The sequence below is a fragment of the Pseudomonas sp. NBRC 111138 genome (genome assembly GCF_001320835.1).
Lineage (GTDB): Bacteria > Pseudomonadota > Gammaproteobacteria > Pseudomonadales > Pseudomonadaceae > Aquipseudomonas > Aquipseudomonas paracarnis.
Window position 1 is genome coordinate 1 of sequence record NZ_BCBO01000048.1, and the last position, 57,671, is coordinate 57,671.

Sequence of the window (57,671 nt, forward strand, 5' to 3'; positions counted from 1 at the left end):
ATTAGCCCCATGGGCGCCTGTTTTTTTATCACTTACCGTTTCAGCTTTTACGCTGCTGCGCCATTTCACGCTTGGGTCCGAACATCGCCCACGCAATCAACCCCAGCAACGGCACGAACACCAGCACCACGACCCACAACCCCTTGGTCTCCCATCCGCCAGTGCTGCGCAAAACGATATTGATCGCCCAGAGTTCCAAGAGCAGCAGAACCACCGCCAATACGATCCAGATATATTCAATTTGCATGATTCACCTCCTGAAGTCTAAGCGTTAGGTCAAGCAGATGCCCCAAGGGTTCCATTAGAATTTTCCTGGCCACACTTTCTGGCCGCCCGTTGCGCTGGAGCGTCAGCAACCGGTTGTGCGTTGTGCAATCTCAACGCGGCCCGACCATGCAAGCTGCACGACCTCCAAGCATACAAAAAAATACAACCAACTGATTTATAAGATAATTTTTAACCATAAAAGTTGGTACGCCTGATGCAACCTTCCTCACCACGAGGCGTGCACTTCGACACGCCCGCATACCCCCGTGAGGTTACCTATGAATGCCATCGACCTGCTAAAAGCCGACCATGAACGCGTCAAGACCCTGCTGACCCAGTTAAGCGAATCCACTGAACGCGGGGTAAAAAAGCGTACCGAGTTGTTGGCCAAACTCGAAATGGAGATCACCCTGCATACCCAACTCGAAGAAGAGATCCTCTACCCCGCGTTCAGGAAAGCTGGTGGCAAGGAACAGGACATCATGTACCACGAAGCCAAGGAAGAGCACCGTACCGTCGACTCGCTGGTACTGCCGGACTTGAAGAAAACCGACCCCTCGTCCACCGAGTTTTCCGGTCGCGTCAAAGTGGTCAAGGAGTTGCTTGAGCACCATATCGAAGAAGAAGAAACCGAGATGTTCCCTCAGGCCAAGAAACTGCTGGGTAAAACGCTGCTCGAAGAGCTGGGGGCCGAGATGGAAGCGATGAAGGCCGCGCACAAAAAAGCCATGGCGAAAAAACCGCTGGCGGCGTAACGGCTACCTCCTCGCAGCAAAGTTCGCGCGACAGTGACCCACAGGCCCTGTCGCGCTATCGATTTGCACCGATGATTTCTCCTCGCTCACTCAGCGATCCGGCCGACCGAGCCGGCCTGGCGCCCCATGCTAGCTAGCGTGCCATTGCCCTTGGCAGTGGCCTGGGGCTTTCAGGAGATTCATCACAATGGACACGCACTCCCCCACCTATACCCACCTGTTCAAAGAGGACTGGCACCTGCTGTGTTCGGCCTCTTCCATGGCGGCAATCGACTCCCCGATCGCCTACCTGAAGGCGTTATACCTGTTTGCCCAAGCGCTGGAAAAAAGCGGTAAAGGCAAACAGTCCAAGATCACCCTCGACCGGCGACGACCCGAACTCAAGACACTGCCCCTGGACGAACGCGGCCTCAGCGCTGTGATTCCTCAACTCTCGATGGTCAACGAAACCCTGTCCCGCCAGATCGACGCTCATCTCAAACAAACCCGCCGTGAATACCGCGGCCGCTCCCTTGATGAGGTGCTCGGCAGGCAACGCTTCCCCTTCGTGCTGCCGTTCGAACGCGCGCATCGCCAGTGCTGGCTCGGTTTGTCCGGCGGCAAGCCACAATTGGGCGAACTCAGTTACCGCATCAGCCTCAAGCTGCCCACCAGCCAGCGCGCGCAAAACACTTACGGCGTGGTCAGGCATGAGGCCTATGAAGCGCAACGTTTGCTGTCAGGGCTGAGCCCTGCCCAGCAGGTGTTATTGACCGAGCCTTTGTTAATAAGAACGGGAGACGTACAGGCAGAAGATTTTTTTACCCAGCACTATGGTACCCAGGAGCAGCCCCTTGAGGAGTTGTCCCACTGGTTGCAGAAAACCGGACTCACCGCCGATCAGACCGAAGCGCTACTGGCCTGCGGCAAGTATGTGCCGGTGCTGTCGGGCAATGTTCTGGCAAGCGCCCTGCCAACGCCGCCGGCCAAGCTGCGCCTGCACAACGGTGCCGCGTACGTGAACGGGCCGATCACCGAGGCCGGCGCGACCCAGTCGCCCCTGTCGATCAATGCGCAGGACAAGGATGGTGCGCGCCTGCTCAATACCTCATGGGAACGTTATCAGCGCCTGCACCGAATGATCCGCCTGCAACGCTGGACGCAATTGCCCTTCGACGCACTCGACGCCCTGTCGACGAGCGTGGTGCGGCGTGAGCACGAGGGCGACCCGGCGCGGCCCGCCAACGACAATACCCTGCGCGCACTGGGCGTCTATCGCTATCTGGAGCGCCGCTACAGCCTGTCATTGCAAGCCTTTGCCGCCGTGCTGGATGAGATACCGGTGTGGGCACCCGGCACTCGTCTGTCGCTGTACGACCAGCTGTTCAATCCCGGCCCGTTGCCAGGCCAGGCATTGACGCTGGACAGGCCGACCCTGGCCTTGAGGGAGGAAATCCCGACAACCCTGCGCCACCAGCTCTGCACCGGCCTGCACCTGAGCGACACCCCGGCCTCGTTGCACTGGCTGATCAAACAGGCCCGCCTGCATCTACCCGCTTCTTGCCCAACGCTTACGTTTTATAGCGCGCTGTATCGCCAAACCCGTATCGCGCGATTGTTCGGGCTGTCAGTGCTCGACAGCTACCATGTGGCGGCGCTGCTGGGCGGTAAGGATTACACCGCACAACTGGTCAACCCGAGCCTGCGTCGCTCCGGCGTCAATGCCCCTGCCGACCTGCTCGATGTGCTGATGCAAATGGACTGGCTGGTCCGCTGGCTTAACGACACGGGTCAAACGGTTGATCAGCTTCGCCGCCAATTGCTATTGGATGCCCAATCCCCACCGCCCCACGTGCAGACGTACATCACCCAACTCGATGAGGTGGTCGAACTGACCCGGCATGGCCTGTTGGCGCAAGAAGACCTCGCTGACCTGTCATTGCCCCAGCCCGAGCCTGACACCAAAGCGGCGCCCATTGCCTGGCATGCCCTCATCGTACAAGGGCTGCTGCACAGCCAACCGCTGCTCAAGCCCGCGCCGCCCAAAGAACTGCCCAATGGGCTGGTGCAGCTTATCGAAGCCCAGACCCTGAGCCTCGACCCAGAACGCAACACGGCTCTGCACAGCGATGCCAAACAGGCAGTGACCAAGAAGCTGGGCGCGTTCTACCAACAAATGCAGCCGCTGAAAGCAAAAATCGACACGCTGCTCAACGCTCCCTCACACCTTGCCGGTGACCCCGCCGCGTACCTGCAATGGCGCAAACTCGTGGTTCGACAAATTGCCCGAACCGCCACTGCCGAATCCACCACGGAGCTGCACAAAAATGTATTGCTGAGCCTGCCGGATGCCGAAGTGTCCTTGGGGCTGGCAGTGAGTCGTGAGGCCTTGCAGACCTTCGTGCTCCATCCGCACTGGCTGAGCCCGGACCACACCGCGGCCTCGCTGCTCAAGCTGACGCTGAGCACGCTGTACCTGCTGCAACGCTTTGCCCATTGCCTGAGCACCTACGGGCTGGCCCAGGACAGCGTGCTCGCCTATTTGCAGTGCGCCAATTCATCCTCCGTCGAAGGCTCCGCCGTAACTGACGATGGGGCTTGCACCTCGCAACTGGCCGCATTGCTCAAGTGGGATGTCGATGAAATCAACCTGCTCGTTGAATACCTGCTGCCAAACAGGTGAAGACCCTGGCCGACCTGGACTGGCTCCTGCGTTGCCATGAAGCCGTCAGGCTCACCGGCCTTTCCGCCAGCGCCTTGCTCAAGGCTGCCGACCTGCATGCCACCTTGATGAATGAAGACTGGCAACACGTTGGCTCGGCATTGATCGCCACAACCCCCTAACCCCGTTGTATTTCGCCTGGCTCAAGGAATGACCATGTCTGACACCCTCACCCAACACCTCAACGAACACCTGCGCGACGCGATGCTGGGGTTCTACCTCAACAGCGTGCTGCCTGAAGACACGGCAGTGGCCGATACCGTCAAGACCGTAGACGATGTCTATACCTATTGGCTGCTCGACCCCCAGGTCAGCCATACGGTGCCTACCACCCGTGTCGCCAGCGCCATTGCCAGCCTGCAGCAGTACATCACAGGCATTTACCTGGGCCTGGAGCCCGGCTACGACGAACAGGGCATGAGCGCTGACGAGCAGAGCGAGTGGCGAGACCAGTTGCTGTCCTATTCACTGTGGCGTGCCCACCAGCAACTCCAGCACTACCCGGCCACCTACCTGAGCCCTGCATTGCGCCATGACAAAAGCGACAACTTCAGGCAACTGGAGAACCAGCTCAACCAATTTCGCATCGAGCCTGCGCCGCTGCAGACAGCCGTCCACAGTTACCTCAGCCGCTTCGAAGCACTTGCCAACATCAAGACCCTCAATGGTTATATCGACGGTGATAAAGACAGCTTTGCCAGCAGCACTTATTACTTCACCGGCAAGTCCAGTCCGGAAAACACCTATTACTGGCGCACGCTGAAAATGGCCTCGGGCAACGCGGCCACTCCGCCAGCCTGGTCCTCCTGGCAAAAGATCCCGCTGTCGATTGACGATAACGTCCCCGAACAGACGATTCGCCCGGTGGTGTTCAACGGGCGCCTCTTCGTGGTGTGGGCCCAATGCATCAACCCGACATCGTCGTCGAGGGACATCACCCCGATCGGGCGCGGTGATGTCGAATCGGAGAGGGAATACCAACAACGGCTGGAAACCCGGATAAAGACCACCTATCTACAGTTGCGCTTGTACTTTTCCTATAAAAAACTGGATGACAGTTGGAGCGTACCGCAGGCCTGCATCCAGGAATACAGCCTGGCACGGGGCCTTGACGACTTGAGCTCGGAAGACCTGATGAGTGCCACTGCGTCCATCGCCGTACTCGATTCAAAAAGCCAACCGCCGTCGCTGTTCCTGGGCCTGAGCGCACAGCCGAACCATCAAACGGCTTCCTCGCACAACGGCGTGCATCGGCATTTCTTTCAAGCGGTACGGCTGGATCAACATTTCAACGTCCATTGGCTGGAAACCCTGGGCAGCACCCGGCGGATGTTCTCCTGGCATAAAGAGTCTGAACTGGCCGGGCGGTACCAGGCCCTGTTCGGGCACCACAACAGGTCGAGATTTCAATTCAGGGCGCCCGAAACGGTCCAGGTCAAAGTTCACTCCCTGACCAACAATGCGCCCCATGGCACCACCCATGGCTGGAATTACGAAGACAATCAACAGCATATCCGCAGTCTTTCGGCTGAGAGCGATATCCGGTTCAACCGAACGACGTCAGTACTGGAGGTCACCACTCGCCTGGCGAAACGCTTCGAACCGCACCGCACTGTCAGGTTCAGCAAGGCAGACGCAATGGCCAATTTGACCATCACCCTCAGCAGCAGTGGTCCTGCCCAGAACGAGATGCTGGCGTTAGGCCCCACCGCCGAGATTTTCCTGGAGAGCGCCAGGCTGGCAACCTTCTCCAACGTGCGCATCGACTTGACCCTCAAGTGCAACGAGACCGGCGTCAGCTATGCCCAATTCATAAAAAATGCAGCGAATCAGCCGACGACCTTTACCCTGCCGCAGATTGAAAAAGATCAAGAAACCCCGAAAAGCGCGACATTCAATCTGCGCGACCAACGCATTAGCCAAGAAGCCTTCGATTATTTTTTCAATACGCCGGACGCCACCTATACCGTCATTCTCTCGTTCTACAACAATCAAGCGGAGTCCAGCAGCCATGCCTACGACTTGGTACTGGACAAGGTCCAGGTCCAGCAGAAACAACGCCTGTACAAACCCGTGTTGATGTATCCCAGACAGGGAGACAGCGCTTTACCGGAAAGCCCTCATCGCAATAACACGGTACTCGTCGGCCTGGCAGACGCCTCTCGGCGCACCCTGCGCGACACGTTCACTGAACTCTCCGAAACGCACACGCTTGAGGCGCAGATCGAACTCTCCCCCTCGACCTTGCACCCCTACGACGAGGACTCCACTGACACGACGGCTTCCACATTGACGCTGATTCACGGCGTGTTGCTACTGGAAAGCGATGTGCATTACCCCGACCCCATCATCCTGGGCTACGCGCTGAAAACCGCGACTTTCACCCTGCCGCCCGATAACAGCACCCCCATCATTCCACTGGCTCCGTTTATCCGGCGACTCGCTACCCCGCCCTATGGCACGGCAGAGTTCATCGACTTCAGCGGGTCCACTATCGAGTCTCTCGATAAGCCTGAAAACAAACGAGCGCCCATACGCACCAACACCTGCGTGGCCGGGCTGCTGGCAAAAACCGCGGGCGCAGGTTTGCATGAGCTGTTTGCGTTGGCGCCGGATGCCTGGCGCGAGCCGCCCTTGCTAGGCGAGAAAAAGCCCAGTCCACTGGACTTTCACGGCCCCCATGGCACCTATTACTGGGAGTTGTTTCTTTACCTGCCCTGGCTGTTGGCACAACGCCTGAACCAGGAGCAACAATACGCCGAGGCCGAAACGTGGATACGCTACGTGTTCGATCCCGTACACCCATCCGGGTTCTGGCGCCTGCCTGCGCTGCTTACCAGTGCGCCACAACGCCACGACGTCTCGTCCGTGTCCCACCCATTGGCGACAAGCAGCGCGGTACATTTTCGTCAGGCGCTGTACCTGCTGTACGTCGACATCCTGCTCAATCGCGGGGATGCGGCCTACCGGCAAATGACCCGTGACGGCCTGGCCGACGCCAAGTTGTGGTACATCCGCGTCAAGGGCTTGCTCGGGCCAAGGCCGCCGCTCAACCCGGTCGATCCCTGGGCAGCCACGACCCTGGACAAACTGCAAAACCCTTCCACGCTCGACAGCACGACAGTACCTGCGGGCACCTCGCGGCTGTGTCGGTCCCTGAGCCCTGATTTGCTGCTGCGCTGGGACAAGATCGAATCTCGCCTGCACAACCTGCGCCATCACCTGGATCTGACCGGCAAACCCTTGAGTCTGCCGCTGTACGCCGCGACCCTGACGCCTCAAACGCTGCTTGCCGCGTACCAGCAAGGGGCGGTCGGCGCCAGCCTGCGCCCGTCCCTACGCACCGCCCAGGCCGCGCACTATCGCTTCCAGGTGCTGCTGGGACACGCCTTGCAAGCGGTCGACAACCTGATCCAGTTGGGGACGACCTTATTGTCGTTGTTCGAACGCAAAGAGCAGGCCCAGTACCTGGAAACCCAGCAGCAGCAAGCCTGGGACTTGGCGAGGCTGGCCGTCGAGCAACAGGCCCAGGCCGTACAGTTCGATGCGAGGAACCAGGAGGCGCTGTTGGCAGGACGCCGCATGGTCGAAGCGCGGGTGGCGTTCTTCGAACAGCAGCTCAAGCGGGGCATCAGCCCGGCCGAGGCCCAGGCCACCCAGGAGTACCAGGACAGTGCACGCTGGGACACCGCCGCCGCCGTGGCACAAGCCGGCGCGGGGCTGGCGATGCTGATACCGAATATTTTTGGCACCTCCAACGGCGGCGTGCGCTACGAGGGCGCTTTTCACGCCCTGCACGCGGCGTCCCAAGGCATTGCCAATGAAAAGCGCGCCAACGCTGCCCACCTGGACCGCACCGACCTGTTTGCCCGACGCGCCGCCGAGTGGGCCCATTCGCTTGAACAGGCACGCCTTGAGCTGGCCCAGGTCGACGCCCAACTGCAGGCTTATACCGAACAGCAAGCCCATACCCGCTTGCAACTGGGCCTGGCCCAGACCAGCCTGACCCAGGCACGAAGCCTGTACGACCAGCTCGGCAAACGCTTTACCAACGCCCAACTGTATCAATGGCTCAATGGCCAACTTTCCACTTTCTACTACCAAGCCTATGACTCGACCCTGTCGCTGTGCCTGGCGGCCGAGGCCTGCTGGCAGGAAGAACGGGCTCAGTGGGACAAGCACTTCATTCAAACCCAGCATTGGACCCATCAATATCGAGGCTTCAGCGCCGGCGAAGCGCTCAAGCAAAATCTACTGAGCATGAGTAACGCCTACGTCACCCACAACGAACGTTTGCTGGAGATCACTAAAACCGTGTCGCTGCGCCATCTGCACAGCCAAGACCCGATGGCCACGCGCGACATGCCCTGGGCCGCGCTTAAAGCCGACCTGGTAAAAACCGGCACCTTGACCTTTGAACTGACCCTCAAGCTGTTTGACGACGACTACCCAGGCCATTACCTGCGGCGTATCAAGCACGTCAGTGTGTCCCTGCCCGCCACGCTGGGCCCCTATGAAGACATCAAGGCCATCCTGACCCAAACCGCCAATACCACGCACGTCACCCCAGCGACCAGACACACCGAAGCCGCGGTAAAAAAAGACCTGCGCGCCAAACAGCAAATCGCCCTGTCCAGCGGGCTCAACGACAGCGGATTGTTCACCTTGAACTTCGACAGCGACGAGCGTTACCTGCCGTTCGAATACACAGGAGCGATCTCCACCTGGCAACTGACCTTTCCCAACCATGCCCGGCAAAACGCTCTGCTCGAATCCCTCACCGATATCATCGTGCACCTGCGCTACACCGCTAAAAACACCGGAGGTCAACGATGAGCGTGCAGTCGCCCGAACTCTTGGAACCTAAGATTCCTGCGTTGCCCAAGGGCGGTGGCGCCATCCAGGGCCCCGGCGCACAATGGGGCGCCGTGGGCACACGGGGTGAGGCGTGCCTGGAGGTGCCCTTGCCCATTTCGCCGGGCCGTGGCTTCACGCCGGCCTTGAGCCTGGGTTATCGCAGCGCCCAAGGCAACGGGCCCTTCGGCCTCGGCTGGGCGATGTCGGCAGGCGCCATCAGCCGTGATACCCGCAAAGGCGTACCGGCCTACGGTGATGACGACCGTTTCATCAGCCCCCAAGGCATCGACATGATCCCTGAGCGTGATGCCGACGGCGAAGTTCAGGCCACGACCTGGGACCACTATAACGGCCTGGCCCTGGGTGAATCCCACCGAGTGGTGCGCTATTTTCCGGTGATAGAAGCGCGCTTCGACCGTATCGAGCATTGGTCTTGCGAAAGCGACAAGGCCGGGTTCTGGCTGGTTCAGGGGGCCGACGGCTGCGTGCACCTGTTCGGCAAGACCCTGATCGCGCGCTGTGCAGACCCGAACGACGATCTACGTGTTGCCCAATGGCTGTTGCAGGAAAGCCTCAACCCCCTGGGTGAGCAGATCTATTACCACTACAAACACGACGACCAGCCGCCAAGCGCCGCCAGGGACTATCGCGCCCAGCGTTATCTGGCGCGGGTGTGCTACGGCAACCTCAAGCCCCTTGAGCATCTGGCGCTGTGGCGCGCGGACGCCCTTGCTGACAAGCAATGGCACTTCGAACTGCTGCTGGATTATGGTGAACGCCACACCGGCCTGAGCCAAGTGCCGACCTATGCCGAACAACACGCTTGGCCGGTCCGCAAAGACCCGATCAGCAGTTATGCCTATGGCTTTGAACTCGGCACCCTGCGGCGGTGCCAGCAAGTGCTGATGTTTCATTACTTCCCCGACGAGCCGAGCCTGGGCGCCGAGCCGGTGCTGACGCGGCGTCTGTTGCTGGAGTACACCCATCGCCACGCCATCGGCAGTTGCCTGAACGCCGTGCACAACCAGGCCTTTGACGCCCAGGGGAACGCCAGTGCCTGGCCGCCTCTGGAACTGGCCTACAGCGCCTTCGTGCCGACGCTGGACGCCGCGCGCTACCAAGCGTTCGACGCCATGGCGGGCATCAACGACGGGCAGCATTATCAACTGGTGGACCTGTACCGCGACGGTTTGCCGGGCATCCTGCACCGCACCGATAAAAGCTGGTATTACCGCGAGCCGCTCAGGGCCCCCGGCCCGGCCAGCAGCAATGCGCTGATCTATGGTCCATGGCAGGCCCTGCCACGCATCCCCCTCGCCGATACCGTCCAAGCCACGCGCCAGGCACTGGCGGATCTTGACGGCGATGGGCATCTGGAATGGGTGGTGGCGCAACCGGGGATGAGTGGTTTTTTCAGCCTCGACTCGCAGCGGCAATGGTCGGGTTTCGTGCCTTTTGCGGCGATGCCCCAGGAGTTTTTTCATCCCCACGGGCAACTGGCCGACCTGATGGGCAGTGGGAGGCTGGACCTGGCCTTGATCGGCAGCCGTAGCGTGCGCCTGTATGCTCATCGCCAGGACGGCGGGTTTGATCCTGGCCAGGAGGTGCGCCATGCGCCCGACGATGAGGGGCTACCCACCCTCAGCCATTCGCCGGCTGAATTGATCGCCTTTTGCGACCCCCTGGGCAGCGGCCAACAACACCTGGTGCGTATCCGCCATAACGAAATCAAATGCTGGCCCAACCTCGGCCGTGGACGCTTCGGCAAAGGGTTTGTCTTCGCCACACTGGCGTTCGACCACGCCAGCTTCGATGCCGCCCATATTCGCCTCGCCGACCTGGATGGTTCAGGCGCGGTGGACCTGATTTACCTGGCGCCTGAACACGCACAGATCTATATGAACCGCGCCGGCAGCGGGCTGGCATCGGAGCCACTGACATTGCCTTGGCCCGAGGGCGTGCGCCATGACGCGACGTGCCAGGTCAGCTTTGCCGACCTTCAAGGCCTGGGCTGTTCCAGCCTGATCCTGAGCGTGCCGCACATGACCCCCCAGCACTGGCGGTATGACTTCGTCAGTCTCAAACCGTATTTGTTAACCGCCACGCTCAACAACCGGGGGGCCACCACCCAGCTGAGCTACCGCAGCAGCGCCCAGGAATGGCTCGACGAAAAACAGCACTGGCAAACCCTGGGAGTGCCCCAAGGCAGTAGCCTTGCGTTCCCAGTGCAGGTGGTCAAGCGGCAACAGCAAAAGGACCTGGTCAGCGGCAACCGCTCCACCCAGTATTTTCGTTACCGGCAAGCCTGCTATGACCGTGAGGAGCGCCAGTTCCTCGGCTTTGGCCTGGTGTTGCACACCGAGCAACCCCCTACGGCCGATGCGCAGCCTGGGGTGTTGACCAAACGCTGGTTCCACACCTTTGAGCCCTCGCAGGAGGCTTTTTACCCGGGCGACCCACAGGCGCCCGCGCTGGGGCCAACCCTGCTGGGCCAGTTGGAGGCCGGGCGCACAGGAGACACGCTGATCACCACGCCCGTCGCAACCACCCGCCGCGCGATGCAGCGTGCATTGGCGGGGAGCCTGCTGCGGGAAGAGGTGTATGCCGCCGCCGATTCGCCACCACAGGCAGTGCCGTATTCGGTACAGCAACAGCGCTATCTCATACGGCAATTAAGCCCGTCGGCCAAGGCCGGCGAACCGGCGGTGCTGCTGCCACTGTTGCTGGAGTCGCTGACCTGTCGCTACGAGCGCCAACCGGACGACCCGTGCTGCCGGCACATCCTCAATCTGCGCTGGGACCGCTACGCCGGCAATCTGCACAGCGTGGTGGTCGACTATGCCCGTCGCAGGACAGCCAGCGACTCCCCACCGCCCGGGCCAGCCCACCAGCAGCAGTGGTGGCGTGACGCACACGACTCAGCGCAGCAGGCGTATTACCTCAACGAAACCCGCGCCCGCTTCATTCACCTGGACGCCGCGCAGCGCTGGCGCTTGCACTTGCCCTACCAGCAACGAAGCAACGTGCTGGTGCTGAGCAAAGAGGCGTTAGCGATTGAAAAAATAAGCTATGAACACTTCATCGCGCAGGGCCCGTCCGATCCATTGGGAACAGCGGCCGAACGCAGGCTGGGGGGGCTGTCGGTGCAGCACTACTGCGTGGCGGAGCACACCGAACCCTTGCCGGCCGGCACCGCGAGTTTTCAGGCGCTGCCTGCCTATATCGAGACAGCCGAACTCGATCAGCAAGCGCTGGAGGTATATGAGGGCCGCGCTGTCACTGCAACGCTCAGTGCACAGCACTATCGGGCCATGGCCGCGTTCCTGTCACCGGACCCCGGGCAGGACGAGGCCATCACCCTGTGGTCCCTCGGCCAGGGTTATACCCGCTACGGCCAGGCCGAAATGTTCTATCGGCCTCGTCGGCATCAGGCCAGCCTGAGCCATGGGTTCACGCAGTCCGAGTACGACCGCTATGGGTTGTACATCATCAAAGTGCAATTGGCGGACGGCTGCACGACCCAGGCGCAGTACGACTACCGCCTTGGCCTGCCGGTGAGGGTGACTGACGCGCAGCGTACACAACGCTACGCGCACTACGACGCGCACGGGCAGCTGCTGGCGACCGGCCTCAAGGGTGAGGAGCAAGGAAAGCCCGTGGGCCATGACGCCCCTACGCCCTTCATCCGCACGCCCGATACGGGCCCGACGCAGGCCCTGACTGATCCGAAGGCGGCGTTGCTCAACGCTCAAAGCGCGTGCTTCTACGACGTGTTCAGTTGGATGGGGCGCATTCCACCCGCCAGCATCCAGGCGCAATGGGTAAGCAACGGTTACCTGCTGCCCAGCGGGCATATTCGTGCCTCGGCGTTGGCACGCCTGAACAGCCTGAGCGCTACGCTCCCCCATCATCAAACCCTCAAGCGCCTGATTCAGGCGGCCAGGCAAGTGCCGGTGCACGTCGTGGTACTGCACGCCGACCGTTGGCAAGGCACGTCGCAAACGGCGCAGATCCAGGTAGCCCTCGCCTTCAGCGACGGCTTTGGCCGCGTGCGGCAAACCCAGGAAAAGGCACAACCGGGCCCGGCCTTTGCAGTCGATGACGCCGGTATGTTGAGCGCGGGTGCCGAGCCAACCGATGCCACTCGCCGTTGGCGGATCAGCGGCCGTGTGGAGTATGACAATCAGGGTTGCCTGGCGCGCACCTGGCGACCTTATTTTGCCGACCGTGCCGGCTATATCGACGATGCGGCCTTCAACACCTTGCGTCCCAGCGAGCAGCACTTTCATGACGCGTTGGGGCGCCCGGTACGCGTGCTCAATGCCAATGGCGACACGCGGCGCCAGACCTACCACGCCTGGTACAGCATCGCTGAAGACGAAAACGACACGCACGCGCCGGCCTGACAACAGAGCCGGGCCGTTACAAGGCCCGCGCTCCTTGGCCTGACGTTGCGCGTATTAACGGCGGTGAGGGTCCATCACCCTGACCGCCCGATAGTTAAGCCCACTGATGTGCTGGATCATCACCCGATAGGCGCCACGACCGCGCTGCCCGCGATAACGCGGCAAGTCAAAACTGCGGACATTCTGCCCACCCGCCATGGCATGGCCGGTATGAAAATCCAGTGTGCGGTCTTCCAGCCGATCAATCACCCTTCTGAGAATTTCACCTCCGGGGCCATGTAATTCATTCTGAATAGGTGTGACGTCAATCTGGAGGGGCTCAGGCACCAGCCCGGAGGAAGGTCCCGGGCTTACCGGCTGCGCGGCGGGCACCTCAGAAGCGGAGCCTCTGCGGCCCACGCTCGTGACCCTGGTTTGCGGTTGTACTTCGGTGTGGGTCAGCCCAGCCGCTGGCAGCGGGCTGGCGCCCACTTTGCGTGCCGGAGCGCGCAGTTCTATGCCTACAAACCCCAACCTGGCAAGCGTAAAGCTAGGGTTACGCTCCGTTCGTGAGGCTGTTTCAGCCCGGTCCCGATGCTCGGTGGGCCCAACGTACCCATAAAGACCGCCCCGCGCTGCCGGGGTCAGCCCGTAGGACAGACTCTTAGTGTCAGCGGTAGCCAGACGGTGTTCCAGGAAAAATTCCGCCAACTCGCTGACTTCATGTTCGGTAGCGCCCTGTCTGCGGCCCAGCTCTTGCGCACCGACCGTTACGGACTGCTCATAGAACGCTCTGCGCTGAACGTCAGTGGTGCCTAATCGCTGAAGCGCGTAAAGCGCCACGCCCACCACACCTGAAATCAGCCCGAAATAAGCCAGTTCAGCCCTATAGCCTATCTCTACCCCTACTCCGTGCCCGATCAACAACACCAGGAGCAGAACCGTCACCACCTCCAGCATCGAGCGGCGCTGCAAACCGTCTTCGTCTACATAACCCATGGGGTTGTTCCCCACCATCGCATACAGGTTCAACCCATCCACATCCCCCGCCGGGTCAGCGCTGATCCACCGCAACAACCACGGCGCGTAGTACCTGAAGCCGTAGTAATACAGCCCGCTGGCGTCGCGCTCCTTGCCCGAATAACGTCGGGTTTTATAGTTCGCCTCCAAGGCACTTTTTGCCGCCCACCAGGCGGTTGCGCCGAAAGGGTAATAACTTTCCTGGCTCAACAGGCCGGCTGCCTCGTCCAGCTCCAGAGTGCCGCTGCCCAAATGATCGTCGAGGCTGAACCGCAGTTGCTCGTCCTGCATCTCGTCGGGGCGCTGCTGCTCCCACTGCAGACCTCTGACCGAATGGCGCCCGCCCGGAGCAAGCACCACATTCAACCACTCGCCATCCGGCCCGTGGCGATGCAGCTCCAGCCCTGGCAGATAAAGCACTTCATGGGTGTGAGTCTGCGTCTTGCCATGTGCCACGCGACGCTTGATGACTCGCTGGCCGGCGCCGTCGTACAGATACACCTCATCGTCATGTTCGCCATTGTCACGCAGCACCTGCGCAACGCGAACCAACTGGTTGCGCCCGTTCCAGGTCAACGCCTGACCAGGCGCCAGTGCCTGGAGATTGCCACGTTGGTCGAAGCCGTTGCCCAGGCCCGGCGCCTTTGCGCCCTCGCGGGCAATCACGCTGTGATTGCTGTGTTCGCCCACCTGCATCCGTTGGGTATAACCGCTGCCGGTGCTGGGCACATGGCGCATCTGCGTCAGGTTACTGGCCGAGTCGTAGGCATAGTGGCGGGTGTAGTTGCCCCAGAGGTTGTCGTCTGTGGCGCCGAACGTGATTCGCCCCGGCAGTGCCGATGCGCCGGTATTGCGCGCGTTTTCACGGCCGGTGGCCTTGATCAATCGCGACAGGCTGTCGTATTCGAATGTGCTTACTGCCTCCACCTGCACGTTGCTGGCCCAGCGGGTCGGCTGCGCCGCATCGCGGATGCGCAACACATTGCCGACCCGGTCGTAGCTGTAGAAGAGGTCTTGCAGTCGCTTGCCTGCCGAATCCTTGAGGTGGGCGCTCAAGCGTGTCAAACGTCCATCGGTGTCCGAATACTCGGCAACGCTGAGCACGCCATTACCCAAGCGTTCGCTCAACACCTGGCCCGAGGCGTTGACGCTGCGTTGATCCACCAGGGTCTTGCGCGCTCCGCTTTTGAACAGGATCTCGCTTTTCGTCAATTGGCCGTCGACACCGTATTGAGATTGCTGGCGATTGCCGCGCGCGTCGACCTGCTCCAGGCGTTGCCCCAGCGCATCGTGCTGCCAGGTGGTGGTGAAGGTCTGGGCTTGCAACTGTGCATCCCGCTCACTCACGGGCAGCGGCCAGTCGGGCGCGGTGTGCGACGTGCACAGGCGCCGGGTTTGCTCGGTGATGTTGCCTTGCACGTCGTAGCGCTCAACGAGCAACGTGCCTGCCGGGTCATCGTGACGAATCATGCGCCCACAGCGATTGCGCGCCGCCTCCGTGGACGTCATGCCCGCGTAACTCATGCGCTCGACACAGCGTTCAGCCGCCGCCTCCTCCGCGCGCTCGAATACCGCGACGGGGCGCAGCAACGGGTCGTATTCGAACCGCTGGCGCGTGCCTCGACTGTCCCACTGTTGCACGACCTGGCCGCCACTGCCGAGCAAGCGCGTCTGACGGCCCGCATCCACGCTGTCGGTGCTCAGCACTTGCCCGCTCAAGCTATAACGATGAGACAGATTGGGCCGCACGTCGGGATCGGCAGCGTGCAACTCGAACAGCCTGGGGTCCCACTGTTGCTGCAACAGGCCGCGAGCGTCGAACACCTGCCGCGTGACCTGCGCGCTGGGTGATTGCTGCGCGGTATTGCGATGGTACGCCACGCTGCGCACGGTCAACCCTCGCGGGTCGACCACCGTCAGCGTGGGCGTGTTGTGATGCAAAGAAGACATAACCTGATGACCTGGAAACCAAAGAAGCCTAGAGCCTAGTCATCAAGCCGGTGCCAGCCTGCGGGCTCCGCACGCTGCGCAGTGTGCGGCGCTTCCGAGGGTGTCGTGAGGCTTACCGGATGCGGCGCTTCATGGCACCGGCAGCCAACCGCTGAAAGCACCTTGGGCACCCAACGGGGACCAGGCAAAATCCCAGGCGGGCGGCGGCAATGCCGGTCGCGGCGCGGCTATCGAAGGGTGGCCCTTCCAGTCGAACAGGGTGCAATCGCGCCAGCTCAAGACAATGCCTGCCGCCGGGCTGTCATCCGTCAGCACCCAGCGCGCAGCAGCGGCGGCCATGAAGGCCTCGATCGGCTCCTCATCGACCTGCGTGCGGTACGTCGAACTCAGCAACCAGCGGCATACGTTCAGATGGTACGTCCAGTCCAGCGGCGGCTGGTTGCGATAGGCCCAGGTCATGAAGGCGCGAAACAGGTTCAAGCCCTCCGGTGGGTCGAGCTTGAGCAACGCCGGGCAGATGTCGAACAAGGTATGCCAGTGAGGCAGCAGGCGTGCATCCAGGTGCACGAAGCAGCGCGAATTACTCGGGTAATCAGACAGCGCCGGTTGCGCACGCAGGCGCCGCGACGCCTTGCTGACCAGGCGGCCGGCGCCGGCAGGCAATTGAGGGTTCATAGAGTGTTCTCACAATCGTGACGAGAGAATGCCTCCTGGTTACAGGAAGCCCAAGGCACACGTCAGGATGCGGGAGAAGCGCGGGGGTTGGCCGAGGGCCAGGAATAGCGCGGCGGCGCCTTGTTGCGCCGCTCATGGGCGACACGCGGGGCTTGGGTGAGGCCGAGCAGCCAGGCTAGGCCGATCAGAAACACCAGGGCAACGGTAACCGCGTTGCACACCGGGCAGGCAAAGTAGTTCGAGATGTTGCTGGAGGACGGGTTCGCCAACCCTTTGTCGGAAATTGGCGACTGACCGCCGTCCACCGAACAGAACAGCCCGCCGATGCCGTTGAGCTGCTGCCCCATCATCTGGCCATGCCCCAAACCGCAGGCGAACAGGTTCATCAGCACGCAGAAGTACAGGGCCCAGGCGATCAGTGAGCGGTCAGAGTGGCGCAATTTCATGGCGGCGACTCTACCACCGAAGCCATAAAAGAAAGAAATGCGACGCGCCCCTGTGGCAGAACGTCGCAGATTACGCGCGCCGGCCAGGGTTGCTAGACTCTGCACCCTTCTCGTTACTCCTTTTCAAAGCCTGGCGGAGCAGCTCCACGGCCCTACAGGCGTTTCACAGGATGCACAGTTGATGAGTACGTTATTCACCCGCCGCAAAGTGCTGACCGGCATGGGCCTATTGGGCCTGGGCAGCCTGCTGGGCGGCTGTGACTACAGCCCCAAGCTGAACTTCAAGTACGGCAAGGACCTCAGTGACAAGATCATGGGCCGCACCTTCAAGCTCAAGAACACCGACGGCGAAACCGTCACCCTGAGCTCGTACCGCGGCCTGATGCCGGTGGTGTTCTTCGGCTTCACCCAGTGCCCGGCCGTCTGCCCGACAGCCCTGGCCCGCGCCGCCCAGGCCAAGAAGCTGATGGGCCGCGATGGCAAGATCATGCAGGTGGTGTTCATCACCCTGGACCCCGAGCGCGACACCCCCGAAATTCTCGACAACTACGTCAAGGCCTTCGACCCAAGCTTCGAAGCGCTCTACGGCACCCCGGAAGAAATCGCCGTGGCCGCCAAGGAGTTCGGGATCTTTTATGAAAAGATCCCCGCCGGCGACACCTATACCCTCTCCCACACCGCCACCAGTTTCGTGTTCGACACCCGTGGCAACCTGCGCCTTGGCTTGCAGGCATCCCTTACCGCTCAAGAGTGCGCAGAAGACCTGCTCACCGTCATGGAGGTCTGCTAATGACTGCCGTTCAACACCTCAAGCGTCTCACCCTCGGTCTAACCCTGCTGGGCCTCGCTGCCCACGCCAGTGCCCAGGTACAAGTCACTGACGCCTGGGTACGCGCCTCCGTAGTGGGCCAACCGTCCAGTGGCGCCTTCATGACCCTCACCGCCGACAGCGACAGCAAACTGTTGAGCGTGGCATCGCCAGTGGCCAAGGACGTGCAGATTCATGAGATGAGCATGAAGGACGACGTCATGCGCATGGGCCCGGTGGGCTCGGTGGCCCTGCCTGCCGGCAAAGCCGTCAAGCTCGACCCCAACGGCTACCACGTCATGTTGATGGGCCTGACCGGCCAGATCAAGGAAGGCGACCAGGTACCACTGACCCTTACGGTAGAAGATGCCAAGGGTGAAAAGCAGGCCGTCGAAGTGAAGGCAACGGCGCGTGGGCTGGATGGCATGGACCACAGCAAGATGGACCATAGCAAGATGCATTGATTGCGCAAACAAGCCTGCAGCGCTTGCTCTGCTCCCCGGTAACGTTGGTTGAGGGTTGCCCCTCAACCATAGAATCTCCCACAGTTTGATTGCCGGGAGTGATCAGATAGGCTGTCAGGCCGCCCTCCCCAGGAATCATCGGTAATGCTGTTTGTCGTCATGCTCGGGGGCAAGCACCCGCGGGCCAGGATCGAAGTACACGATGTGGTGTTCGCCGTGGCGGACACCCTGCAAGCCACCTACCCGCAATTACGCGACGCCTGGTTCGGCAGCCCCAAAGGCGTACACATCGATTCATGGATGGCCGTCGATGGCGTCGACGGCTGGAAGGTTGAACTGAGCCACCTGGCGCCCCACGGCGATGCACTCCGCCTGTACTTCATCAACCTGGGCGGTTACGAAGCCAATAGCTTTGGCGAGTCCCATCACTACCTGCTGGTGGTCGCCCGTAACAAAAAGGAGGCCATGGGCAAAGGCAAGCAGCAGATGCTCAGCCACTGGTCCCAGGCCCACACCGACGCGGTGCTGGATATCGACGACTGCCTGCCCATCGACCTGGTGGACGGCCGCTATATCCACCTGGTGCAAGCGGCGCACCGCCCGATCGTGCAGCGCAACGACTACCTTGTGCTGCCTTGAATCCTCACGGCGAAAACAGTGCCGGCTGAAACCCAGTGGAACTTTGCCGAGAAATAACCGCCTGAATCCGGTACGCTCACCGTTTTTTACTCTAGGAGTTACTCACCATGGCCAAAGCCACCGCCCGTCACATCCTCGTTGCCTCTGAAGACAAGTGCAACGAACTCAAGGCCCAAATCGAAGGCGGCGCTGATTTCGCAGAAATCGCTAAAGCCAACTCCAGCTGCCCATCCAGCCGCCAGGGCGGTGACCTCGGTTCGTTCGGCCCAGGCCAGATGGTCAAGGAATTCGACACCGTGGTCTTCAGTGCCCCGGTCAACACCGTGCAAGGCCCGGTGAAGACTCAGTTCGGCTACCACCTGCTGGAAGTCACCAGCCGCCAGGATTGATTCAATCCGCGCTGATGCTATAAACAACGGCCCGCCCTTTGGTGGGCCGTTGTGCATCTGATGACTGGCGATGCCCAGGCCGTTAGCGTACAAATCCTTATGACTCTTACCCGGCGCTCAAGGCTGATAATGCGATTGGCTTTTTCATCTCTGCTCTGTTCCACCCTGGCCTTGCTAATGGCCAGCACTGCGGTGATCGCAGCCCCGCAAACCTACCTGACGGTGTACGGCGAGCCCGCCAAATACGCCGAAGGTTTCAGCCATTTCGACTATGCCAACCCCAACGCTCCCAAGGGCGGCAGCCTGCGGCGTTCCGCGCTGGAGGTGGGGCGGTTTGACCATGTGCTGCCGTATATCGACAAAGGTATCGGCGTATCGCAGGTCGACGGCTGGGTGTATGCGCCCTTGGCGTTGCGCTCGCTGGATGAGCCTTACACCGTCTACGGCCTGGTGGCGCAAAAGATGGAGCGCGCCGACGATGGCCTGTCACTGCGCTTCTACCTGAACCCCAAGGCGCGCTTTGCCGATGGCAAGCCCATCACCGCGCAAGACGTGCGCTACAGCTTTGACGTGCTGATGACCCAAGGCAGCTTGCGCTTTCGCACGCTATTTGCCGACGTGAAGCACGTCGAGGTCGAAGGTGAGCGCCAGGTGCGCTTTGACTTTTCCAGCAACGAAAACCGTACCCTGCCCCTGGATATCGCCACCTTGCCGGTGTTCCCCGAGCACTGGTGGAAGACCCGCGACTTTGCCAACGGCGGCGGCTACGAAGCGCCACTGGGCAGCGGCCCCTACAAGGTCAGCAAGATCGACTCCGGCAGCACCATCACCTTCACCCGTGACCCCGACTGGTGGGGCAAGGACTTGCCGGTCAGCCGCGGCCTGTACAACTTCGATCACCTGAGCCTGGAGTACTTCGGCGACACCGAAGTAGCGCGCCAAGTGCTACGCGGCGGCGCCTATGATTTCAACCGTGAATTCTCCGCCACCGGTTACTCCATCGGCTACAACGGCCCGGCCTTGGACGATGGCCGCCTGCAGCGCGCGCACCTGGCCAAGGAGATGCCGCAGCCGGCCCAGGGCTATGTGTTCAACGTGCAAAAACCGATATTCAAGGATCGCCGCGTGCGCCAGGCCCTGGCGATGCTGTGGGATTTTGAATGGGCCAACCGGCAGATGATGCGCAACTTGTACATCCGACAGCAGAGCTATTTTTCCAATAGTCCGCTGGCCGCCAGCCAGTTGCCCACCCCGGAAGAACTGGCAATCCTCGAACCCCTGCGCGGGCAGATTCCCGACGAGGTGTTCACCCAGGTGTTCAAGGCCCCGGTCACCGATGGTAGTGGCATGATCCGCGACAAACAGTTGCAAGCCTTGGCCCTGCTGGAAGACGCCGGCTGGAAACCTGTGGGCGACAAACTCGTCAATGCCCAGGGCGAGCCACTGGAATTCACCTTCCTCAACGTCCAGAACGGCCTCGAACGCCTGTTGCTGCCCTACAAACGCAACCTGGCGCAGATCGGCATCACCCTGAATATTCGCCGCATCGACTCCTCGCAGTACGTCAACCGACTGATGGCCCGCGACTACGAAATGATCGTCACGGGTTTCCCGGTCACCACCTCGCCCGGCATGGAGCTGTACAACTATTTCGGCTCTGCCGCCGCGTTCGATTCGGGCGCCAACAACTACATCGTGCTCAAGGACCCGGCCGTCGATACCCTGATCCATGGCCTGGTCAAGGCTGACACCCAGGCCAAGATGCTCACCTATGCCCACGCCCTGGACCGCGTACTGCAATGGAATTACCTGTGGATCCCCAACTATTACCCACCGGGCACTTCCGCCGCATGGTGGAACCGTTTCGGGCGCCCGGCCATCGAGGCGAAGAACGACGAAGCCCTGGAAACCTGGTGGGAAGTCAGCCCCACCCCGCTGACGAACGAACAAATGCAGGCTGAGTTGAAAAAACGCGGAGAGGCCCACTGATGTTTGCCTATATCGTACGGCGCCTGCTGCTGATCATCCCGACGCTGGTGATCATCCTGCTGGTGAACTTCGTGATCGTGCAGGCCGCTCCCGGCGGGCCGGTGGAGCAAGCCATCGCCCACTTGCAAGGCATTGGTGGCGGAGGTGTGGCGGGCGCATCCGGCGAAGGCATCAGCGGCTCGCGAGCCAGCCGCGGCCTGGACCCGAAGCTGATCAAGGACATCGAAAAACAATACGGCTTCGACAAATCCGCGCCGGAACGCCTGTGGTTGATGCTCAAGAACTATGCCCAATTGGACTTCGGCAACAGTTTCTTCAGAGGCGCAACGGTAACTGACCTGATCCTGGAAAAGATGCCCGTCACGATTTCCCTCGGCCTGTGGGCCACGCTGATCACCTACCTGGTGTCGATCCCGCTGGGCATACGCAAGGCCGTGCGCCATGGCAGCAGCTTTGATATGTGGAGCAGCACGGCCATCGTCATCGGTTACGCGATGCCGGCATTCCTGTTTGCGATGTTCCTGATCGTGGTGTTCGCCGGCGGTACCTCGCTGAACTGGTTCCCGGTACGCGGGCTGGTCTCGGAAAACTTCGCCGAACTGAGCACCGTGGGCAAAATCGCCGACTATTTCTGGCACCTGGTACTGCCAGTAACGGCGCTGGTGATCGGCGGCTTTGCCACCTTGACCATCCTGACCAAGAACTCGTTCCTCAATGAAATTACCCGCCAATATGTGGTCACCGCCCGCGCCAAGGGTTTGAGCGAACGCCGGGTGCTGTACGGTCACGTGTTCCGCAATGCGATGTTGCTGGTGATCTCGGGGATTCCCCAGGCGTTTATCAGTGTGTTTTTTGCCGGCTCGCTGCTGATCGAGGTGATCTTCTCCCTCGATGGCCTGGGCCGCATGAGCTACGAGGCGGCCGTGTCCCGCGACTACCCGGTGGTGTTCGGCTCGCTGTTTATCTTCACCCTGTTCGGCCTTCTGATAAAACTCATCGGTGACCTCTGCTACACCCTGGTGGACCCGCGTATCGACTTCGCGGCGAGGAACGCCTGATGCTCAACCTGTCTCCCGTGGCTCGCCGGCGTTTCGAACGCTTCAAGAAAAACCGCCGTGGCTGGTGGTCGCTGTGGCTGTTTATCGGCCTGTTTATCCTGACCCTGGGCGGCGAGTTGATCGCCAATGACAAGCCGCTGGTGCTCAGTTTCAAGAACGAGCTGTATTTTCCGGTGTTCAAGCGCTACACCGAGCAGCAGTTCGGTGGGCAGTTGCCGTTCCAGGCGGACTACCGCAGTGACTACGTGCAAAAGCTGATCAAGCAGGATGGCGGCTGGATGCTGTTCCCGCCGATTCCGTTCAGCGATGACACGCCCAACTACGAACTCTCCCGCCCTGCCCCGAGCCCGCCGTCGGCGGTGAACTGGCTGGGCACCGATGACCAGTCCCGCGATGTGTTGGCCCGGGTGATCTTTGGTGCACGGGTGTCGATCCTGTTTGCCCTGGCCCTGACCGCCATCAGCGCCGTCATTGGCATTGCCGCCGGGGCGTTGCAGGGGTACTACGGTGGCTGGGTGGACTTGCTCGGCCAGCGCATCCTCGAGGTGTGGTCTGGCCTGCCGGTGCTGTACCTGCTGATTATCCTGTCGGGGTTTGTGGAGCCGAACTTCTGGTGGTTGCTGGGGATCATGGCGCTGTTTTCCTGGTTGGCCCTGGTGGACGTGGTGCGCGCCGAGTTCTTGCGTGGGCGCAACCTGGAGTACGTCAAGGCCGCACGCGCCCTGGGCCTGGGCGACGGCAAGATCATTCGCCGGCACATCCTGCCCAACGCCATGACCGCGACCCTCAGCTATTTGCCATTTATCTTGACCGGGGCGATATCCACCTTGAGCGCTCTGGATTTCCTTGGCTTCGGCATGCCCGCCGGCAGCGCCTCCCTGGGCGAGCTGATCGGCCAGGGCAAGCAGAACCTGCAAGCGCCATGGCTGGGCTTGACGGCGTTTTTCACCTTGGCGCTGATTCTGTCGTTGCTGGTGTTTATCGGCGAGGCACTGCGTGATGCCTTCGACCCCCGCTCATGAGTGACTGCGTATGAACCTGATCGAAATCCGCGACCTGTGCGTCGCCTTCAACGGCCAGACCGTCGTGCGCAACCTGAGCCTGGACGTGCGCCCGGGCGAGTGCCTGGCGCTGGTGGGCGAGTCGGGCTCGGGCAAGTCGGTGACGGCCCATTCGATCCTGCAACTGCTGCCGCAAGCCGGCACCGAAACCCTGGGCTCCATCAAGTATCGCGGCCAGGAACTGATCGGCGCCTCACCGAGCACCTTGCAAAAATTGCGCGGCAACCGCATTGCCATGATCTTCCAGGAGCCGATGACCTCCCTCAACCCGCTGCACAGCATCGAAAAGCAGATCGGCGAAACCCTGCTGCTGCACAAGGGCCTGGGCGGCAAGGCGGCGCAGGCGCGCATCCTCGAACTGCTGGAACTGGTGGGCATCCAGAAACCCCAGGAACGGCTCAAGGCCTACCCCCATCAATTGTCCGGCGGCCAACGCCAGCGGGTGATGATCGCCATGGCCCTGGCCTGCGAGCCCGAACTGCTGATTGCCGACGAGCCCACCACGGCGCTGGACGTGACGGTGCAGCGCAAGATCCTGCTGCTGCTCAAGTCCTTGCAACAACGCCTGGGCATGTCGCTGCTGCTGATCAGCCATGACCTCAACCTGGTGCGCAGTATCGCCCAGCGGGTCTGTGTGATGCGTGCCGGCGAAATCGTCGAGCAGGCTGACTGCCAGGCCTTGTTCACCGCACCGCAGCATCCCTACAGCCGCCTGCTGCTGGACGCCGAGCCCTCGGGCGATGTGCTGTGCAGCGAGCCCCGTGAGACGGTACTGGAAGTGGATGACCTGAGCGTGCAATTCCCCCTCGGTGGCGGGCTGTTCCGGGCCAAGACCTACCTGCGCGCGGTGGACGGCATCAGCCTCAGCGTGCAGCGCGGCAAAACCCTGGGGATTGTCGGCGAGTCCGGTTCCGGCAAGTCCACCCTGGGCCAGGCGATCCTGCGCTTGCTCGACTCCAGCGGCGGCATTCGCTTCCAGGGTGAGGCCCTGGACCCGCTCAACCATCAGCAGATGCGCCCATGGCGCAAGCAGATGCAGGTGGTGTTCCAGGACCCCTATGGCAGCCTCAGCCCGCGCATGTCGGTGCAGCAGATCATCAGCGAGGGCCTGGAAGTACACGCGCCGTGCAGCCTGGCCGAGCGTGACGCGCAAGTCATCCAGGTGCTCAAGGACGTGGGCCTCGACCCTGCCAGCCGACATCGCTACCCCCATGAGTTTTCCGGTGGCCAGCGCCAACGCATCGCCATTGCCCGCGCCCTGGTACTCAAGCCAGCGCTGATGCTGCTCGACGAACCCACCTCGGCCCTCGACCGTACAGTACAGAAACAAGTGGTGGCGCTGCTGCGCGAACTGCAGGACAAATACGGCCTGACCTACCTGTTTATCAGCCATGACCTGGCCGTGGTGCGGGCCATGGCCCATGACATGATCGTGGTCAAGGATGGCAAGGTGGTGGAGCGTGGCGCGAGCCATGATGTGTTCGAATCGCCCCAACACCCGTACACCAAAGAACTGCTGGCAGCAGCGCACATCCCTTTGTGAGGTGAGATTGTTCCCACGCTCTGCGTGGGAACACAACCCGAGACGCTCCGCGTCGTGTCTTGGCCCTGCGCCAAGTGACGCAGAGCGTCACGGTAGACATTCCCACGCAGAGCGTGGGAACGATCATTAACAGGATTCTGTACCCATGAGTACCAGCCTCAAGGACTACCAACAGGTTCGCGGCCTGGCCATCCAGTCGCTGTTCGAGATCATCGAGCAGTCCAGCGAGGGCACAGTCATCGTCGACCGCGATGCGAACATCGTGTGGATGAACGAGCGTTACGCCAAGCGCTTTGGCCTCAAGAGCGCCGACCAAGCCATCGGCCAGCCTTGCGAGCAGGTGATTTCCAACAGCCTGCTGCGCCAGGTGGTGCGCAATGACCGGCCGATCCTGCTGGATATCCAGGACACTCCCAAAGGCCCAATGGTGGTGATGCGCCTGCCGATCCACGACGAGGCCGGGGCGGTGATCGGCGCGATTGGGTTTGCGCTGTTCGATGAACTGCGCAACCTGTCGCCGCTGATCGAGCGCTACCTGAGCATGCAGCAGGAGCTGGCCTCCACGCGCTCGCTGCTGCGTTCGCGGCAAAGCAAATACAATTTTGCGCACTTTATCGGCACCAGCGCCGCCAGCCTTGAGGTCAAGCGCCGGGCGCGGCGCAGTGCGAGTGCCGAGTCGCCGGTATTGCTGCTCGGGGAAACCGGCACCGGCAAGGAACTGCTGGCCCAGGCCATCCACGGCGCATCGCCCCGGGCGCACAAAGCCTTCGTGAGCGTCAACAGCGCGGCGATCCCCCATGATCTGCTTGAAGCCGAATTCTTCGGCACCGCACCCGGCGCCTTTACCGGTGCCGACCGCAAGGGTCGCCCCGGCAAGTTCCAGATTGCCCAGGGCGGCACGTTGTTTCTCGATGAGATCGGCGACATGCCGCTGCCACTGCAAAGCAAATTGCTGCGGGTGTTGCAGGAAAAGGAATTCGAACCGGTGGGCTCCAACGAGATGCTGCACAGCGATGTGCGGGTAATTGCCGCCACGTCCATGGACCTGGAGGCAGCGATCAAGCGTGGCGAGTTTCGCGCCGATCTGTATTACCGCCTCAACGTGCTGCCGATCCAGGTGCCGCCGCTGCGTGAACGGCTGGAGGATATTCCGGCGCTGAGCGAGGCGATCCTTGAGGAGTTGCGCAGCCAGCACGAACTGGACCGCGATGCCCTGGCGCTGTTGGCCCAACATGCCTGGCCGGGCAATATCCGCGAGCTGCGCAATGTGCTGGAGCGGGCGGCGTTGCTGAGTGATGACCTGATGCTCAATGCCAGCGACCTTCGCGCAGCGATTGGCACGTTCAGCCCGGTACAGCGAGGCGCGGCGGCGGCGGTCGAGGGTGAAACCTTTGCGGCGGCGCGGGAGCGGTTTGATAGGCAGGTGATTGCGGGCGCGCTCAAGGCCAGTGACGGAAATGTTGTAGAGGCGGCCAAGCGGTTGGGGCTTGGGCGGTCGACGTTGTATAAAAAAATGCTGGCGCTTGGACTAACTTAGTCTCAAACAGGAGACGCAATTCCCAATATCAAGACTTTCTTATGTGGGAGCTGGCTTGCCTGCGATAGCGGTCTAACAGTGCCCTACAAGCCAGCTGAACCACCGCTATCGCAGGCAAGCCAGCTCCCACAAGGATCTCCACTCGTCTCAAGATTGAGACTGCCGTCTCGAAAATCACTTTAAATCCACAATAAATCCATACATATCAACAAGTTATAAATCTGGCACACATCTCGCTATAGCTTCCTCCCACAGCCTCACCCACAACAATAACAATCCGATGGAGACACACCATGAGTGTGATCATTGCCCTGGCCGCGCTCGCGCTGCTGATGCTGGCCGCCTACCGTGGCTATAGCGTTATCCTGTTCGCCCCCATCGCCGCCCTTGGCGCGGTGCTGCTCACCGACCCGTCCGCCGTCGCACCTGCCTTTACCGGGGTGTTCATGGAAAAGATGGTCGGTTTTATCAAGCTGTATTTCCCGGTATTCCTGCTCGGTGCGGTGTTCGGCAAGCTCATTGAGCTGTCGGGGTTTTCGCGCTCGATCGTGGCCGCTGCGATCCGCTTGCTCGGCACGCGCCAGGCGATGCTGGTGATTGTGCTGGTCTGCGCCCTGCTCACCTACGGTGGCGTGTCGCTGTTCGTGGTGGTGTTTGCGGTGTACCCGTTTGCCGCCGAGATGTTCCGCCAGAGCAATATCCCCAAGCGCCTGATCCCGGCGACCATCGCCCTCGGTGCGTTCTCGTTCACCATGGACGCCCTGCCCGGCACGCCGCAGATCCAGAACATCATCCCCAGCACCTTCTTCAACACCACCGCCTGGGCGGCGCCGTGGCTGGGGCTGATCGGCACGATCTTCGTGTTTTGCGCCGGCATGCTCTACCTCGCACGCCAGCGCAACAAGGCCCAGCGTGCCGGTGAAGGCTATGGCACCGAGTTGCGCAATGAGCCGGAAACCGCCGACAACCTTGCCTTGCCCAACCCATGGGTCGCGCTGTCGCCGCTGATCCTGGTGGGGGTGATGAACCTGTTGTTCACCCACTGGATCCCGCAGTGGTACGGCAAGACCCACAGCCTCAGCCTGCCGGGCATGAGCGCGCCGGTGACCACCGAAATCGCCAAGCTCACCGCGATCTGGGCGGTGCAGGCGGCATTGCTGGTGGGGATTATCGTGGTGCTGGTGTTCGGCTTCTCGGCGATCAAGAGCAAGCTGGCCGAAGGCAGTAAAAGCGCGGTAAGCGGTGCATTGCTTGCGGCGATGAACACCGCGTCGGAATATGGGTTTGGCGCCGTGATCGCCTCGCTGCCAGGCTTTCTGGTACTGGCGGACTGGCTCAAGGGCATCCCCAACCCGCTGGTCAACGAAGCGATCACCGTGACCTTGCTGGCCGGTATCACCGGCTCCGCTTCCGGCGGCATGAGCATCGCCCTGGCGGCGATGTCCGAGAGCTTCATTGCAGCCGCCCACGCGGCCAATATCCCCCTTGAGGTGCTGCACCGAGTCGCGGCCATGGCCAGCGGCGGCATGGACACCCTGCCCCACAACGGCGCGGTGATCACCCTGCTGGCGGTCACCGGGTTGACCCACCGCGAAGCCTACAAGGACATTTTTGGCATCACGATCATCAAGACCCTTGCGGTGTTCGTGGTGATCGGCACTTTCTACGCCACCGGCATTGTGTGAGGTTTTCATGACAACTTTGAATGGCAAGACCGCCCTGGTCACCGGCTCCACCAGCGGCATCGGCTTGGGGATTGCCCTGAGCCTGGCCAAGGCCGGCGCCAACCTGATTCTCAACGGCTTTGGCGACGCCAGCGCGGTGATCGCCCAGGTGCAGGCCTTTGGCGGCAAGGTCGGGCATCACCCGGCAGACGTCAGCGACCCCGCGCAGATCGCCGACATGCTCGCCTACGCCGAGCGCGAGTTCGGTGGCGTGGACATCCTGGTCAACAATGCCGGTATCCAGCATGTGGCAGCGGTAGAAGACTTCCCTGTGGAGCGCTGGGATTCGATCATCGCCATTAACCTGTCCTCGGTGTTCCACAGCACACGCCTGAGCTTGCCGGGCATGAAGACCAAGGGCTGGGGGCGCATCGTCAATATCGCCTCGGTGCATGGGCAAGTCGGCTCAGTGGGCAAGGCGGCGTATGTGGCGGCCAAACATGGGGTGATCGGCCTCACCAAGGTGGTGGGCCTGGAAACCGCCACCAGCAATGTCACCTGCAACGCCATCTGCCCGGGCTGGGTGCTGACGCCGCTGGTGCAGAAGCAGATTGATGATCGCGTGGCCACTGGAATAGACCCCCAGCAGGCGCAGCAGGATCTGTTGGCAGAGAAACAGCCGTCGCTGGAGTTTGTGACGCCGTCGCAGCTTGGGGAACTGGTGTTGTTCTTGTGCAGTGAAGCCGGCGCCCAGGTGCGCGGCGCGGCCTGGAACATCGATGGTGGCTGGCTGGCCCAGTAAACCCGTGATGATCGTTCCCACGCTCTGCGTGGGCACGCAGACCGGGGCGCTCCGCGCCCCAAAAGCGGACGCAGAGCGTCCAGTCAGGCATTCCCACGCGAAGCGTGGGAACGAGAAGAGGCAGCTTATGTCCGAGATCCTCTGGCAACCCTCCCCGGAACGCATCGCCACCACGCGCATGGATCAGTTCCGCCGCTTCATCAACCAACGGCACGGCGTGCAGCTCGACGACTACCCCGCCCTGCACCAATGGAGCATCGACCAGCGCCCGGATTTCTGGCAGGCGATTGTCGCGTTCTTCGACGTGCAGTTTCGCAGCCCATCCAGCGTCACGCTGATCGAAGACATCGAGATGCCCAGCGCCCAATGGTTTCCCGGCGCCACCCTGAACTTCGCCGAACACCTGTTGCGCCGCCGTGACGATCATCCTGCGGTGGTGGCTGTCAGCGAAGACGGCCAACGTGAACAGTTGAGCTATGCACAACTGGCGGAACAGGTTGCCGGCCTGCAAAAAAGCCTGCGGGCGGCCGGGGTCGGCATAGGTGACCGAGTGGCCGCGTGTATGCCCAACACCTGGCAAACCCTGGTGGGCATGCTCGCCACCACCAGCCTCGGTGCGATCTGGTCGTGCTCCTCGCCAGATTTCGGCACCCAAGGCGTCATCGACCGCTTCGGCCAGATCGAGCCCAAGGTGCTGATCACCTGCGCAGGCTACCGCTATGCCGGCAAGCGCATCGACCAGAGCGCCAAGCTCAATGAGATCCTTGAACGCCTGCCCTCCCTGCAACAGCTGATCATCGTGCCTTACGCCAAGCCCGAAGCGCAGGCTGGGGACTACACCACCCACGCCCACGTCGCGCTGTGGGACGACTTCTATCAAGCCGGCGGCGAACCCGAATTTGTCGCGGTGCCGTTCGACCACCCGCTGTATATCCTTTATTCCAGCGGCACCACCGGCATCCCCAAGTGCATCATCCACGGCACTGGCGGCGTATTGCTGACTCACCTCAAGGAACACGGCCTGCATGCCGACCTGAACCGCGAGGACTGCCTGTTCTACTACACCACCTGCGGCTGGATGATGTGGAACTGGCTGGTGTCGGTGCTGGCGAACGGCGCCACCGCGGTGCTGTACGACGGCTCGCCGTTCCACCCCGGCCCCGAACGTTTGATCGACCTGATCGATGCGGAAAAAATCAGCGTGTTCGGCACCAGCCCCAAATTCCTCGCCACCCTGGAAAAGTCCGGGGTGCAGCCGCGCCTGAGCCACGATCTGGGCAGCCTCAAGGGCTTGATTTCGACCGGCTCGCCGCTGTCGCCCCAGAGTTACGACTACGTGTACCGCGAGATCAAAGCCGAGCTGTGCCTGTCCTCGATGTCCGGTGGCACCGACATTGTCTCCTGCTTTGTGATCGGCAACCCGGTGCTGCCGGTGCGGCGTGGTGAGATGCAATGCAAGAGCCTGGCCATGGCCATCGAAGTGTGGGACGACCAGGGCCGGCCCCTGATCGGAGAGAAAGGCGAACTGGTGTGCACTCGGCATTTCCCTGCCATGCCCATCGGGCTGTGGAACGACCCGCAGCAGCAGAAACTGCGCGCTTCGTATTTCAGTCAGTTCCCCGGTGTATGGGCCCAGGGTGACTATGCCGAGCAACGCGCCAACGGCAGCCTGTTGATCCACGGGCGTTCCGACGCGGTGCTCAACCCCGGCGGCGTGCGCATTGGCACCGCCGAGATTTATCGCCAGGTGGAAAAGGTCCCGCAGGTGCTGGAAAGCCTCGCCATCGGCCAGCATTGGCAGGACGACGTGCGCGTGGTGCTGTTTGTGCGCCTGGATGATGGAATTGAACTGGACGAGGCGCTGCAACAGCAGATCCGCCAGGTGATTCGTGCCAACACCACACCGCGCCATGTACCGGCCAAGATCCTCGCTGTCACGGATATCCCCCGCACCATCAGTGGCAAAATCGTCGAATTGGCGGTGCGCAACGTGGTGCATGGAGAGCCGGTGAAAAACACCGATGCCCTGGCCAACCCTCAGGCACTGGAGCAATTTCGCGACAGAGCTGAGCTGGCTTATTAGATGAAAGGTTTCAGCGCTGACGCAGCGTTTTGAAGAAAAACCCTCAAGGCATGCTATTTTTCCGGGGTAGCCACCCGTTGTCGTTCCTTGGGACAATGGGTGTTGTCATTTTTCAAAGCGTCAGGCTCAGGGCTTTTTATGAATGGAACATCCACCGGTAGCGAAGCCGCTGCATTGATCAGGCGGCTGGACTGGGCGCAAAGCCCCCTCGGTGAGGCCAGTGAGTGGCCGCAAAGCCTGCGCACTGCCGTCGATATCGTCGTGCATTCGCCCATGCCGATGGTACTGCTGTGGGGCCCGCACCTCACACAACTCTATAACGATGGCTTTGCACACCTGATTGGTAGCAAGCACCCCGGCGCCTTGGGCCAGCCGGCGCACCACACCTGGCCAGAGCTTGAAAGCTTCGCCGCGCCGGTCTACGACGCCGTGCTCGGCGGCCAGGTACGTACCTTCAGCGAGCAACGCTTTGTGCTGCACCGCCAGGGCTGCGATACCGAAATCTGGCTGGATCTGACCTACAGCCCGGTGCGCGATGAAAGCTGCCGGGTAGCCGGCATCCTGGTCACGGCCATTGAAACCAATGAGCGACGCAGCAAAACCCTCGAACTGCAACAGCGCTCCGAAGCAAGCCTCAAGGCCCAGCACAACACCGAGCAACGCCTGCAACTCGCGTTGGCGGCCACCGACGCGGTGGGTACCTGGGACTGGGATATCGGTGAAGACCGCTTCATCGCCGACGCCCATTTCGCCTGCCTGCATGGCGTCGACCCCAACGATTCAAGCCTGCTGCCCATCAGCGCCTACCTGCACGGCGTGCATCCCGAAGACCGGGGCACAGTGACGCGCAGCATCAAGCATTGCATCACCCATGGCACCGAGTACGCCGAGGAATACCGCCTGCAACAGGCCGATGGCCAGGTGCGCTGGGTGTTCGCCCGTGGCCGTTGCTACAAGGATCAACAGGGCCGGCCGGCGCGGTTCCTCGGCGCCGCGCTGGACCTCACCGAGCGCAAAAACACCGAGCAGGCCTTGCGCCAGAGCCAGACCGAGCTGCAACTGATCATCAACGCCATGCCGGTGTTGATCGGCTACGTTGACCACGAACAGCGCTTTCGCCTCAACAACAGCGCTTACCTCGAGTGGTATGGCAAAACGCCCCAGGAGCTGTACGGCAAGACCATCCGCGAAGTGCTCGGCGACGAGGTGTATGCCGGGCGCGCAGACAAGATCGCCGCCGCGCTCAAGGGCAAGGCGTGCAGCTTCATGACGGTGACGCCTCATCGCGACGGCCGCCCCCGCCATGCGCTGATGAAGTACCTGCCGCGGTTTAGTAGTGACGGCTCGGTGAATGGTTTCTACATCTTTGTGATCGACGAGACCGAACGCAAGCTCACCGAAGAGGCCCTGCGCCACCTCAACGAGAACCTTGAAGAACGCGTGGCCCAGCGCACCCAGGCGCTGGCCGAGGCCAACCAGCGCCTGCAGAACGAGATGTTCGAGCGCGAACGTGCAGAAGATGCCCTGCGCCATGCGCAGAAGATGGAAGCGGTCGGTCAGCTCACCGGCGGTATCGCCCATGACTTCAACAATATGCTCACCGGCATCATCGGCAGCCTGGACCTGATGCAGCGCTATATCGCCGCCGGGCGCAGCGACGATATCGGCCGTTTTGCCGATGCTGCCGTGTCCTCCGCGCACCGTGCCGCCGCCCTTACCCACCGGCTGCTGGCGTTCTCGCGGCGCCAGTCACTGGACCGTCGCCCCACCGACCCCAACCAACTGGTGGCGTCCCTGGAAGACCTGTTCCGGCGTACCAAGGGCGCGCATATCGAACTCAAGGTACAACTGGGCAAGGACATCTGGCCGGTGAACACCGACGCCAGCCAGTTGGAAAACGCCCTGCTCAACCTGGTGATCAACGCCCGCGACGCCATGCCCGACGGCGGCGAGCTGCTGATCGAAACCGCCAACAGTTACCTGGACGGCACCGACATCACCACCCTGGAACCGGTCAAGGCCGGCGACTATGTGATGCTTGGTGTGAGCGACAACGGCAGCGGCATGGCGCCGAAAATCCTCGCCAAGGCGTTCGACCCGTTCTTTACCACCAAGCCCATCGGCCAAGGCACTGGCCTTGGGTTGTCGATGATCTACGGCTTTGCCCAGCAATCCGGCGGCCACGTGACCATCCAGAGCGAACCGGGCCAGGGCACCTGCGTGCGCCTGTACCTGCCGCGTTTGTATGGCACCGCACTGGAAAGCAGCCTGCCTACCAGCCTGACCGAAGCCCCCGTGGCCCTGGCCGGTGAAGCGGTGGTGGTGGTCGAGGACGACCCGGCGGTGCGCATGCTGGTGGTCAATGTACTTGACGAACTGGGCTATACCGCGCACCAGGCGGCGGATGCGCGTGCGGCGCTGCCGTTGCTGGAATCGGATTTGCGCGTGGACTTGCTGGTGACCGACGTTGGCTTGCCCGGCATGAACGGCCGGCAACTGGCGGAAATCGCCCGCCAGCATCGCCCCGGCCTGCGCGTGCTGTTCATGACCGGTTATGCCGAGAAAGCCGCCGAACGCCAGGGGTTCCTGGAGGACGGCATGGACATGGTCGCCAAGCCTTTTTCCATTGACCTGTTGGCCAACAAAATCCGTAGCATGATCGGCGTCGAGGCCTGAGTTCAGGCATAATCGCGCGCCGTCGCACAGCTGGTAGAGCCCCATGAAAGCCCAAGCCCGTCATATCCTGGTGAAAACCAGCGAAGAAGCCGAACAACTCAAGCAGCGTATTGCCAAAGGCGAAGCCTTTGATGTGCTGGCCAAGAAGTACTCCACCTGCCCGTCGGGCAAACGCGGTGGTGACCTGGGCGAAGTGCGGCCCGGGCAGATGGTGGGGGCGATTGATGCGGTGATCTTCAAGAAACCGGTGAAGGTGGTGCACGGGCCGATCAAGAGCAAGTTTGGCTATCACCTGGTGCAGGTGTTTTACCGGGATTGATACGGCTACCTCCGATCGTTCCCACGCTCTGCGTGGGAATGCCTCACTGGACGCTCTGCGTCCGCTTCTGGGACGCAGAACGTCCCGGGCTGCGCTCCCACGCAGAGCGTGGGAACGATCAGTGATCATCTCGGTATCAGCGCCCCGGGCACCTGAATCACCCGGCTTGCCAACCGATGCCCCGCCAGTGCGGCGTCTTGGGGCGAGTCACCCTTGAGTCGACAGGCCAAATACGCCGCACTGAACGAATCCCCCGCCGCCGTGGTGTCCACCACCTTCTCCACTTTCAACGACGGCACCGCAAAGCGCTCGCCCGCGCAACGAATCAGGCACGCATCCGCTCCCCGCTTGAGCACCACTTCTGCAATCGACGGGTACGCCGCAAACACCTGCTCGCTATCCTCATAGCCAAACAACGCGCGCTCGTCATCCTCGGTGAGCAAGGCAATGTCCACTTCGGCCAACACCCTGCGATACGCCTCACGAGCCGTTTGCACATCGGCCCACAACCGGGGCCGGTAGTTGTTATCGAACACCACCCTGGCGCCGCGCCGGCGGGCTTCGATCAGCGCCTGCAGTAAACGCTCACGCCCGATGTCTCCCAGCACGGCCAAGGTAATGCCGCTGAAATACACCACATCATAGCCCGGCAGGGCCGCCAGCACCGGCTCGGCGGCAGGCGTGGTGAAGCAGTCGCGCACGGCCGCCTCGTTGCGCCAGTAGAGGAATTTACGTTCGCCCTGGGCGTCGGTCTGGATGCAATACAAGCCCGGCAGGCGCCCAGGCAGACGCTGGACCCTGTCCAGGCCAAGGCCTTCGGCGTGCCAATGCTCACACATGGCATCGCTGAAGCTGTCATCGCCCAGGGCGGTGACGTAGTCAACGCTGCCGGCATCGCCCAGCTCGCGGCGCAGGTACACCGCGGTGTTCAAGGTGTCACCGCCGAAGCTCTGGTGCAGGCTGCCGTCGGCGCGGTGTTGCAGTTCGATCATGCATTCGCCGATGAGGGCGATGCGGGGGTGGATGTTCATGGCAAAGTTCTCAGGTGTGCTGGAGGGCCCCATCGCGGGCAAGCCCGACTCCCATATTCGACTGCATTCCTTCAGTTAAAACGCGGTCACTGTGGGAGCTGGCTTGTCGGGTCGCCGCATCGCTGCGATAGCCGCGACTCGGTCTAGAAGCAGGTATGCAGAGACTCGACCACCTGCAACTGCTCATCCACCAGGCACCCCACCTGCCACTTGTCAAAGGTCAGGCAAGGGTGGGACGTACCAAAGGAAATGATGTCGCCAATACGCAATTCAACCTCCGGCGCCACAGTCATGAACGCATGCTGGTCCATCACCGCCGTGACCTTGCACCCGCTCACATCATCACCTTGCGCCGGCACGATCCCGGCCCTGTAGCGCTTGAGCGGCACTGGCAAACCGGCGTCGTAGGCCACGTCGCGCTTGCCCAGGGCAACCACCGCAAAACCAGGCTCCGGCAGCGACTGCACATGCGCCCAGACTTCCATTGCCGGGCGCAGGCCCTCGTTGAGGTCGCTGCGGCGTTCGAGTACGCAGCACTGCGCCTCTTTATAGATGCCATGGTCGTGGGCCACGTAACTGCCAGGGCGCAACACGCTGAGGAAGCGGCCGGCGGCGTTCTGCGTTTCGAACGACTCGGCGATCAGGTCGTACCAGGCCGAGCCCGATGCGGTGATGATCGGCTTGGGCAGGTCGAACAGGCCGCTGTCTTGCAGTTCCACCGCCAGGCTCACCAGGCTGGCGGCGAAGGCGCGGATACCGCTGATGGCGTGCTCGCCGTGGATCACGCCTTCGTAACCCTCGATACCGGTGAGGGCCAAGGCCGGCTGGGCCTTGATCGCCTTGGCCAGGTCGCGCACTTGCTGCTCGCTGCGGCAGCCGCACCGGCCACCGACCACGCCGTACTCGATCATCACGTTGAGGCGCTGGCCACGGGCGGCGAAGAACAGGCCCAGGTCGGCGACGTTGTCCGGGTGATCGACCATGCAATGGAAGTCAAAATCCTTATCGGCCAGCAGGTCTGCGATCAAGGCCATGTTCGCCGCGCCCACTAGTTGGTTGGCCATCAGCACGCGACGCACGCCGCTGGCGTAGGCGGCGCGGGTCTGCACAGCGGTAGCCAGGGTGATGCCCCAGGCACCGGCGGCGATCTGGCGCTGGAACAGCGCGGGCATCATGCTGGTCTTGCCGTGGGGCGCCAGCTCGGCGCCGCTGCTGCGGACAAAGTCCTGCATCCAGCGGATGTTATGTTCCAGGGCGTCACGGTGCAGCACCAGGGCCGGCAGGCTGACATCGCGAACCAAATGGGCACCGACGGCGGCGGCACCTTTTTCAACGGCATTGAGGGCAGACATGGAAAACTCCTATTCGTTGATGCGCCGGGCCAGGCTGTTGGCACTGTCGATCAGTACCCGGCGATAGTCATGGTAGTTTTTGCTCGCATCAGCCCGGGGGGCGACGATGCACAGGGTCGCGATGCTGATGCCCTGGGCATCGCGCACCGGGGCGGCAAAGCAGTGGGTGAAGGTGTCGGCCACACTGTCGAAGGAGAAGAACCCATCCAGGCTGGCCTGGCGAATCTGCGCCAGAAAGGTGTCCAGCGGCAGGCGCAGGCCATCCGGCAGGATGAAATCGTCGGGATCGATCAGGTCGACGATCTGCTGATCGCTCAAATGCCCCAGCAACAAGCGTCCCGAGGCAGTCCACGGAATGGGCGCGTTTTCACCGATGTCCGAAGAAATACGGAAATGCCGCTGGCCTTCGCGCATCAGCGCCACCGTGTATTTGCGCCCGTTGAGCAGGCACATCTGCGCGGTTTCGTGGGTCTGGCTGACGATCTCCTGCAAGGCGTGGTCGGCCTCGCGGGTCAGGTCGAAGTGACGCAAGTGTGCCTGGCCGAGGAAATACAGCTGACGCCCCAGATACACGTGGCCGTCCTTGCCCACGGTCTCCAGGATGCGCCGCTCCAGCAACGACGCCACCAGTTCGTAGACCGTGGATTTGGGGCTGCCAATGCCGCTGGCAATATCATTCGGGCGCAGGGGTTGGCCGATTTCCTTGAGAAAATCGAGGATATCGAACGCACGGTCCAGGCCTTTGGCGCGGCGTTTGATGGTGTCTTCGGTCATGGCAGTACTCGGTCCCGTTCCAGATGATCGTTCCCACGCTCTGCGTGGGAATGCATGCGGTGACGCTTTGCGTCACATGCGCGGACGCAGTGCGTCCAAGGCGGTATTCCCACGCAGAGCGTGGGAATGATCAGTTAGGCCTTTTTCTTGTAGGCCACGCAATCGATCTCGACCTTGCAATCGACCATCATATTGGCCTGAACACAGGCGCGCGCCGGTGCGTGCTCCGGGGTGAAGTATTCGCCGAATACCTTGTTGAAACTCCAGAAGTCCCGTGGGTCTTCCAACCACACGCCCACCCGCACCACATCCTTGAGCTCGTAGCCGGCTTCTTCGAGGATCGCCACCACGTTGCGCATCGTCTGGCGGGTTTGCTCGATGATGCCGCCATTGATGATTTCACCGTCCACCGCAGGCACCTGGCCCGACACGTACAGCCAGCCATCGGCTTCCACCGCGCGGGCGAACGGACGTGGCTGGCCGCCACCTGCGGTGCTGCCGGTGCCGTAACGAGTAATGCTCATAAAGTTGCTCCTTGTTAAAAACGAATGTTCTTGAGAAATTCTGCCAGGCGCGGCGACTGCGGCCGTTCGAAGATGTCCTTCGCACTGCCCTGCTCTTCAATGCGGCCCTGGTTCATGAAGACGATCTGGTCCGAGACCTCATAGGCAAAGCGCATCTCGTGGGTGACCAACAACATGGTCATGCCCTCCTCCGCCAACCCCTTGATCACGCTGAGCACTTCGCCCACCAACTCCGGGTCGAGGGCCGAGGTGACTTCGTCGAACAGCATCAGGCTGGGGTTCATGGCAATGGCCCGGGCAATGGCCACGCGTTGTTGCTGACCACCGGACAATTGGCCGGGAAAGTGGTTGCGGCGCTCCAGCAGGCCGACGCGGTCCAGCCATTTTTCGGCCAGCGCTACCGCTTCATCCTTGCCCATTTTCTTGACCTTGAGCAAGCCGAGGGTGACGTTCTGCAGCGCGGTCAGGTGCGGGAACAGGTTGAATTGCTGGAACGCCATGCCGGTCATTGCGCGGTGCTGGGCGATCACCCGCTCCGGGTGGCGTACACGCTTGCCGCCGACATCGCTGTAGCCGATGGACTCGCCATCCAGGGTGATCTGCCCGCCCTGGAACTCTTCCAGCAGGTTCACGCAGCGCAGCAAGGTGGTCTTGCCCGAGCCGCTGGAGCCGATCAACGTCACCACATTGCCGCGCTGCATGGACAGGTCGACGCCCTTGAGCACTTCCACCTGGCCGTATTGTTTACGCAGGCCACGAATGTCCAGCAGCGCTGGGTTGGTTTGAGCTTGGTTCATGGCAAGGCCACCCGCTTTTCAATGTAGCGCCCGAATAATTCGATGGCGTAGTTGATGACAAAGAACAGAAAACCGGCGAACAGGTAGAACTCCAGGGTCATGAAGGTGCGCGCGATCACCTGCTGGGTACTGAGCAGCAATTCGGCCACACCGATCACCGACAGCAAGGTGGAAGCCTTGACGATTTCCGTAGAGGAGTTCACCCAGGTCGGCAAGATCTGCCGCAGCGCCTGGGGCAACAGCACGTAGCCCAGGGACTGATAGAACGTCAGGCCAATCGCCTTGCCCGCTTCCAATTGCCCACGGGGAATGGCCTGCAGCGCGCCGCGCACGATTTCCGATACATGGGAGCCACAGAACAAGGTGAGCCCGACAGCACCGGCCTGGAACGCACTGATTTGCCAGCCAAGGGCGGGCAGCATGTAGAAACATGCCAACACCAGCACAAACACCGGCGTGCCACGGATCAAATCGACATACAGACGGAACGGCGCACGCATCCAGAACTTGCCGTAGGTGAGGATCAACCCGGCGACGATGCCGATCAGGGTGCCAAAGACAATCGCCAGCGCCGAGACCGCCACGCTGGCCTGAAAGCCGGCCCAGAGGGTCTCGCGGGCGATCCACAATTCATGCAGCCAACTGGGGGATTCGTACATGAGGCCCTTCCTTAACGACGGATAGCCAAACGCTGTTCCAGGTAACGGAGCAGCATGGCAATCAGGTAACAGGCAGCCACGTAGAGCGCGGTCGTGACCAGCCAGGTTTCAATCACCCGGTAGCTTTCGACGTTGATCTTGCGGGCGTAATAGGTCAGTTCCGGCACCGCGATCGCGGCGGCCAGGGAGGTGTCCTTGAACAGCGAGATGAAGTTGTTCGAGAGTGCCGGCAACACGTTGCGCAGCATCACCGGCACGGTGATGTAAGCGCGAATCCGCCACTCCCCCAGGCCGATGGCCAGGCCGGCTTCCCGCAAGCCCTTGGGAATATTCACCAGGCCTGCGCGGAATACCTCGGTGAGATAGGCGCCGGCATACAGCGACAGGGTGATGATGAACGAGGGAATCTTATCCAGCCGAATGCCCAGGGAGGGCAAGGCGAAGTAGATCAACAGGATCAACACCAGGATCGGGGTGTTGCGCACCACGGTGACATACACCGAGGCAATAATACGCAACGCGCGGTGCCTGGAAAGCATGGCAAACGCCATCAACAGGCCGATCACGCAGCCGATGGCGATCGACAGCAAAGCCAACTGTAGCCCAAGGCCGAGCCCCGCCAGCAAGGTGTCGAAATCACGCCAGACTGCGGCAAAGTTCAACTGATAGTTCATGGTCAGCAGCACCTGAAGGGGGCGTGTTCAGGCACGCCCCTGTTGTTGCGGGTCACTTGAATTCCACGGGAAAACCAATCGCCGGTTCTGGCAGGTCCACGCCGAACCACTGCTTGAACGAGGCTTTGTAGGCGGGGAATTCCACACCGGTCATGGCTTCGTGCAGCGCGGTGTTGACGAAATTCAGCCAGTCCTGGTCGCCGCGCTTGACCGCACAGGCATAGGTTTGCGGGCTCCAGGCGTAGGTGGGGCTGCGGTAGCGGCCAGGGTTCTGCACCATCAGGTATTTGACCGAGGACTGATCGGTGGCGGCGGCATCGGCGCGGCCTGAGTTCACGGCCTGGTACATCAAGTCGACACTGTCGTACTGGTCGACCTTGGCCTTGGGCAGCGCCTGGTGCACCAACTCTTCGGCGTATACGTTTTGCAGCACTGCCACGGTAACGTCATCACCTGCGGCTTGGAGATCTTCGATTTCCTTGTACTTGCTGTTGTTGGGCAGCAGCAGGCCGACGCCTTCCCGGTAGTACGGCAGGGTGAAGGCCACCTGCTGCGCACGGCTGGCGGTGACGGTGATGAACTGGCAGCTCATGTCGACCTTGTCGGTGAGCAGGTTGGGAATACGTGCATCGGATGACTGCACCACAAACTCCACCTTGCTCGGGTCATTGAACAAGCCTTTGGCCACGATGCGGCCGATGTCGATATCAAATCCCTGCAACTTGCCATCCGCTCCCTGGAAGTGCCACGGCGCATTGGTACTGCCTGTACCTACGATCAAGTGCCCACGCTTGAGCACATCATCGAGCTTGCTGTCCGCCGCCTGCACAACGCTGGCGAGGGAAGCCGATGCAGCGACGAGAAAAACACACGCTTTGAATACGGAAGGTCGGTGATGCATGACAAGCACTCCAGGGATTGTGTATTCCGCTATACCGGAACTTGGTATGTAACAACGGAATAGACAGCAGAAAGTGTGCCATAGGTGCTCATGGAAAGACATGCGCCCCGCAAATGCCTTTTGGATCAGTCAGATAGCGGCCTGATGGGAATGCGGCGCCTGCCCGTGAGTACAAACGCTTTGCTACGCAAGACCTCAAACCCTGTTACTGCGCACCAATACCGAACACCTGGGCTACCCTCTAAGAGCGTGCTTGCTCGCCCTTACATGGAACCCTGACTGATGAAACTGCGATATATCTTGCCCGTGCTTTTGCTCGGGGTGGCTGGCAACGCCCTGGCCAGTAGCGACCGCCGTGAATGCAAGGAAGAACTGCAGAAACTCAAGGAAGCCTTCAGCACCGACTACACCGCCCAGAATCACCATGGCTATCGCCGGGCCAAGGCCTCCCGCGACAATGAGGAATACGAGAAGTGCGCGAGCCAGGCCCGCAAGGCCAGGGAGCGCATAGAGCGCGAGGCAGACCTGTGAAGGTTGACAGTAGGCGGTGGCAAGCCACGGGCTTAGCGTTGGCAAACACCCACGCGGCTTGAAGGGAGATCACCATGGGAATGGCCACCCGCATCATTTCCAGCGCCAAAGCGTTCGAACGCGTACTGAATACACCGCGCCCGGTGTTCCTCCTGTTTGTATCAGAGCACTGCCCCGCTTGCGCGCAGGCAGGCTCCTTGTTCGAACAGCACGCCTGGCAGCATCCCTGGGTCGTGAGCCTGGTACTCGATTGCGCCCATACGCCGAGGCACCCTGACGTGTCAGGCACCCCGACGCTGCTGATCTATCGCAAGGGCGCCCTGGTGGAACAACACAAAGGTTTGGGCCCCCTTGAAGAACAAGAGCAGTACGTGAAGAACATCTTCAGCCGTTATGACCTGAGCAAGGGTGCAAGTGCACTTGCGTCACTCGACGCTCCTCCACTTCAGCCACGGTCAAACGCCAGCCTTCATGTTCCAGGCTATCGCCCACCACCGGCAGGCGGTCAAGCAGGCTCATCACCAAACCTGCCAGGGTTTGATAATCCTCGGTCGTCACCGCCTTGAAGCCCGTGCGTTGACGCACCAGGTTGAGGTTCAAGGCGCCATTGGCACGGAAGCCATCGCCTTGCTCGACAATATCGGGCCCTTCGATTTCGCTGGCATCGGGCAATTCACCGGCGATGGATTCCAGAATATCCGTCATGCTCAATACGCCCATGAAGTCGCCGAATTCGTTGATCACGAACGCGATGTGAGTGGACTCCTGGCGCATCTGCTCCAGGGCATTGAGGATCGAAAAGCTCTCCAGCAGGTTGATCGCCCGACGCGCCAGGTGTTCCAGGTTCGGCTCGTTGCCGGCCAGGTACTCCTTGAGCAACTCCTTCTTGTGCACAAAACCCAGGGGCTCATCCACCGCACCGTTACGGATCAACGGCAGACGCGAGTATGACGAGTGCATCAGTTTCAGACGGATCGTCTCGGGGTCATCCGCCAGGTCGATGCAATCAACCTTGGCCCTTGGGGTCATCAGGGTGCGAATCGGCCGCTCGGCCAGTTGCAGCACGCCGCTGATCATCACCCGTTCGCGTCGGTCAAACAGCGGACCCTGCGCAGCATCCGGCTCGCCCAGCAGGTCAGCCACGTCTTCACCCACCTCTTCCACCGCCAGGCTGCGGCCGCCCAACAAGCGCATCACCGCATGGGCGGTACGCTCACGCACCGGCAACACGCCCTGCGCCGACTTCTTGCGACGGGCTCGGGCGATCTGGTTGAACACCTCGATCAGAATCGAGAAGCCAATGGCCGCGTACAAGTAGCCCTTGGGAATATGGAAGCCCAGGCCTTCGGCGGTCAGGGCGAAACCGATCATCATCAGGAAGCCCAGGCACAGCATGATCACGGTGGGGTGCGCATTGACGAAACGGGTCAGCGGCTTGCTCGCCACGATCATCAGGCCGATGGACACGATCACGGCGATCATCATCACCGCCAGCTCGTCAACCATGCCCACGGCGGTAATCACCGCGTCGAGGGAGAACACCGCATCCAGCACCACGATCTGCGCGACGATCGGCCAGAACATGGCGTAAGCCACACTGCCCTTGTGCTGCGCCACATGGCCTTCAAGGCGCTCATGCAATTCCATGGTGGCCTTGAACAGCAGGAATATACCGCCGAACAGCATGATCAGGTCACGGCCGGAGAAGCTCTTGTCGAACACCTCGAACAGCGGCTGGGTGAGGGTCACCAACCAGGAAATACTCGCCAACAGGCCCAGGCGCATCAGCAGCGCCAGGGATAAACCGATCAAACGTGCACGGTCACGCTGCTCCGGCGGCAACTTGTCCGCCAGGATCGCGATAAACACCAGGTTGTCGATACCCAGCACCAGTTCCAGCACAATCAAGGTCGCAAGGCCGAGCCAGGCCGTAGGATCCGCTAACCATTCCATTTATAAATTCTCTGTCTTTAAAGTGTTCAGAACGCCGGGCACGGCAAAGTGCGGTCATGCGACCGGGACAAGGTTAGTTGACGGAATACGGGGTGCTTCAGCGGGAACAGCGACAGCGGTTGTCTTGGGGAAAGACGACTGGGAGGCTCCGAGAGGGTGTTCATGCAAGTCCTGAAATGACAAAAGGACTTGAATCCTACATTCGAAATACAAATTTCCCACAACGCAAAACTATTACAAAACCTGTAAACCCCTATCAGAAGCACAGCGATACTTGTGGGAGCTGGCTTGCCCGCGATGCAGGCACCTCGATGCATGATCGTTGAGATGCCGGCACCTCGATGCATGATCGTTCCCACGCTCTGCGTGGGAATGCCGCCTGTGACGCTCCGCGTCCCACCCGCGCAAGGATGACGCGGAGCGTCACAGGATGCGTTCCCACGCTGGAGCGTGGGAACGATCTGTATCAGGGTTTACGAGTGGCATCGTCCAGCGCCAGGATGGTGTGGGCATTGGTGACGGTGGTCGCCAGCGTATTGATCACCCCCGAACGCAACGCCCCCAAGGTCGCCGCCGCCTTGGTGTTCTCGCTGGCAATCGCCACCACGTCCGGGATGCGAAACAGCTCCTGCACCGTCAACCCGATCACCCGCCCCTGGATGGCGTTGACCGCCGGCTGGCCGTGAATGTCGATAAAGTCATAGCCCATCATGTCGCCCACAGTGCCAGACAGGCGCGCCTGGGCGATTTCCTGGGGCGAGAACCAGCCCATGCGCACCATGTTGCTGTTCTCGCTCATGTCGCCGATGCCGATCAAGGCAATGTCAGCGCGGCGTGCGCGGTCAAGGGTCGAACGCACCGTGTCGTTGTTGATCAGCACCCCGCGCAGTTCCGGGTTGGCCACCAACGCCGGGGCGTAGAGGCTTTCACTTTCGCCCCCAAAGCGCAGGGCCAGGCGTCGGCAGATGTGGTCAGGGTTCATGTATTCGCCGGCCTTGAGCGAACCGCCGATGGCACACACGAAGGTGCAGTTGCGGGTCACCGGCAGAAACACGTTATCGGCCACCGCGCCGACGTTACGCCCCATGCCCACGGCAACGATCATCCCATCACTCAGGGTCTTGTTGAGGTAGTTGGCGACCAGGCTGGCGACCGCCGAGCGCTGGGTGTCGGGGTCGCTGTGGTCGACCGCGATCAAGGCGCGGTCGAGCTTGAAGCGCTCTACCAGCGCCCGCTCCAGCTCGTTGTTCATCGCCGGGTGCTGCAACACACGCACCTCGACGATCCCTTCATCCCGAGCACGCTTGAGCAGGCGGCTGACTTTGGCCCGCGACAGGTCAAAGCGCTTGGCAATGGCCTCCTGAGTGACGTTCTCAAGGTAATAGAGCATCGCCACTTCGGTCATCTGATCGATATCACTGGCCATGCGCTGGGTACTGTCACTCATGGGGACGGGCTTCCGTTTCGGCGTCAAAGGCGCATTCTCCCGACTCTTGCCCCGCGCCGTCCACTACTGATGCCCATCGCGCTCGATCGCATTGATGCGTTCGACCTTGGCCCCGGACCGCGCCGCTTCGAACTCCGAGGCCAAAAACGCACTGACGATGCTTTTGGCCAACTCCGCACCGATGACCCGCGCACCGATGGAGAGGATTTGCGCATCGTTGCTCTTGCGCGCCCGCTCCGCCGAGTAGGTGTCATGGGCCTGGGCCGCACGGATGCCCAGCACCTTGTTGGCCGAGATGGCCATGCCTATGCCGGTGCCGCATACCAGCACGCCGAGGCGCTGTTGCCCGGCATTGATGGCGGTGGCCACGGCCAGGGCGATGTCCGGGTACAGCACCGGCGCCGTTGAATGCGTACCGAAGTCGGTCACCGGGTATCCCAACGCCTCGATATGGCGCTTCAACAACTCTTTGAGCTCAAAACCCGCTTCATCACATCCGATAGCCACCGGGAAAGGTGTGTTCATGGCGCCAAACTCCACTGATCAAATGATCACTTAGTGAAATATCTCTCACTCATTTCGCAAGCATTCACCCCTTACTGTCAAGCGAGATTTAACTGACCTGCCAGTCAAAGCCCTATACCAAGGCAATAACCGCGTCAAAGATGAGAATCACACCTTTTAAGTGAAAGAGATTGACTGATCAGAATTTCATTTGATACACATATGATCACAGCGAAACATGACTGTGCGACCTAATAAGAATTCACAGCACGAGGACACGCCGATGGCCACGCCATTACTGCTCCAGGCTGAACACGTCGCCAAGGCTTACGCCGGGGTGCCAGCCCTGCGCGACGGGCGCCTTTCTCTGCGCGCCGGCAGCGTCCACGCCCTGTGCGGCGGCAACGGTGCCGGCAAGTCGACCTTCCTGAGCATCCTGATGGGCATCACCCAGCGTGACGCCGGCAGCATTCTGCTCAACGGCGCACCAGTGCAGTTCAATCGCCCGAGTGAAGCCTTGGCCGCGGGGATCGCAATGATCACCCAGGAGCTCGAACCCATCCCCTACATGACCGTCGCCGAAAACATCTGGCTGGGCCGCGAACCGCGCCGCGCCGGTTGCATCGTCGACAGCAAGGCCCTCAACCGCCGCACCCGCGAACTGCTCGAAAGCCTGGAGTTCGACGTCGACGCCACCAGCCCCATGCACCGCTTGAGCGTGGCGCAGATGCAATTGGTGGAAATCGCCAAGGCGTTCAGCCATGACTGCCAAGTGATGATCATGGACGAGCCCACCTCGGCCATCGGCGAGCGCGAGGCCGAAACCCTGTTCAAGGCGATTCGCCGCCTTACCGCACGCGGTGCCGGCATCGTGTACGTGTCCCATCGACTGAGCGAACTGGCGCAGATCGCCGATGACTACAGCATCTTCCGTGATGGCGCCTTTGTCGAAAGCGGGCGCATGGCCGATATCGACCGCGACCACCTGGTGCGCGGCATTGTCGGCCAGGAACTGACGCGCATCGACCACAAGGTGGGCCGCGAATGCGCGGCCAGCACCTGCCTGCAGGTCGACAACCTGAGCCGCAACGGTGAGTTCCACGACATCAGCCTGCAGCTGCGCCGTGGCGAGATCCTCGGCATTTATGGGTTGATGGGCTCCGGGCGCAGTGAATTCCTCAATTGCATCTACGGCCTGACCGTGGCGGATGCCGGCAGCGTTACCTTGCAAGGCAAGCCCATGCCCATCGGGCAGCCCAAGGCGACCATCGACGCCGGCATGTCGCTGGTCACCGAAGACCGCAAGGACAGCGGCCTGGTGCTGACCGGCAGCATCCTGTCGAACATTGCACTGTCGGCCTATAAGCGCTTGTCGAGTTGGTCGCTGATCAACGCACGCAAAGAAGCGCAACTGGCCGAAGACATGGTCAAGCGCCTGCAGATCAAGACCAGCTCCCTGGAGCTGCCGGTGGCGTCCATGAGCGGCGGCAACCAGCAAAAGGTGGTGCTCGCCAAATGCCTGTCCACGGAACCGGTGTGCCTGCTCTGCGATGAACCCACCCGCGGCATCGACGAAGGCGCCAAACAGGAGATCTACCACCTGCTCGACCAGTTTGTGCGGGCCGGTGGCGCAGCCATTGTGGTGTCGTCAGAAGCACCGGAACTGCTGCACTTGAGCGACCGCATCGCCGTCTTCAAAGGTGGCCGGCTGGTCACTATCAGCACCGACACCGCCCTTTCCCAGGAAGCCTTGTTGAGTCTTGCCTCATGAATGCCAAAACCATCGTTGCCCCCGTTACCGCCGCGCCGCGCAACCGCCTGCGCCTGTCCCTCGACCGCTTCGGCCTGCCGCTGGTGTTTATCCTGCTGTGCGTGGTGATGGCGTTTTCCAGTGAGTACTTCATGACCTGGCGCAACTGGATGGACATCCTGCGCCAGACCTCCATCAACGGCATTCTCGCCGTGGGCATGACCTATGTGATCCTGACCAAGGGCATCGACCTGTCGGTGGGGTCGATCCTGGCGTTCGCCGGGTTGTGCAGCGCCATGGTCGCCACCCAGGGTTATGGCCTGTTGGCGGCGGTCAGCGCAGGGATGTTTGCCGGCGCGATGCTCGGGGTGGTCAATGGTTTCATGATCGCCAACCTGTCGATCCCGCCGTTCGTGGCCACCCTCGGCATGCTCAGCATCGCCCGGGGCATGACCTTTATTCTCAACGACGGCAGCCCGATCACCGACCTGCCCGACGCCTACCTGGCCCTGGGCATCGGCAAGGTCGGCCCGGTGGGCGTGCCGATCATCATCTTCGCCGTAGTCGCGCTTATTTTCTGGATGGTGCTGCGCTACACCACCTACGGCCGTTATGTGTACGCGGTGGGCGGCAATGAAAAAAGCGCGCGCACATCGGGCATTGGCGTGCGCAAGGTGATGTTCTCGGTCTACGTGGTCTCGGGCCTGCTCGCCGGGTTGGCCGGCGTGGTGCTGTCGGCACGCACCACCTCTGCCCTGCCCCAGGCCGGGGTTTCCTACGAGCTGGACGCGATTGCCGCAGTGGTGATCGGTGGCACCAGTTTGTCCGGCGGTACCGGCAGCATTGTCGGCACCTTGTTCGGGGCACTGTTGATCGGCGTGATCAATAACGGCCTGAACCTGCTCGGCGTGTCCTCCTATTACCAGCAGGTCGCCAAGGGCCTGATCATCGTGTTTGCAGTACTGATCGACGTGTGGCGCAAGAAGAAACGCTGAAGAACGACCCATAACAATAACTGGAGTTCTACTTATGAAACTGGGTACCACCCTGGCCGCTGCGGCGGCCCTCTCCCTGCTCGCCAGCAGTATCGCCCTGGCCGCCGACGGCAAGACCTACAAGATCGGCGCAGCCGTCTATGGCCTCAAGGGTCAGTTCATGCAGAACTGGGTCCGCGAGCTCAAGGAACATCCGGCCGTCAAGGATGGCACCGTGCAGTTGACCGTGTTCGACGGCAACTACGACGCCCTGACCCAGAACAACCAGATCGAAAACATGGTGACCCAACGCTACGACGCGATTCTGTTCGTACCGATTGATACCAAGGCCGGCGTCGGTACCGTCAAGGCCGCCATGAGCAACGACGTGGTGGTCATCGCCTCCAATACGAAAGTAGCCGATGCCAGCGTGCCGTATGTGGGCAACGACGACGTGGAAGGCGGCCGCCTGCAGGCCCAGGCCATGGTCGACAAGCTCAATGGCAAGGGCAATGTGGTGATCATCCAGGGCCCGATTGGCCAGTCGGCGCAGATCGACCGGGAAAAAGGCGAGCTGGAAGTGCTGGGCAAACACCCGGACATCAAGATCATCGAAAAGAAAACCGCCAACTGGGACCGCGCCCAGGCCATGACGCTCACCGAAGACTGGCTCAACGCCCACCCCAAGGGCATCAATGGCGTGATCGCCCAGAATGACGACATGGCCCTGGGCGCCGTGCAGGCGCTGAAGTCCCATGGCCTCACCTCCAAGGATGTGCCTGTGACCTCTATCGACGGCATGCCGGATGCGATCCAGGCGGCGAAAAAGGACGAAGTCACCACCTTCCTACAGGATGCCCAGGCCCAGTCCCAAGGCGCGCTGGACGTAGCGTTGCGTGCCTTGGCCGGCAAGGACTACAAGCCGCAATCGGTGATTTGGGAGCGCTATGCCAAAGACGTGAAATGGGGTGACGGCACGGCCAAGAATTACATTCTGCCCTGGGTGCCGGTGACCAATGCCAATGCGGACGCGCTGTACAAGCAAGTCAGCGGCGGTAAGTAGTTTGATCGTTCCCACGCTCCGCGTGGGAACGCATCCCGTGACGCTCCGCGTCACTTAACATCGGAACGCAGAGCGTTCCACGCGGCATTCCCACGCAGAGCGTGAGAACGAGGAGTCATTCATGTCTGGTTTCTGGAACCAAGCCTTCGACCTCAGCGGCCGTTGCGCGGTGATCACCGGTGGCGCCGCCGGCATCGGCCTGGCCTGCGCCACCTTGCTGGCGGAACGCGGCGCAAGGGTGGCGCTGCTGGACCGCGACCCGGCCGTGGTCGAGGCGGCCGCCAGCCTGGGTGCCGGGCACCTTGGCATTGCCGTCGACCTCGGGAGGATCGACCAGATACAACCGACCGTCGACAAGGTGTTCGCGCATTTCCAGCGCCTGGATTACCTGATCAACAGTGCAGGCGTGGTGCTGCTGGACAAGGCCATCGAGGTCAGCGAAAGCGCCTGGGACACCACCCTGGACATCAACCTCAAGGCCAGTTTTTTCATGGCTCAGGCCTGCGCCAGGCACATGATCGCCCAGGGCGGCGGGCGCATCGTCAACCTGGCGTCCCAGGCCGCCGTGATTGGCCTGGACCGTCACGTCGCCTACTGCGCCAGCAAGGCCGCCATCGTCGGCATGACCAAGGTATTGGCCATGGAGTGGGCGCCGCAGATCAACGTCAACGCCATCTCTCCGACCATCGTCGAAACCGCCCTGGGCAAAAAAGCCTGGGCGGGCGAGGTGGGTGAGCGGGCCAAATTGCAGATTCCAGCAGGTCGCTTTGCCCAGCCGGAAGAAATCGCCGGGCTGGCGCTGTACCTGCTCAGCGACGCCGCACAGATGATCACCGGTGCCAACATGGTGATCGACGGCGGCTACAGCATTCAGTAATTCATCGTTATGTCGTGAGGTTTTGTCATGTCCACCGTCACCGAACGCACACCTGAACAACTCGCCCCGAGCATCCCGAAAACCATGCAGGCTGTGGTCTGCCACGGTCCCGAAGATTACCGCCTGGAAACCGTCGACGTGCCCACGCCCGGCCCCGACGAGATCCTGACCAAAGTCGAGCTGTGCGGCATTTGCATGGGCGATATCAAGACCTATCGCGGCGCGCCGTCGTTCTGGGGCGATGCCGAACAACCGCGCTACGTGAAGCCACCGATGATCCCCGGGCATGAGTTCGTGTGCCGCGTGGTCGCCCTTGGCCCAGGCGCCGAGAAGCGCGGCGTGGCCGTGGGCGACCGGGTGATCTCCGAGCAGATCGTGCCGTGCTGGGGCTGCCGCTTTTGCAACCACGGCCAGTACTGGATGTGCCAGAAGCACGACCTGTATGGCTTCCAGAACAATGTGCAGGGCGCCATGGCCCAATACATGATCTTCACCAAGGAAGGCATCATCCACAAAGTACCGGAATCCATCGCCCCCGATGAAGCGATCCTGATCGAACCCCTGGCCTGCTCGCTACACGCGGCGGAACGCGCCAACGTCGACCATGACGACATCGTGGTGGTCGCCGGCGCCGGCACCCTGGGCCTGGGCATCATCGGCGCGGTGCGGTTGCGCAACCCGAAAAAACTCATCGTGCTGGACATGAAACCCGAACGCGCCGCCCTCGCCCTGCGCCTGGGCGCCGATGAAGTGTGGAACCCGGCCGAGGTGGATGTGTTGGCGAAGATCCGCGAAATCACCGATGGCTACGGCTGCGACATTTATATCGAGGCGACCGGGCATCACAAGGCGGTGAACCAAGGCCTGGCGATGCTGCGCAAGCTGGGACGCTTTGTGGAATTCAGCGTGTTCAATGACGAGGCCACGGTGGATTGGTCGATCATCGGTGACCGCAAGGAGCTGGATATCCTCGGCTCGCACCTGGGGCCGTATATGTACCCAAGGGCCATAGACTTTATCGGCAACCGCAAGATCGATATGCGCGACGTGGTGACCCACAAGTTTGCGCTGGCGGACTTCAAGGAAGCCTTTGCAGTGATGGAACGCGGCGATAAATCGCTGAAGGTTGTGCTCGAACCCTGATCTCAGTAACAACACAAAACCCTGTGGGAGCTGGCTTGCCTGCTCCCACAATGGAAGGGTGTCGCCCCTTAGAACAAGAACACAGGAACCCGCGTTATGAATCGAGTCATCAACGATCCCGACCAAGTGGTCGAAGACATGCTGCGCGGCATCCTGGTCGCGCACCCCGAACTGCGCCAGTACGAAAGCAACCCACGGGTCATTGTCAGGGCCAGACCGTCCGCCCAGGGCCGCGTCGGCATTGTCACCGGCGGCGGCTCCGGGCATGAACCGGCGTTCCTCGGCTATGTTGGCCCGGGCCTGGTGGATGCGGTGGCCGTCGGCGAGATTTTTTCCTCGCCCACCGCCAAAAGCTTTTTCGACGCCTTCCGCGCCGCCGACCATGGCGCAGGCGTGGCCTGCCTGTATGGCAACTACGCGGGCGACAACATGAACGTGAAGCTGGCAATGAAAATGGCCGCCAGCAAAGACATGCGCATCCGCACCGTGGTCGCCAACGATGACGTGGCCTCCGCGCCCAAGGCCGATATTGCCAAGCGTCGCGGCGTGGCCGGGGAGATCTTCATGTGGAAGATCGGCGGTGCCGCCGCTGCCCAGCATTACGACCTGGACGGCGTGATTCGGGTGGCGCAGAAAACCGTCGACCACTGCCGCTCGATTGGTATCGGCCTTACGCCCTGCACGATAGCCGCGGTGGGCAAGCCGAACTTCCAGATTCCCGACGGCCAGATGGAGCTGGGTATCGGCCATCATGGCGAACCGGGCATCGAAGTCATCCCGATTGAACCGGCCGCCGCCATGGCCGAGCGCATGCTGGCGCCGATCCTCGCCGACCGCGATTTCAGCCAGGACGACAGCGTGGTGGTGCTGGTCTCAGGCCTGGGCGCCACCCCGGTGATGGAGTTGTATATTTTCTACGCCGAGGTGGAAAAACAGCTCAAGGCCAAAGGTTTGAAGATTCACCGCTGCTACGTGGGCAACTACTTCACTTCCCTGGAGATGATGGGCGTGACCTTGACCCTGCTCGGCCTCGACGCCGAGCTGAAAACCCTGATCGACCAACCCTGCCGCTCCATCGGCATGACCCAGGCGGAGTGAACCATGAGCCAGCATTTTTCCACCCATGAGGGTAGCGCCATCGTCGCCGACCTGGTCAGCGTGATCGTGGCCAACCGGGAGTACCTCAGCGAAGTCGACGGCGCTATAGGCGATGGCGACCATGGCATCAACATGGCCAAGGGCTTTGCCCATTGCGGCCGTACGATCGAAGGCCGCCAACTGACCCTGGCCGAAGCCCTGGATGAACTGACCCTGAGCCTGATGGAAGGCATCGGCGGCTCCATGGGGCCCTTGTATGGCAGCCTGTTTATCGGTATGGCCGACGAAGTGCGCGGCAGTGAAGACATCGACGCCGCCACCTTCGCCCATCTGCTGCGCGGCGGCTTGACCTCGTTGCAGGACATCACCGAAGCGGGCGTGGGCGACAAGTGCTTGATGGACACGTTGATCCCGGCGGTGGAAGCCTTTGAACGGGCGCATGCAGCGGCGCGTTCTTTCAGCGATGCACTCGACGCGATGAAAAGCGCTGCTTCTCAGGGGCGGGATTCGACCAAGGACCTGGTGGCCAAGATTGGCCGAGCGAGTCGTTTGGGTGAGCGCTCCCTCGGCGTTCTGGATGCCGGGGCCGTATCGTGCTGCCTGATCCTTACGCAGTTGGCGGACTCGATTAAACCCCGTTTGACCTGACATGATCGTTCCCACGCTCCGCGTGGGAATGCAGCCTTGGACGCTCCGCGTCCCACCTACGCCAGGGTGACGCAGAGCGTCACTGGTGGCATTCCCACGCTCCGCGTGGGAACGATCGACAAGGGATTACCTGGATTTCAGTAATGGCTTACCAGAACCGCTGCTGGGTCAAGCGGCTCCACCAGGTCAACAGCACCCGGTCCACCGAACCGCTGGCCGCCAAGCCCACGCGCTCCTGCAGGCTCTTACGCTCGGCATAGTGCAGGTGGAACACTTCGGCGGTCTTGGCCTTGGTGGCCAGGTATTCATCGCTGGTTTGCAGCTCATCGACCAGTTGTTTGTCGAGAGCGGCAACCCCCAACCACACTTCGCCAGTGGCCACCTCGTCAATCGCCAACTGCGGGCGGTAACGCGAGACGAAGTTCTTGAACAGCTGATGAGTGATGTCCAGGTCTTCCTGGAACTTCTCCCGGCCCTTCTCGGTGTTTTCGCCGAACACTGTGAGCGTGCGCTTGTATTCACCGGCGGTCAGCACTTCAAAGTCGATGTCGTGCTTTTTAAGCAGGCGATTGACGTTGGGCAACTGCGCCACCACGCCAATGGAACCGAGAATGGCGAAGGGAGCGCTGATGATCTTCTCGCCGATGCACGCCATCATGTAGCCACCGCTGGCCGCGACTTTGTCGATGCACACGGTCAACGGCACGCCGGCCTGGCGGATACGCGCCAGTTGCGAGGAGGCCAGGCCATAGCTGTGCACCATGCCGCCGCCGCTTTCCAGGCGTAGCACCACTTCATCCTTGGGCGTGGCCAGGCTCAGCAGTGCGGTGATTTCATGACGCAGGCTTTCGGTGGCCGAGGCCTTGATGTCACCGTCGAAATCCAGCACGAATACCCGTGGCTTGGGCTCGGGCTTCTTCTTGTCTTTCTTCTTTTCAGCTTTGGTTTCGGACTTGCGCAGGGCCTTGAGCTGGTCCTTGTCGAGCAGGCTGGACTCCAGGCGCTCACGCAAGCCCTTGTAGAAATCATTCAGCTTGCTGACCTGCAATTGGCCGGCGGATTTACGACGACCTTTGCTGCGCAGTGCTGCAAAGCTGATCAGTACCACCAGAATAGCGACCACCAGGGTGACGGTCTTCGCCAGAAAGCTCGCGTATTCGGCCAAAAAATCCATATGTCTCCTTAAAAAATGCACTGCGCCAGGCGCGGATGGCCTCAGCATACCGACGCCACTGCGAAGGAGCCAGTGATCAAACCGCCAGCAGGCGGGCTCCAACGCGCTTTTAAAACAAGCGTATGTTTTTTCATTGACAGCTCGCAGGCATCCTCATAACCTCGCCAGACTTTCAACGTACCGGGAAAACGGACGTGGGCAGCATTTATCTGATTCGACATGGCCAGGCTTCCTTCGGTGCAGACGACTATGACGTCCTCTCGCCCATTGGCGTGGAACAAGCGCAAGTGCTCGGTCGCCACCTGGCAGACCTGGGCATTGCGTTTGACCGCTGCATCGCCGGCGACCTGCGTCGCCAGCAGCACACTGCCAGCGCCACGTTCGACCAGTACAGCGCCCTGGGCTTGCCGGTTCCGCCATTGGAAACAGACAGCGCGTTCAACGAGTTCGACGGCGAGGCAATCATTCGCGGCCTGTTGCCCGACCTGCTCAGCAGTGAACCGGATGCCGTGCACGTCCTGCGCAATGGCCCGCAGAACCGCAGCGAGTTCCAACGCATTTTCGCCCTGATCATCGAACGCTGGCTGGCCGGCACCTATGATCCGCCCGGGCTGGAAAGCTGGCTGGGGTTTGTCGAGCGGGTCCAGGGTGGTTTGCAGCGGATCCTTGAAGCCGCCAACCACACCGACAAAATCGCCGTATTCACCTCCGGCGGCACCATCACCGCCCTGCTCCACCTGATTACCCGAATGCCTGCCGCCCAGGCCTTCGAAATGAACTGGCAAATTGTTAACACCTCGCTCAACCAACTGAAGTTCCGTGGTCGCGAGGTGGCACTGGCTTCCTTCAACAGTCACGCCCACTTGCAACTGTTGAAGGCGCCGCAGCTCATCACTTTCCGATGAACTGCGGCCAACCGTGACCCCAAGGTCACTGGACTCTACCCTTAAGGATCGAAACCATGACTGACGTAGCTAAAGCAGTAGAAGCAATGAAAGCCAAATTCAACCCAAGCGCTGCCGAAGGCTTGGACCTGGTGTTCGGTTTCCGTATCGACGACAGCAAGAATTTCTCGCTGGTGGTCAAGGACAAGACCTGCGAACTCAAAGAAGGCGAAAACCCTGACGCTCAGGTCACCCTGGTGATGGACAGCGAGACCCTGGAAGGCATCGTCGACGGCTCCACCGACGGCATGCAAGCGTTCATGGGCGGCAAGCTGCGCACCGAAGGCGACATGATGCTGGCGATGAAACTGAGCGAGCTGTTCCCTTCCTGATTCACGGGTAACCCTGAATCCTGATCCCGCCTCCCCAGGCGGGATTTTTTTGCCTGCATTCTCGCGGTGAATGAAGATCCCCTGTGGGAGCTGGCTTGCCTGCGATGGCATCTACTCCATTTGCCGGACGCACCGCGGTGCCTGTATCGCAGGCAAGCCAGCTCCCACAGAAAAGCAAATCCGTAGGACTGCTCAGGTTTTTGGCTGTAGCAACAACGCCACCAACGCGCTCCACCCGGTCTGGTGTGAAGCCCCCAACCCTCGCCCTGTCTCACCATGAAAATACTCATGGAACAACACCAGGTCACGACTGGCCGGGTCTTCCTGCAACTGCGCATACCCCGCCATCGACGGCCGCACACCGTTTTCATCTTTGAGAAACAGCCGCGTCAGCCGCTCGCTGAGGCTGTCAGCCACTTCCTCGAGAGACGCCAGATACCCACTGCCCGTCGGGTACTCCACGGAAAAATGCTCCGCGTAATAGCGATGAAATTCGCGCAACGATTCAATCAGCATGTAATTGACCGGCATCCACAGCGGCCCGCGCCAATTGGAGTTGCCGCCGTACAAACGTGAGTCGGATTCACCGGGTTGGTAACTGGCGCACAAGGTGTCGCCATTCATCTTCAACGCCAGGGGCTGCTCGGCGAACGCCTTGGACAGGGCGCGCACGCCAAAGGCCGACAAGAACTCCTGGTCATCCAGCATGCGTCGCAGCAAATCCTTGGTGCGTTCACCGCGCAGCAGCGCCAGCAACAGGCGGTTGCCCTGCCCCGGTTCGGTCCAGCGCGAAACCAACCTGGCCAGGTCCGGCCGATGATGCATAAAGCCCAGCAGGCGCTCGCGCAAGCCTTCCAGGCCCTCGTGCTCGCGCTGTTCCAGCACAAGCACCGCGAACAGCGGCATTAACCCGACGATGGAGCGCAGGCGCACCGGTTCGCTCTGGCCATCAGGACGGTGCAGTACGTCGTAGAAAAACTGGTCCTGCTCATCCCACAAGCCTTCGGTGCTGTCATCGACGCGGTTGATAGCGCCGGCGATGTAGAGGAAATGCTCGAAGAACTTCACGGCAATGTCCACATACACCGCATTGCGCTTGGCCAACTCCAGGCCGATGCGCATCAGGTCCAGGGCGTAGGCCGCCACCCAGGCGGTGCCATCGGCCTGGTCCAACTGGTAACCCGGCGGCAATGTGGCCGAGCGGTCGAACAAGGCGATATTGTCCAGGCCCAGAAAACCGCCCTGGAACAGGTTGCGGCCCTCGGCGTCCTTGCGGTTGACCCACCAGGAGAAATTCAGCAGCAGCTTGTGAAAGATCCGCTCCAGGAAATCCATGTCGCCCACGCCGGTCAACGCCTTGTCCTGCTGATATACGCGCCAGCTGGCCCAGGCGTGCACGGGCGGGTTGGCGTCGTCAAAGCGCCATTCGTAGGCCGGCAATTGGCCGTTGGGGTGCATGAAGCGGTCCTTTACCAGCAGCAACAGCTGTTGCTTGGCGTAACCGGGGTCGATCAGCGCGATGGCCACCGCCTGGAAGCCTTGATCCCAGGAGGCATACCAGGGGTATTCCCAAGTGTCGGGCATGGACAAGATGTCGAAGTTGCTCAGGTGCCGCCAATGGGTATTGCGGATAAGCAGACGCTCGGGCGGTGGCGCGGGCTGGGCCGGGTCGCCGTCAAGCCACTGGTTCACGTCGAAATAGTACAGTTGCTTGGACCACAGCAGGCCGGCCAGGGCCTGGCGTTGCACATTGCGCGCATCGTCATCGGCAAGGCCCTGTTGCAAGACCGCATAGAAGTCATCGGCCTCCTGGCGGCGCTGTTCGAATAGCTTGCGCGCATTGACATCGGGCGCGTCCAAAGGCGCAAAACGCAGGTAGAGGATTTTGCTTTCCTGGCCCGCCAGTTCAAGGGTGAAATGCGCGGCCACCTTGGTGCCGGCGTCCCGGCGAACAGCCGACCCAACCCCGCCCACCACGTAATCATTAACGCCATCCTTGAATGGCCCCGGCGCCGGTTGCCCGTCCAGTTTGGGACGATTGGTTTGGTTTTCGCAGAACAGCCACTGCAACCCGTCCTGGCCCCAGGCACTGAGGTGGCGATCATCGAGCTCATGATGACGCGCCAGAACCCGCTCGCCGTCCAAACTCAAGCTGGGCTTGGGTGCATCGAAGGTCCAGCTCCAGTCATTGCGCGCCCAGAGCTGGGGCAGCACCTGCAGGCGTGTGGGTTGGTCCGAACGGTTATGCACGGTGACGCGCATGAAAATATCGTCGGGCTGATGCTTGGCGTATTCGACACTGACGTCGCAGTAGTGGTTGTCTGCGAACACACCGGTATCAAGGATTTCATACTCGGCATCCGCCAGCCCACGACGGGCGTTTTCGGCGATCAGGTCAGCGTAGGGAAAGGCCGCATGGGGATATTTGTAGAG

Annotated in this window: 46 protein-coding genes and 1 pseudogene (1 of these 47 running past the window's edge); 30 read left to right on the top strand and 17 right to left on the bottom strand. The window is 61.4% G+C overall.

Annotation, left to right across the window (positions count from 1 at the left end):
* Window positions 1-40 precede the first annotated feature (40 nt).
* Window positions 41-247 (bottom strand): hypothetical protein, encoded by a 207-nt coding sequence (locus APH41_RS09080; protein WP_003191730.1) that lies wholly within the window; start codon window positions 245-247, stop codon window positions 41-43.
* Between the two features lie 298 nt (window positions 248-545).
* On the opposite strand from APH41_RS09080, the gene APH41_RS09085 reads away from it, so the two are divergent.
* The 5 genes from APH41_RS09085 to APH41_RS09100 all read left to right on the top strand — a co-directional run bounded on the left by APH41_RS09085 (window position 546) and on the right by APH41_RS09100 (window position 12,986).
* The gene (locus APH41_RS09085) at window positions 546-1,022 is read left to right on the top strand and encodes a hemerythrin domain-containing protein (RefSeq protein ID WP_054918548.1); all 477 of its coding nucleotides are present in this window, start codon (window positions 546-548) and stop codon (window positions 1,020-1,022) included.
* 187 nt (window positions 1,023-1,209) lie between these two features.
* Complete coding sequence (locus APH41_RS09090; protein WP_256220202.1) at window positions 1,210-3,684, top strand: Tc toxin subunit A; 2,475 nt, start codon at window positions 1,210-1,212, stop codon at window positions 3,682-3,684.
* Entirely contained in the window at window positions 3,681-3,845 is a 165-nt protein-coding gene (locus APH41_RS29340) for a hypothetical protein (RefSeq protein ID WP_256220203.1), read from the top strand. The genes APH41_RS09090 and APH41_RS29340 overlap by 4 nt, the downstream gene beginning before the upstream one ends.
* Window positions 3,846-3,879: 34 nt before the next feature.
* Window positions 3,880-8,559, top strand: a complete 4,680-nt coding sequence (locus APH41_RS09095) for a neuraminidase-like domain-containing protein (protein WP_054918549.1) — start codon at window positions 3,880-3,882, stop codon at window positions 8,557-8,559.
* Window positions 8,556-12,986, top strand: coding sequence for a SpvB/TcaC N-terminal domain-containing protein (locus APH41_RS09100; protein WP_054918552.1), 4,431 nt, complete (start codon window positions 8,556-8,558; stop codon window positions 12,984-12,986). Before APH41_RS09095 ends, APH41_RS09100 begins: the two co-directional genes overlap by 4 nt.
* Before the next feature lie 54 nt (window positions 12,987-13,040).
* On the opposite strand, the gene APH41_RS09105 is transcribed toward APH41_RS09100, so the two are convergent.
* The 3 genes from APH41_RS09105 to APH41_RS09115 all read right to left on the bottom strand — a co-directional run bounded on the left by APH41_RS09105 (window position 13,041) and on the right by APH41_RS09115 (window position 17,056).
* Window positions 13,041-15,935: an RHS repeat-associated core domain-containing protein gene (locus APH41_RS09105; protein WP_054918553.1), complete on the bottom strand. Its 2,895-nt coding sequence runs from the start codon at window positions 15,933-15,935 to the stop codon at window positions 13,041-13,043.
* A 129-nt stretch (window positions 15,936-16,064) separates the two neighbouring features.
* Complete coding sequence (locus tag APH41_RS09110; RefSeq protein ID WP_054896537.1) at window positions 16,065-16,610, bottom strand: putative natural product biosynthesis protein; 546 nt, start codon at window positions 16,608-16,610, stop codon at window positions 16,065-16,067.
* A 62-nt stretch (window positions 16,611-16,672) separates the two neighbouring features.
* The gene (locus APH41_RS09115) at window positions 16,673-17,056 is read right to left on the bottom strand and encodes a DUF2946 domain-containing protein (protein WP_054918556.1); all 384 of its coding nucleotides are present in this window, start codon (window positions 17,054-17,056) and stop codon (window positions 16,673-16,675) included.
* A 181-nt stretch (window positions 17,057-17,237) separates the two neighbouring features.
* On the opposite strand from APH41_RS09115, the gene APH41_RS09120 reads away from it, so the two are divergent.
* The 14 genes from APH41_RS09120 (at window position 17,238) to APH41_RS09185 (ending at window position 34,088) form a co-directional block, all read left to right on the top strand.
* Window positions 17,238-17,846 carry an SCO family protein gene (locus APH41_RS09120; RefSeq protein WP_034125726.1) on the top strand — a complete coding sequence of 203 codons (609 nt, stop codon included), beginning with the start codon at window positions 17,238-17,240 and terminating at the stop codon, window positions 17,844-17,846.
* Window positions 17,846-18,328: a copper chaperone PCu(A)C gene (locus APH41_RS09125; protein WP_054896538.1), complete on the top strand. Its 483-nt coding sequence runs from the start codon at window positions 17,846-17,848 to the stop codon at window positions 18,326-18,328. The genes APH41_RS09120 and APH41_RS09125 overlap by 1 nt, the downstream gene beginning before the upstream one ends.
* A gap of 144 nt (window positions 18,329-18,472) precedes the next feature.
* Window positions 18,473-18,967, top strand: a complete 495-nt coding sequence (locus APH41_RS09130) for a DUF1543 domain-containing protein (protein ID WP_034125728.1) — start codon at window positions 18,473-18,475, stop codon at window positions 18,965-18,967.
* 107 nt (window positions 18,968-19,074) lie between these two features.
* Window positions 19,075-19,356, top strand: coding sequence for a peptidylprolyl isomerase (locus tag APH41_RS09135; RefSeq protein ID WP_034125729.1), 282 nt, complete (start codon window positions 19,075-19,077; stop codon window positions 19,354-19,356).
* A 129-nt stretch (window positions 19,357-19,485) separates the two neighbouring features.
* Window positions 19,486-21,345 (top strand): extracellular solute-binding protein, encoded by a 1,860-nt coding sequence (locus tag APH41_RS09140; protein ID WP_054918558.1) that lies wholly within the window; start codon window positions 19,486-19,488, stop codon window positions 21,343-21,345.
* Entirely contained in the window at window positions 21,345-22,403 is a 1,059-nt protein-coding gene (locus tag APH41_RS09145) for a microcin C ABC transporter permease YejB (RefSeq protein WP_005788805.1), read from the top strand. Before APH41_RS09140 ends, APH41_RS09145 begins: the two co-directional genes overlap by 1 nt.
* Window positions 22,403-23,425 carry an ABC transporter permease gene (locus APH41_RS09150; RefSeq protein WP_034125731.1) on the top strand — a complete coding sequence of 341 codons (1,023 nt, stop codon included), beginning with the start codon at window positions 22,403-22,405 and terminating at the stop codon, window positions 23,423-23,425. Before APH41_RS09145 ends, APH41_RS09150 begins: the two co-directional genes overlap by 1 nt.
* A gap of 10 nt (window positions 23,426-23,435) precedes the next feature.
* The gene (locus tag APH41_RS09155) at window positions 23,436-25,007 is read left to right on the top strand and encodes an ABC transporter ATP-binding protein (RefSeq protein WP_054896540.1); all 1,572 of its coding nucleotides are present in this window, start codon (window positions 23,436-23,438) and stop codon (window positions 25,005-25,007) included.
* A 145-nt stretch (window positions 25,008-25,152) separates the two neighbouring features.
* Window positions 25,153-26,544: a sigma-54-dependent Fis family transcriptional regulator gene (locus tag APH41_RS09160; protein ID WP_054918560.1), complete on the top strand. Its 1,392-nt coding sequence runs from the start codon at window positions 25,153-25,155 to the stop codon at window positions 26,542-26,544.
* A gap of 293 nt (window positions 26,545-26,837) precedes the next feature.
* Window positions 26,838-28,229 (top strand): GntP family permease, encoded by a 1,392-nt coding sequence (locus APH41_RS09165; protein WP_054896542.1) that lies wholly within the window; start codon window positions 26,838-26,840, stop codon window positions 28,227-28,229.
* A 7-nt stretch (window positions 28,230-28,236) separates the two neighbouring features.
* Window positions 28,237-29,010, top strand: a complete 774-nt coding sequence (locus APH41_RS09170) for a 3-hydroxybutyrate dehydrogenase (RefSeq protein ID WP_034125735.1) — start codon at window positions 28,237-28,239, stop codon at window positions 29,008-29,010.
* A 127-nt stretch (window positions 29,011-29,137) separates the two neighbouring features.
* Window positions 29,138-31,093, top strand: a complete 1,956-nt coding sequence (locus APH41_RS09175) for an acetoacetate--CoA ligase (RefSeq protein WP_054918562.1) — start codon at window positions 29,138-29,140, stop codon at window positions 31,091-31,093.
* Window positions 31,094-31,231: 138 nt separating this feature from the next.
* Window positions 31,232-33,769 (top strand): PAS domain-containing protein, encoded by a 2,538-nt coding sequence (locus APH41_RS09180; protein WP_054918564.1) that lies wholly within the window; start codon window positions 31,232-31,234, stop codon window positions 33,767-33,769.
* A 43-nt stretch (window positions 33,770-33,812) separates the two neighbouring features.
* Window positions 33,813-34,088 carry a peptidylprolyl isomerase gene (locus tag APH41_RS09185; protein WP_003174397.1) on the top strand — a complete coding sequence of 92 codons (276 nt, stop codon included), beginning with the start codon at window positions 33,813-33,815 and terminating at the stop codon, window positions 34,086-34,088.
* A gap of 125 nt (window positions 34,089-34,213) precedes the next feature.
* Here the strand turns inward: APH41_RS09185 and APH41_RS09190 are convergent, their stop codons facing one another.
* The 8 genes from APH41_RS09190 to APH41_RS09225 form a co-directional block, all read right to left on the bottom strand.
* The gene (locus APH41_RS09190) at window positions 34,214-35,119 is read right to left on the bottom strand and encodes a sugar kinase (RefSeq protein WP_054918588.1); all 906 of its coding nucleotides are present in this window, start codon (window positions 35,117-35,119) and stop codon (window positions 34,214-34,216) included.
* A 143-nt stretch (window positions 35,120-35,262) separates the two neighbouring features.
* On the bottom strand, window positions 35,263-36,471 hold the full coding sequence (locus tag APH41_RS09195; RefSeq protein ID WP_054918566.1) for an amino acid deaminase: 1,209 nt from the start codon (window positions 36,469-36,471) through the stop codon (window positions 35,263-35,265).
* A 9-nt stretch (window positions 36,472-36,480) separates the two neighbouring features.
* Window positions 36,481-37,245: an IclR family transcriptional regulator gene (locus APH41_RS09200; RefSeq protein ID WP_003191821.1), complete on the bottom strand. Its 765-nt coding sequence runs from the start codon at window positions 37,243-37,245 to the stop codon at window positions 36,481-36,483.
* Between the two features lie 134 nt (window positions 37,246-37,379).
* Complete coding sequence (locus APH41_RS09205) at window positions 37,380-37,769, bottom strand: RidA family protein (protein WP_003191822.1); 390 nt, start codon at window positions 37,767-37,769, stop codon at window positions 37,380-37,382.
* Between the two features lie 14 nt (window positions 37,770-37,783).
* Window positions 37,784-38,566, bottom strand: coding sequence for an amino acid ABC transporter ATP-binding protein (locus APH41_RS09210; protein WP_020301585.1), 783 nt, complete (start codon window positions 38,564-38,566; stop codon window positions 37,784-37,786).
* Window positions 38,563-39,225 carry an amino acid ABC transporter permease gene (locus tag APH41_RS09215; protein ID WP_034135844.1) on the bottom strand — a complete coding sequence of 221 codons (663 nt, stop codon included), beginning with the start codon at window positions 39,223-39,225 and terminating at the stop codon, window positions 38,563-38,565. The genes APH41_RS09210 and APH41_RS09215 overlap by 4 nt, the downstream gene beginning before the upstream one ends.
* Before the next feature lie 11 nt (window positions 39,226-39,236).
* On the bottom strand, window positions 39,237-39,899 hold the full coding sequence (locus APH41_RS09220; RefSeq protein ID WP_034125741.1) for an amino acid ABC transporter permease: 663 nt from the start codon (window positions 39,897-39,899) through the stop codon (window positions 39,237-39,239).
* Between the two features lie 52 nt (window positions 39,900-39,951).
* Complete coding sequence (locus APH41_RS09225; RefSeq protein WP_054918568.1) at window positions 39,952-40,800, bottom strand: transporter substrate-binding domain-containing protein; 849 nt, start codon at window positions 40,798-40,800, stop codon at window positions 39,952-39,954.
* A gap of 282 nt (window positions 40,801-41,082) precedes the next feature.
* Between APH41_RS09225 and APH41_RS09230 the strand changes: the two genes are divergently transcribed.
* Window positions 41,083-41,331: a hypothetical protein gene (locus APH41_RS09230; protein WP_034125743.1), complete on the top strand. Its 249-nt coding sequence runs from the start codon at window positions 41,083-41,085 to the stop codon at window positions 41,329-41,331.
* Between the two features lie 80 nt (window positions 41,332-41,411).
* Window positions 41,412-41,693 (top strand): annotated as a pseudogene (locus APH41_RS27995) (thioredoxin family protein); the annotation flags it as partial.
* A gap of 22 nt (window positions 41,694-41,715) precedes the next feature.
* Here APH41_RS27995 and APH41_RS09235 read toward each other — a convergent pair.
* The 3 genes from APH41_RS09235 to rpiB all read right to left on the bottom strand — a co-directional run bounded on the left by APH41_RS09235 (window position 41,716) and on the right by rpiB (window position 45,256).
* Window positions 41,716-43,284, bottom strand: coding sequence for a TerC family protein (locus APH41_RS09235; RefSeq protein WP_054918570.1), 1,569 nt, complete (start codon window positions 43,282-43,284; stop codon window positions 41,716-41,718).
* A gap of 466 nt (window positions 43,285-43,750) precedes the next feature.
* Complete coding sequence (locus APH41_RS09240) at window positions 43,751-44,731, bottom strand: sugar-binding transcriptional regulator (RefSeq protein ID WP_054918572.1); 981 nt, start codon at window positions 44,729-44,731, stop codon at window positions 43,751-43,753.
* A gap of 63 nt (window positions 44,732-44,794) precedes the next feature.
* Window positions 44,795-45,256 (bottom strand): ribose 5-phosphate isomerase B, encoded by a 462-nt coding sequence (rpiB, locus tag APH41_RS09245; protein ID WP_019817614.1) that lies wholly within the window; start codon window positions 45,254-45,256, stop codon window positions 44,795-44,797.
* A gap of 262 nt (window positions 45,257-45,518) precedes the next feature.
* Between rpiB and APH41_RS09250 the strand changes: the two genes are divergently transcribed.
* The 7 genes from APH41_RS09250 to dhaL all read left to right on the top strand — a co-directional run bounded on the left by APH41_RS09250 (window position 45,519) and on the right by dhaL (window position 52,788).
* Window positions 45,519-47,006, top strand: a complete 1,488-nt coding sequence (locus tag APH41_RS09250; protein ID WP_054918574.1) for a sugar ABC transporter ATP-binding protein — start codon at window positions 45,519-45,521, stop codon at window positions 47,004-47,006.
* Window positions 47,003-47,980, top strand: a complete 978-nt coding sequence (locus APH41_RS09255; protein WP_014718193.1) for an ABC transporter permease — start codon at window positions 47,003-47,005, stop codon at window positions 47,978-47,980. Before APH41_RS09250 ends, APH41_RS09255 begins: the two co-directional genes overlap by 4 nt.
* A 34-nt stretch (window positions 47,981-48,014) precedes the next feature.
* Window positions 48,015-49,022 carry a substrate-binding domain-containing protein gene (locus APH41_RS09260; RefSeq protein ID WP_034125748.1) on the top strand — a complete coding sequence of 336 codons (1,008 nt, stop codon included), beginning with the start codon at window positions 48,015-48,017 and terminating at the stop codon, window positions 49,020-49,022.
* Between the two features lie 121 nt (window positions 49,023-49,143).
* On the top strand, window positions 49,144-49,899 hold the full coding sequence (locus APH41_RS09265) for an SDR family oxidoreductase (RefSeq protein WP_054918576.1): 756 nt from the start codon (window positions 49,144-49,146) through the stop codon (window positions 49,897-49,899).
* Between the two features lie 27 nt (window positions 49,900-49,926).
* Window positions 49,927-51,042: an erythritol/L-threitol dehydrogenase gene (locus APH41_RS09270; RefSeq protein WP_019817618.1), complete on the top strand. Its 1,116-nt coding sequence runs from the start codon at window positions 49,927-49,929 to the stop codon at window positions 51,040-51,042.
* 96 nt (window positions 51,043-51,138) lie between these two features.
* Window positions 51,139-52,140 (top strand): dihydroxyacetone kinase subunit DhaK, encoded by a 1,002-nt coding sequence (locus APH41_RS09275; protein ID WP_034125751.1) that lies wholly within the window; start codon window positions 51,139-51,141, stop codon window positions 52,138-52,140.
* 3 nt (window positions 52,141-52,143) lie between these two features.
* Window positions 52,144-52,788: a dihydroxyacetone kinase subunit DhaL gene (dhaL, locus tag APH41_RS09280; RefSeq protein WP_054918578.1), complete on the top strand. Its 645-nt coding sequence runs from the start codon at window positions 52,144-52,146 to the stop codon at window positions 52,786-52,788.
* 148 nt (window positions 52,789-52,936) lie between these two features.
* On the opposite strand, the gene sohB is transcribed toward dhaL, so the two are convergent.
* On the bottom strand, window positions 52,937-53,962 hold the full coding sequence (sohB, locus tag APH41_RS09285; RefSeq protein ID WP_054918580.1) for a protease SohB: 1,026 nt from the start codon (window positions 53,960-53,962) through the stop codon (window positions 52,937-52,939).
* 194 nt (window positions 53,963-54,156) lie between these two features.
* Between sohB and APH41_RS09290 the strand changes: the two genes are divergently transcribed.
* Both APH41_RS09290 and APH41_RS09295 read left to right on the top strand, forming a co-directional pair.
* Window positions 54,157-54,867 carry a histidine phosphatase family protein gene (locus tag APH41_RS09290; protein WP_054918582.1) on the top strand — a complete coding sequence of 237 codons (711 nt, stop codon included), beginning with the start codon at window positions 54,157-54,159 and terminating at the stop codon, window positions 54,865-54,867.
* A gap of 56 nt (window positions 54,868-54,923) precedes the next feature.
* Window positions 54,924-55,238 (top strand): SCP2 sterol-binding domain-containing protein, encoded by a 315-nt coding sequence (locus APH41_RS09295; RefSeq protein WP_034125754.1) that lies wholly within the window; start codon window positions 54,924-54,926, stop codon window positions 55,236-55,238.
* Window positions 55,239-55,430: 192 nt separating this feature from the next.
* Here APH41_RS09295 and APH41_RS09300 read toward each other — a convergent pair whose 3' ends face one another.
* A protein-coding gene (locus APH41_RS09300; RefSeq protein ID WP_054918584.1) for a hypothetical protein crosses the window boundary here: on the bottom strand, window positions 55,431-57,671 show its 3' portion. 396 nt of this gene lie beyond the right edge of the window; 2,241 of the gene's 2,637 nt are visible here — the last part of the coding sequence; its start codon lies beyond the right edge, outside the window; its stop codon occupies window positions 55,431-55,433.

Excerpts from the sequence above, each read along its gene's own strand:
- APH41_RS09130 (WP_034125728.1), top strand. The coding sequence starts at position 18,473 with ATGCTGTTTGTCGTCATGCTCGGGGGCAAGCACCCGCGGGCCAGGATC.
- APH41_RS09125 (WP_054896538.1), top strand. The coding sequence starts at position 17,846 with ATGACTGCCGTTCAACACCTCAAGCGTCTCACCCTCGGTCTAACCCTG.
- APH41_RS09265 (WP_054918576.1), top strand. The coding sequence starts at position 49,144 with ATGTCTGGTTTCTGGAACCAAGCCTTCGACCTCAGCGGCCGTTGCGCG.
- APH41_RS09250 (WP_054918574.1), top strand. The coding sequence starts at position 45,519 with ATGGCCACGCCATTACTGCTCCAGGCTGAACACGTCGCCAAGGCTTAC.
- APH41_RS09150 (WP_034125731.1), top strand. The coding sequence starts at position 22,403 with ATGCTCAACCTGTCTCCCGTGGCTCGCCGGCGTTTCGAACGCTTCAAG.
- APH41_RS09140 (WP_054918558.1), top strand. The coding sequence starts at position 19,486 with ATGCGATTGGCTTTTTCATCTCTGCTCTGTTCCACCCTGGCCTTGCTA.
- APH41_RS09160 (WP_054918560.1), top strand. The coding sequence starts at position 25,153 with ATGAGTACCAGCCTCAAGGACTACCAACAGGTTCGCGGCCTGGCCATC.
- APH41_RS09200 (WP_003191821.1), bottom strand. The coding sequence starts at position 37,245 with ATGACCGAAGACACCATCAAACGCCGCGCCAAAGGCCTGGACCGTGCG.
- APH41_RS09155 (WP_054896540.1), top strand. The coding sequence starts at position 23,436 with ATGAACCTGATCGAAATCCGCGACCTGTGCGTCGCCTTCAACGGCCAG.
- APH41_RS09210 (WP_020301585.1), bottom strand. The coding sequence starts at position 38,566 with ATGAACCAAGCTCAAACCAACCCAGCGCTGCTGGACATTCGTGGCCTG.
- APH41_RS09275 (WP_034125751.1), top strand. The coding sequence starts at position 51,139 with ATGAATCGAGTCATCAACGATCCCGACCAAGTGGTCGAAGACATGCTG.
- APH41_RS09270 (WP_019817618.1), top strand. The coding sequence starts at position 49,927 with ATGTCCACCGTCACCGAACGCACACCTGAACAACTCGCCCCGAGCATC.
- APH41_RS09175 (WP_054918562.1), top strand. The coding sequence starts at position 29,138 with ATGTCCGAGATCCTCTGGCAACCCTCCCCGGAACGCATCGCCACCACG.
- APH41_RS09185 (WP_003174397.1), top strand. The coding sequence starts at position 33,813 with ATGAAAGCCCAAGCCCGTCATATCCTGGTGAAAACCAGCGAAGAAGCC.
- sohB (WP_054918580.1), bottom strand. The coding sequence starts at position 53,962 with ATGGATTTTTTGGCCGAATACGCGAGCTTTCTGGCGAAGACCGTCACC.
- APH41_RS09120 (WP_034125726.1), top strand. The coding sequence starts at position 17,238 with ATGAGTACGTTATTCACCCGCCGCAAAGTGCTGACCGGCATGGGCCTA.
- APH41_RS09115 (WP_054918556.1), bottom strand. The coding sequence starts at position 17,056 with ATGAAATTGCGCCACTCTGACCGCTCACTGATCGCCTGGGCCCTGTAC.
- APH41_RS09190 (WP_054918588.1), bottom strand. The coding sequence starts at position 35,119 with ATGAACATCCACCCCCGCATCGCCCTCATCGGCGAATGCATGATCGAA.
- APH41_RS09220 (WP_034125741.1), bottom strand. The coding sequence starts at position 39,899 with ATGAACTATCAGTTGAACTTTGCCGCAGTCTGGCGTGATTTCGACACC.
- APH41_RS09145 (WP_005788805.1), top strand. The coding sequence starts at position 21,345 with ATGTTTGCCTATATCGTACGGCGCCTGCTGCTGATCATCCCGACGCTG.
- dhaL (WP_054918578.1), top strand. The coding sequence starts at position 52,144 with ATGAGCCAGCATTTTTCCACCCATGAGGGTAGCGCCATCGTCGCCGAC.
- APH41_RS09095 (WP_054918549.1), top strand. The coding sequence starts at position 3,880 with ATGTCTGACACCCTCACCCAACACCTCAACGAACACCTGCGCGACGCG.
- APH41_RS09235 (WP_054918570.1), bottom strand. The coding sequence starts at position 43,284 with ATGGAATGGTTAGCGGATCCTACGGCCTGGCTCGGCCTTGCGACCTTG.
- rpiB (WP_019817614.1), bottom strand. The coding sequence starts at position 45,256 with ATGAACACACCTTTCCCGGTGGCTATCGGATGTGATGAAGCGGGTTTT.
- APH41_RS09110 (WP_054896537.1), bottom strand. The coding sequence starts at position 16,610 with ATGAACCCTCAATTGCCTGCCGGCGCCGGCCGCCTGGTCAGCAAGGCG.
- APH41_RS09225 (WP_054918568.1), bottom strand. The coding sequence starts at position 40,800 with ATGCATCACCGACCTTCCGTATTCAAAGCGTGTGTTTTTCTCGTCGCT.
- APH41_RS09085 (WP_054918548.1), top strand. The coding sequence starts at position 546 with ATGAATGCCATCGACCTGCTAAAAGCCGACCATGAACGCGTCAAGACC.
- APH41_RS09295 (WP_034125754.1), top strand. The coding sequence starts at position 54,924 with ATGACTGACGTAGCTAAAGCAGTAGAAGCAATGAAAGCCAAATTCAAC.
- APH41_RS09255 (WP_014718193.1), top strand. The coding sequence starts at position 47,003 with ATGAATGCCAAAACCATCGTTGCCCCCGTTACCGCCGCGCCGCGCAAC.
- APH41_RS09080 (WP_003191730.1), bottom strand. The coding sequence starts at position 247 with ATGCAAATTGAATATATCTGGATCGTATTGGCGGTGGTTCTGCTGCTC.
- APH41_RS09215 (WP_034135844.1), bottom strand. The coding sequence starts at position 39,225 with ATGTACGAATCCCCCAGTTGGCTGCATGAATTGTGGATCGCCCGCGAG.
- APH41_RS09240 (WP_054918572.1), bottom strand. The coding sequence starts at position 44,731 with ATGAGTGACAGTACCCAGCGCATGGCCAGTGATATCGATCAGATGACC.
- APH41_RS09105 (WP_054918553.1), bottom strand. The coding sequence starts at position 15,935 with ATGTCTTCTTTGCATCACAACACGCCCACGCTGACGGTGGTCGACCCG.
- APH41_RS09260 (WP_034125748.1), top strand. The coding sequence starts at position 48,015 with ATGAAACTGGGTACCACCCTGGCCGCTGCGGCGGCCCTCTCCCTGCTC.
- APH41_RS09180 (WP_054918564.1), top strand. The coding sequence starts at position 31,232 with ATGAATGGAACATCCACCGGTAGCGAAGCCGCTGCATTGATCAGGCGG.
- APH41_RS09090 (WP_256220202.1), top strand. The coding sequence starts at position 1,210 with ATGGACACGCACTCCCCCACCTATACCCACCTGTTCAAAGAGGACTGG.
- APH41_RS09205 (WP_003191822.1), bottom strand. The coding sequence starts at position 37,769 with ATGAGCATTACTCGTTACGGCACCGGCAGCACCGCAGGTGGCGGCCAG.
- APH41_RS09230 (WP_034125743.1), top strand. The coding sequence starts at position 41,083 with ATGAAACTGCGATATATCTTGCCCGTGCTTTTGCTCGGGGTGGCTGGC.
- APH41_RS09165 (WP_054896542.1), top strand. The coding sequence starts at position 26,838 with ATGAGTGTGATCATTGCCCTGGCCGCGCTCGCGCTGCTGATGCTGGCC.
- APH41_RS09135 (WP_034125729.1), top strand. The coding sequence starts at position 19,075 with ATGGCCAAAGCCACCGCCCGTCACATCCTCGTTGCCTCTGAAGACAAG.
- APH41_RS09195 (WP_054918566.1), bottom strand. The coding sequence starts at position 36,471 with ATGTCTGCCCTCAATGCCGTTGAAAAAGGTGCCGCCGCCGTCGGTGCC.
- APH41_RS09100 (WP_054918552.1), top strand. The coding sequence starts at position 8,556 with ATGAGCGTGCAGTCGCCCGAACTCTTGGAACCTAAGATTCCTGCGTTG.
- APH41_RS09170 (WP_034125735.1), top strand. The coding sequence starts at position 28,237 with ATGACAACTTTGAATGGCAAGACCGCCCTGGTCACCGGCTCCACCAGC.